This window comes from Methylobacterium sp. E-005, from assembly GCF_022829725.1.
In the GTDB taxonomy this organism is placed as follows: domain Bacteria; phylum Pseudomonadota; class Alphaproteobacteria; order Rhizobiales; family Beijerinckiaceae; genus Methylobacterium.
This window is the reverse complement of the sequence record NZ_JAKSYG010000086.1, coordinates 1-56908: the sequence shown is the minus strand read 5'-3', so window position 1 is coordinate 56908 and position 56908 is coordinate 1. Positions and strand designations below refer to the sequence as shown.

Annotated in this window: 49 protein-coding genes, 2 tRNA genes and 2 pseudogenes (1 of these 53 cut by a window edge); 25 read left to right on the top strand and 28 right to left on the bottom strand. The window is 68.0% G+C overall.

All coding sequences use genetic code 11. The features are described 5' to 3' along the window. Positions 1-731 carry the 5' portion of a glycosyltransferase gene (locus MKK88_RS09925; protein ID WP_243999197.1) on the bottom strand. Its footprint begins 424 nt before the window's first position, so 731 of the gene's 1155 nt are visible here — the first part of the coding sequence; the start codon lies at positions 729-731; its stop codon lies off the left edge, out of view. 1097 nt (positions 732-1828) lie between these two features. Here MKK88_RS09925 and MKK88_RS09920 point away from each other — a divergent pair. Continuing rightward, entirely contained in the window at positions 1829-2044 is a 216-nt protein-coding gene (locus MKK88_RS09920) for a hypothetical protein (RefSeq protein ID WP_243999195.1), read from the top strand. 227 nt (positions 2045-2271) lie between these two features. On the opposite strand, the gene MKK88_RS09915 is transcribed toward MKK88_RS09920, so the two are convergent. From MKK88_RS09915 to MKK88_RS09885, 7 genes and pseudogenes are all read right to left on the bottom strand, one after another. Then, positions 2272-2347: transfer RNA gene (locus MKK88_RS09915), tRNA-Val, on the bottom strand. A gap of 77 nt (positions 2348-2424) precedes the next feature. Then, positions 2425-3209, bottom strand: a pseudogene (locus MKK88_RS09910) (aspartate/glutamate racemase family protein). Positions 3210-3229: 20 nt separating this feature from the next. Continuing rightward, on the bottom strand, positions 3230-5656 hold the full coding sequence (gene lon / locus MKK88_RS09905; protein ID WP_243999193.1) for an endopeptidase La: 2427 nt from the start codon (positions 5654-5656) through the stop codon (positions 3230-3232). Between the two features lie 248 nt (positions 5657-5904). Then, positions 5905-7176, bottom strand: a complete 1272-nt coding sequence (clpX, locus tag MKK88_RS09900) for an ATP-dependent Clp protease ATP-binding subunit ClpX (protein WP_043385521.1) — start codon at positions 7174-7176, stop codon at positions 5905-5907. 184 nt (positions 7177-7360) lie between these two features. Beyond that, a complete protein-coding gene (locus tag MKK88_RS09895; RefSeq protein WP_243918202.1) occupies positions 7361-7987 on the bottom strand; it encodes an ATP-dependent Clp protease proteolytic subunit in 627 nt (208 codons plus the stop codon). A 125-nt stretch (positions 7988-8112) separates the two neighbouring features. Continuing rightward, positions 8113-9531 carry a trigger factor gene (gene tig, locus MKK88_RS09890; RefSeq protein ID WP_243999191.1) on the bottom strand — a complete coding sequence of 473 codons (1419 nt, stop codon included), beginning with the start codon at positions 9529-9531 and terminating at the stop codon, positions 8113-8115. Between the two features lie 132 nt (positions 9532-9663). After that, a tRNA-Leu gene (locus MKK88_RS09885) sits at positions 9664-9748 on the bottom strand. A gap of 145 nt (positions 9749-9893) precedes the next feature. Here MKK88_RS09885 and MKK88_RS09880 point away from each other — a divergent pair. After that, a complete protein-coding gene (locus tag MKK88_RS09880; RefSeq protein WP_243999189.1) occupies positions 9894-11348 on the top strand; it encodes a multicopper oxidase family protein in 1455 nt (484 codons plus the stop codon). On the opposite strand, the gene MKK88_RS09875 is transcribed toward MKK88_RS09880, so the two are convergent. Then, the gene (locus MKK88_RS09875; RefSeq protein ID WP_243999187.1) at positions 11341-12846 is read right to left on the bottom strand and encodes an NAD(P)H-hydrate dehydratase; all 1506 of its coding nucleotides are present in this window, start codon (positions 12844-12846) and stop codon (positions 11341-11343) included. The genes MKK88_RS09880 and MKK88_RS09875 overlap by 8 nt on opposite strands. 194 nt (positions 12847-13040) lie before the next feature. Here MKK88_RS09875 and MKK88_RS09870 point away from each other — a divergent pair, with 194 nt between their 5' ends. Both MKK88_RS09870 and MKK88_RS09865 read left to right on the top strand, forming a co-directional pair. Next, positions 13041-13379, top strand: coding sequence for a P-II family nitrogen regulator (locus tag MKK88_RS09870; RefSeq protein ID WP_003600526.1), 339 nt, complete (start codon positions 13041-13043; stop codon positions 13377-13379). Positions 13380-13549: 170 nt separating this feature from the next. Next, positions 13550-13729, top strand: coding sequence for a DUF2735 domain-containing protein (locus MKK88_RS09865; RefSeq protein WP_243999185.1), 180 nt, complete (start codon positions 13550-13552; stop codon positions 13727-13729). Positions 13730-13990: 261 nt separating this feature from the next. Here the strand turns inward: MKK88_RS09865 and MKK88_RS09860 are convergent, their stop codons facing one another. After that, entirely contained in the window at positions 13991-15025 is a 1035-nt protein-coding gene (locus tag MKK88_RS09860; protein ID WP_243999183.1) for a glutamine synthetase beta-grasp domain-containing protein, read from the bottom strand. A gap of 340 nt (positions 15026-15365) precedes the next feature. On the opposite strand from MKK88_RS09860, the gene glnA reads away from it, so the two are divergent. The 4 genes from glnA (at position 15366) to MKK88_RS09840 (ending at position 18630) form a co-directional block, all read left to right on the top strand. Continuing rightward, positions 15366-16775, top strand: a complete 1410-nt coding sequence (gene glnA, locus MKK88_RS09855; RefSeq protein ID WP_243999181.1) for a type I glutamate--ammonia ligase — start codon at positions 15366-15368, stop codon at positions 16773-16775. A gap of 155 nt (positions 16776-16930) precedes the next feature. Continuing rightward, entirely contained in the window at positions 16931-17332 is a 402-nt protein-coding gene (locus tag MKK88_RS09850) for a hypothetical protein (protein WP_243999179.1), read from the top strand. Between the two features lie 186 nt (positions 17333-17518). Continuing rightward, positions 17519-17863, top strand: a complete 345-nt coding sequence (locus tag MKK88_RS09845) for a hypothetical protein (RefSeq protein ID WP_243999177.1) — start codon at positions 17519-17521, stop codon at positions 17861-17863. 128 nt (positions 17864-17991) lie between these two features. Continuing rightward, entirely contained in the window at positions 17992-18630 is a 639-nt protein-coding gene (locus MKK88_RS09840; protein WP_243999175.1) for a VOC family protein, read from the top strand. A 26-nt stretch (positions 18631-18656) separates the two neighbouring features. Here MKK88_RS09840 and MKK88_RS09835 read toward each other — a convergent pair whose 3' ends face one another. Further along, the gene (locus MKK88_RS09835) at positions 18657-19280 is read right to left on the bottom strand and encodes a ribonuclease D (RefSeq protein ID WP_243999173.1); all 624 of its coding nucleotides are present in this window, start codon (positions 19278-19280) and stop codon (positions 18657-18659) included. A 109-nt stretch (positions 19281-19389) separates the two neighbouring features. Here MKK88_RS09835 and MKK88_RS09830 point away from each other — a divergent pair, with 109 nt between their 5' ends. After that, the gene (locus MKK88_RS09830; RefSeq protein WP_243999171.1) at positions 19390-19818 is read left to right on the top strand and encodes a cupin domain-containing protein; all 429 of its coding nucleotides are present in this window, start codon (positions 19390-19392) and stop codon (positions 19816-19818) included. On the opposite strand, the pseudogene MKK88_RS09825 reads toward MKK88_RS09830, so the two are convergent. The 5 genes and pseudogenes from MKK88_RS09825 to MKK88_RS09805 all read right to left on the bottom strand — a co-directional run bounded on the left by MKK88_RS09825 (position 19815) and on the right by MKK88_RS09805 (position 24344). Further along, positions 19815-20730 (bottom strand): annotated as a pseudogene (locus MKK88_RS09825) (DMT family transporter). The gene MKK88_RS09830 and the pseudogene MKK88_RS09825 overlap by 4 nt on opposite strands. 330 nt (positions 20731-21060) lie before the next feature. Beyond that, positions 21061-21300, bottom strand: a complete 240-nt coding sequence (locus MKK88_RS09820; protein WP_243999169.1) for a hypothetical protein — start codon at positions 21298-21300, stop codon at positions 21061-21063. Between the two features lie 21 nt (positions 21301-21321). Then, positions 21322-21615 (bottom strand): hypothetical protein, encoded by a 294-nt coding sequence (locus MKK88_RS09815; RefSeq protein ID WP_243999167.1) that lies wholly within the window; start codon positions 21613-21615, stop codon positions 21322-21324. Positions 21616-22315: 700 nt separating this feature from the next. Then, the gene (gene phbB / locus MKK88_RS09810) at positions 22316-23044 is read right to left on the bottom strand and encodes an acetoacetyl-CoA reductase (protein WP_243999165.1); all 729 of its coding nucleotides are present in this window, start codon (positions 23042-23044) and stop codon (positions 22316-22318) included. A 115-nt stretch (positions 23045-23159) separates the two neighbouring features. Beyond that, a complete protein-coding gene (locus MKK88_RS09805) occupies positions 23160-24344 on the bottom strand; it encodes an acetyl-CoA C-acetyltransferase (protein ID WP_243999163.1) in 1185 nt (394 codons plus the stop codon). Between the two features lie 319 nt (positions 24345-24663). On the opposite strand from MKK88_RS09805, the gene phaR reads away from it, so the two are divergent. Together phaR and MKK88_RS09795 are read left to right on the top strand one after the other, a co-directional pair. Next, a complete protein-coding gene (phaR, locus tag MKK88_RS09800) occupies positions 24664-25251 on the top strand; it encodes a polyhydroxyalkanoate synthesis repressor PhaR (RefSeq protein ID WP_243999161.1) in 588 nt (195 codons plus the stop codon). A 96-nt stretch (positions 25252-25347) separates the two neighbouring features. Next, entirely contained in the window at positions 25348-25662 is a 315-nt protein-coding gene (locus MKK88_RS09795; RefSeq protein WP_243999159.1) for a hypothetical protein, read from the top strand. A 16-nt stretch (positions 25663-25678) separates the two neighbouring features. On the opposite strand, the gene rpmF is transcribed toward MKK88_RS09795, so the two are convergent. Then, positions 25679-25867, bottom strand: coding sequence for a 50S ribosomal protein L32 (gene rpmF / locus MKK88_RS09790; protein WP_003601373.1), 189 nt, complete (start codon positions 25865-25867; stop codon positions 25679-25681). Between the two features lie 225 nt (positions 25868-26092). Here rpmF and MKK88_RS09785 point away from each other — a divergent pair, with 225 nt between their 5' ends. Further along, the gene (locus tag MKK88_RS09785; protein WP_243999158.1) at positions 26093-26458 is read left to right on the top strand and encodes a helix-hairpin-helix domain-containing protein; all 366 of its coding nucleotides are present in this window, start codon (positions 26093-26095) and stop codon (positions 26456-26458) included. Between the two features lie 107 nt (positions 26459-26565). Here the strand turns inward: MKK88_RS09785 and MKK88_RS09780 are convergent, their stop codons facing one another. Together MKK88_RS09780 and MKK88_RS09775 are read right to left on the bottom strand one after the other, a co-directional pair. Beyond that, complete coding sequence (locus MKK88_RS09780) at positions 26566-26982, bottom strand: hypothetical protein (RefSeq protein WP_243999156.1); 417 nt, start codon at positions 26980-26982, stop codon at positions 26566-26568. Between the two features lie 266 nt (positions 26983-27248). Then, complete coding sequence (locus MKK88_RS09775; protein ID WP_243999154.1) at positions 27249-27566, bottom strand: hypothetical protein; 318 nt, start codon at positions 27564-27566, stop codon at positions 27249-27251. A gap of 117 nt (positions 27567-27683) precedes the next feature. Between MKK88_RS09775 and MKK88_RS09770 the strand changes: the two genes are divergently transcribed. Next, positions 27684-30563 carry a phosphoenolpyruvate carboxylase gene (locus MKK88_RS09770; protein WP_243999152.1) on the top strand — a complete coding sequence of 960 codons (2880 nt, stop codon included), beginning with the start codon at positions 27684-27686 and terminating at the stop codon, positions 30561-30563. Between the two features lie 33 nt (positions 30564-30596). Here the strand turns inward: MKK88_RS09770 and MKK88_RS09765 are convergent, their stop codons facing one another. Continuing rightward, the gene (locus MKK88_RS09765; RefSeq protein WP_243999150.1) at positions 30597-31049 is read right to left on the bottom strand and encodes an NfeD family protein; all 453 of its coding nucleotides are present in this window, start codon (positions 31047-31049) and stop codon (positions 30597-30599) included. 5 nt (positions 31050-31054) lie between these two features. Continuing rightward, positions 31055-32032 carry an SPFH domain-containing protein gene (locus tag MKK88_RS09760; protein ID WP_243999148.1) on the bottom strand — a complete coding sequence of 326 codons (978 nt, stop codon included), beginning with the start codon at positions 32030-32032 and terminating at the stop codon, positions 31055-31057. Between the two features lie 297 nt (positions 32033-32329). Here MKK88_RS09760 and MKK88_RS09755 point away from each other — a divergent pair, with 297 nt between their 5' ends. From MKK88_RS09755 to MKK88_RS09745, 3 genes are read left to right on the top strand one after another with little or no spacing between them, the layout of a single operon-like run. Continuing rightward, a complete protein-coding gene (locus MKK88_RS09755; RefSeq protein WP_243999146.1) occupies positions 32330-33424 on the top strand; it encodes a glycosyltransferase family 4 protein in 1095 nt (364 codons plus the stop codon). A gap of 1 nt (position 33425) precedes the next feature. After that, complete coding sequence (locus MKK88_RS09750) at positions 33426-34505, top strand: glycosyltransferase (protein ID WP_243999143.1); 1080 nt, start codon at positions 33426-33428, stop codon at positions 34503-34505. Next, positions 34502-35545 carry a glycosyltransferase gene (locus MKK88_RS09745; RefSeq protein ID WP_243999141.1) on the top strand — a complete coding sequence of 348 codons (1044 nt, stop codon included), beginning with the start codon at positions 34502-34504 and terminating at the stop codon, positions 35543-35545. Before MKK88_RS09750 ends, MKK88_RS09745 begins: the two co-directional genes overlap by 4 nt. Positions 35546-35605: 60 nt before the next feature. Here MKK88_RS09745 and MKK88_RS09740 read toward each other — a convergent pair whose 3' ends face one another. Beyond that, entirely contained in the window at positions 35606-35788 is a 183-nt protein-coding gene (locus MKK88_RS09740; RefSeq protein WP_243999139.1) for a hypothetical protein, read from the bottom strand. A 243-nt stretch (positions 35789-36031) separates the two neighbouring features. Here MKK88_RS09740 and MKK88_RS09735 point away from each other — a divergent pair, with 243 nt between their 5' ends. From MKK88_RS09735 to MKK88_RS09720, 4 genes are all read left to right on the top strand, one after another. After that, the gene (locus MKK88_RS09735) at positions 36032-37270 is read left to right on the top strand and encodes an efflux RND transporter periplasmic adaptor subunit (protein ID WP_243999137.1); all 1239 of its coding nucleotides are present in this window, start codon (positions 36032-36034) and stop codon (positions 37268-37270) included. 9 nt (positions 37271-37279) lie between these two features. Next, positions 37280-40414 carry an efflux RND transporter permease subunit gene (locus MKK88_RS09730; protein WP_243999135.1) on the top strand — a complete coding sequence of 1045 codons (3135 nt, stop codon included), beginning with the start codon at positions 37280-37282 and terminating at the stop codon, positions 40412-40414. A gap of 74 nt (positions 40415-40488) precedes the next feature. Then, positions 40489-41046, top strand: a complete 558-nt coding sequence (locus tag MKK88_RS09725) for a DUF4337 domain-containing protein (protein WP_243999133.1) — start codon at positions 40489-40491, stop codon at positions 41044-41046. A gap of 70 nt (positions 41047-41116) precedes the next feature. After that, positions 41117-41644, top strand: a complete 528-nt coding sequence (locus MKK88_RS09720) for a phosphate-starvation-inducible PsiE family protein (protein WP_243999201.1) — start codon at positions 41117-41119, stop codon at positions 41642-41644. Positions 41645-41819: 175 nt separating this feature from the next. Here the strand turns inward: MKK88_RS09720 and MKK88_RS09715 are convergent, their stop codons facing one another. Beyond that, entirely contained in the window at positions 41820-42338 is a 519-nt protein-coding gene (locus MKK88_RS09715) for a TspO/MBR family protein (protein WP_243999199.1), read from the bottom strand. A gap of 79 nt (positions 42339-42417) precedes the next feature. Between MKK88_RS09715 and MKK88_RS09710 the strand changes: the two genes are divergently transcribed. The 4 genes from MKK88_RS09710 to MKK88_RS09695 all read left to right on the top strand — a co-directional run bounded on the left by MKK88_RS09710 (position 42418) and on the right by MKK88_RS09695 (position 46586). Further along, the gene (locus MKK88_RS09710) at positions 42418-43620 is read left to right on the top strand and encodes a trans-sulfuration enzyme family protein (RefSeq protein WP_243999131.1); all 1203 of its coding nucleotides are present in this window, start codon (positions 42418-42420) and stop codon (positions 43618-43620) included. 92 nt (positions 43621-43712) lie between these two features. After that, on the top strand, positions 43713-44192 hold the full coding sequence (locus MKK88_RS09705) for a hypothetical protein (protein ID WP_243999129.1): 480 nt from the start codon (positions 43713-43715) through the stop codon (positions 44190-44192). A gap of 122 nt (positions 44193-44314) precedes the next feature. Beyond that, a complete protein-coding gene (locus MKK88_RS09700; RefSeq protein ID WP_243999127.1) occupies positions 44315-45244 on the top strand; it encodes an AEC family transporter in 930 nt (309 codons plus the stop codon). 112 nt (positions 45245-45356) lie between these two features. Next, positions 45357-46586: an acyl-CoA dehydrogenase gene (locus MKK88_RS09695; RefSeq protein WP_243999125.1), complete on the top strand. Its 1230-nt coding sequence runs from the start codon at positions 45357-45359 to the stop codon at positions 46584-46586. 173 nt (positions 46587-46759) lie between these two features. Here MKK88_RS09695 and addB read toward each other — a convergent pair whose 3' ends face one another. Then, entirely contained in the window at positions 46760-49924 is a 3165-nt protein-coding gene (gene addB / locus MKK88_RS09690) for a double-strand break repair protein AddB (RefSeq protein ID WP_243999123.1), read from the bottom strand. 132 nt (positions 49925-50056) lie between these two features. Then, positions 50057-51550, bottom strand: a complete 1494-nt coding sequence (gene tcuA, locus MKK88_RS09685) for an FAD-dependent tricarballylate dehydrogenase TcuA (RefSeq protein WP_243999121.1) — start codon at positions 51548-51550, stop codon at positions 50057-50059. A 119-nt stretch (positions 51551-51669) separates the two neighbouring features. Between tcuA and MKK88_RS09680 the strand changes: the two genes are divergently transcribed. Beyond that, entirely contained in the window at positions 51670-52323 is a 654-nt protein-coding gene (locus MKK88_RS09680; protein WP_243999119.1) for a GntR family transcriptional regulator, read from the top strand. A gap of 136 nt (positions 52324-52459) precedes the next feature. Here the strand turns inward: MKK88_RS09680 and MKK88_RS09675 are convergent, their stop codons facing one another. The 3 genes from MKK88_RS09675 to MKK88_RS09665 all read right to left on the bottom strand — a co-directional run. Beyond that, a complete protein-coding gene (locus MKK88_RS09675) occupies positions 52460-53767 on the bottom strand; it encodes an MFS transporter (RefSeq protein WP_243999117.1) in 1308 nt (435 codons plus the stop codon). Between the two features lie 25 nt (positions 53768-53792). After that, on the bottom strand, positions 53793-55175 hold the full coding sequence (locus MKK88_RS09670) for a 2-hydroxycarboxylate transporter family protein (RefSeq protein WP_243999115.1): 1383 nt from the start codon (positions 55173-55175) through the stop codon (positions 53793-53795). A 379-nt stretch (positions 55176-55554) separates the two neighbouring features. After that, a partial coding sequence (locus tag MKK88_RS09665; protein WP_243999113.1) for a porin occupies positions 55555-56908 on the bottom strand: 1354 nt, incomplete at its 5' end.

Here is a 56908-nt window from a genome sequence, read left to right as displayed (position 1 = left end):
CCAGCCAGGCCCCGTAGCTCCCGGAGCATCTCACCGCCACCGATGACAACGAGCGGCTTGCGCATTCGGTTGAACGCTTCGATTGCCAGCTCCGGTCGTTTGTACCGGACGAGTTCTCCGACCATCAGGTGATAGTCGCCGATCTCCGCGTGAGGAACCCTTTCGAAAGCCTGTGTATCGACCGGGGGGTGAATGACTGTCGCTGGCCGATGATAATACGTCTGGATCCGTCGCGCGACTGTGGCCGAATTCGCGACGAATTCGTGTACGCGATCTGCTGAAATTGCGTCCCAGTTCCTGACATAGTGGGCCAGGGGTGGCATCATCATGCGCGTCAGCAGACCTGTTCTCGCCCGATAATCATGGTACATATTCCAGATATATCGCATCGGTGAGTGGCAGTAGCAAATATGGGTCGCGTCGGAGGGCGGAATGATCCCCTTCGCAGGACCAGACTCGCTGCTTATGATCAGGTCGTACCCGCGCAAGTCGAGTTGCTCCAATGCCATCGGCATTAGCGGCAGGTAGGATTTATATTTTAGTGTTGCGCGAGGCAACTTACTAATAAAGGATGTCTGAATTCGGTGGGCATTAATACTTGGCGATATAGCGTCCGGCGCATATACGTGTGTAAAGATATCGGCATCCGGATAGAGGTTACACAGGGCTTCGACGACTTTCTCCCCACCTCGCATTCCGACAAGCCAATAGTGTACAATCGCAACCTTCATAAAACGCTTTCCTTCGCGTGAACCGCTTCCCACGGTGTCGCTTGCGTACTCTCTCGACACGCACCGGATGTACCGGTGGCGCGTGATCAACACCGTTCAGACGTTCAGAGCTTGGCCTATTTGACAGAATGAAGTTCGAACAAATCGTTTGATCGGCGGCGGACAGGGGGCATCATAGGCAGCTATAAACTATGTTGAGAGGTTTCCCACTGCTCTAAACTGCTGGCAGCGTTCCTGATAGGCCGAAAAGTGGTGTGTTCGTTCGCCATCGCGTCGGCGTGCATAACACCCCGCCAACTCACTCTATGCGAGATCTCTCTGGCGTTCTCAGCAGCGCGGACGGCCCATGTGATGAAATTGAGATTGGGTGGCTTGTCGGTTGGGTTGGTTAAGAAAGGATCGGCTTCAAGACACTTATGCAACACCGTTTCAGTCGGGAGCCCGTTAAAGGTGTTGAAGCCTGCGGTTGCAGGCACCATTGAAGCGCAGAGCAGTGTTTCCAGGTCCGAGCCTTTTGAGACGGCTATTATAGGCACCTCCCGCTGGACGCTTCAGTCATCGAGGAGCCTATGCCGTTGGTCCTGATACGCAGCGATGCATCTTGCGATCTTAGCCACAGCGGACTGGCAGTCAGCCTCAAACGCATCTGCCGTGAGGGAGGGCCGCGGGCGGTGTAGACGTGCGTAACCCAAAAGGGAAAAGCTGAGCCCCCTCATCGATTGAGCTAGATGACCATGGCGACGCTGCTCGTGGCGGTGTCAAAGCGTCCGATTGGCTCGGCGTAGGCGAGCGCTCGGCAGGCTGAACCATAACATCGAAACGTGCGGCCCATTCCGTTCATCGAGATCGCATTCGACAAGCGATACGGCGGCCATGGATGCGGCACGCTTTAGGGAGGCTGTGCTGACCGCGCGCTGGACGGCGGGGGTCACGAGCGCGCCAGTCGCCGTCCGCAAACCGTCCCAGCTGCGTGAAGGTTCGCGCAGCCTGTTCAAATCCAGGGATAATCCTGTCCCGATTCGTGACAACCAGGGTGGTAAATGATTTGCTAACACGTGGTACCGCGTCTTGGCTCCGCGGTGAGGAGGTTGTCACCCGTGAACGAGGACGATCCGGAGAAACTGGTCGACCCGCTTTGGTACGACCGGGTCGAGCCAGACGTGCCCCCAGGGGCCCTTCTGAATGCGGCAGCCTACATGCTGCTTCTGGTGATGGCCGGTTTCCGGATCGCCATCAGTGTCTACTGGCTTCCAGACACGCTCTGGTCTCGAACAATCCGTCGCATCGCCCGGTATCGTGCCGCGAGAAACTAAGTGATCCTCCAATCCGAGCAGCGTGTCACTACGGACCGGCGATGTCCTCGCGCGGTCTGTCGTGACGCTGAGGAGCCCCGAGCGCGATCAATGTCGGCCGCGATCATTGACACTGTACGCCTTGACGATCCGCCGAGGTGAATCCGCGATGCGGTGAGCCCCGGATTGAGACGCCGGTAGCGAAACAAGCGACCCTGGGGCTAACCACGGTGGATCGTTGTGGGCCTTGGTGGGCGGTGAGGGACTCGAACCCCCGACCCTCTCCGTGTAAAGGAGACGCTCTACCAACTGAGCTAACCGCCCGTGCCTGACCGTTACGGCATCGAGCCCGGCTGGCGCAAGATCTGACGCCTCCTCGCCTACCTGACGTGCCAGGAACGCTATCGGGCGCAAGCCAGCCGTGTCGCCAGGACCGGCGTGAGACCGATGGTTTCGACGGGTGTCGGAGCTGTTCGACGCGAAGAACCTCCGCGGAGTGCCATCAGGACAGCCCGGGTTCCGGCCTCGACCGAGCAGATTAGCGGCCGTGGAACACGCGGCGCCAAGCGTGATGCAAGTCCCGCGAGGCCCGCTCCGCCCAGAATGACGCGGGTGGCACCGGCCTCGACGCAGGAACAGCAGGCCTGGGTCAGTGCGTCCAGCGCGGTGTCAGGATGGCGGGCGATCTCGCCGCCGCTCGGGGCGCGACGGTGCGAATGGCGGCGAGGTGTTCGGTGAGGCCCAGTGCGCTGACGAATTCGCGTAGCATTGGCTCCCAGGCGGCGCCGCCGGTGACAATCCCGAACGGGCCTCCGGCGGCCGCCTCGAGGCAGGCGGCCTCGGCCATCCCGATCACTGGAACTTGCGCGATATCGCGCAGAGCGAACAAGCCTGGATCGCCGAAGCAGGCGAGAAAGACGGCGTCGCATCCGTCTTCGTGCTCGGCCAGCGCCTCAAGGGCAGCGTGGCCCGCAATCGCCGCGGCGCTGCGGCACGCGATGTAGCGCGCCCCGAAACGCCCCGTGACGGGACGCAGCTCAACCTGATCACCCAACTGAGCCCGGACATGCCCGGCGACCAGATCGGTCACCGTGGCGCTGGTGTTTGGATTGATCAGCAGAATACGCATCGAACCTTCCCGCACGAAAAAGCCCCCGGGGACGATCCCCGGGGGCTTTTCTGTCATGAACACATTGACTGTGCGGTTCAGTGCGCCACGAAGGCCGCACCGTCCTCTTCCGTCCGGGCAGGCTTGGCCACGGGCAGTGGCTCTTCCCACTCGATCGCCACCGGCTGGCGGACCAGAGCCTTCTCCAGCACCTGATCCATCCGGGACACCGGGATGATCTCCAGCCCATTCTTCACGCTGTCGGGCACCTCGGCGATGTCCTTGGCGTTTTCCTCGGGGATCAGCACCGTCTTGATACCGCCGCGGAGCGCAGCGAGCAGTTTCTCCTTCAGGCCGCCGATCGGCAGGACCCGGCCGCGGAGCGTCACCTCGCCGGTCATCGCGACCTCGCGGCGAACCGGGATCCCGGTCAGCGTCGAGATGATCGCGGTGGCCATGGCGATGCCGGCTGACGGACCGTCCTTCGGGGTCGCCCCCTCCGGAACGTGAACGTGGATGTCGCGCCGGTCGAACAGCGGCGGCTCGATCCCGAAATCGATGGCCCGGGAGCGGACGTAGCTCGCCGCCGCCGAGATCGACTCCTTCATCACGTCCTTCAAGTTGCCGGTGACCGTCATCTTGCCCTTGCCGGGCATCATGACGCCCTCGATCGTCAGCAACTCGCCGCCGACCTCGGTCCAGGCCAGACCCGTCACCACGCCGACCTGATCGTCCGCGTCGATCTCGCCGTAGCGGAACTTCGGCGGGCCGAGGAAGACCGGGAGGGTCTCGATGGTCACCGCGACCGACTTGGTCTTGGTGATCAGGATCTCCTTAACAGCCTTCCGGATCAGGTTGGACAGCTCACGCTCCAGGTTGCGAACGCCGGCTTCCCGCGTGTAGCGGCGGACCAGCATCATCAAGCCGTCGTCGTCGATCGACCACTCGTGCGTCCCGAGGCCATGCTTCTTCAGGGCATTCGGGATCAGGTGCTTGCGCGCGATCTCGACCTTCTCCTCCTCGGTGTATCCGGCGATGCGGATCACCTCCATCCGGTCCATGAGCGGGCCCGGGATGTTGAGGGTGTTGGCCGTGGTCACGAACATCACGTTCGAGAGGTCGTAATCCACCTCCAGGTAGTGGTCGTTGAAGGTGCTGTTCTGCTCAGGGTCGAGCACCTCGAGGAGCGCCGCCGACGGATCGCCGCGGAAATCCATGCCCATCTTGTCGATCTCGTCGAGCAGGATGAGCGGGTTCGAAGTCTTGGCCTTGCGCATCGACTGCACGATCTTGCCGGGCATCGAGCCGATATAGGTCCGACGGTGACCCCGGATCTCGGCCTCGTCCCGCACGCCGCCGAGCGACATGCGCACGAACTCGCGACCCGTCGCCTTGGCGATGGACTTGCCGAGCGAGGTCTTGCCGACGCCGGGGGGACCGACGAGGCACAGGATCGGGCCGGTGAGCTTGTTCGCACGCTGCTGCACGGCGAGGTACTCGACGATCCGCTCCTTGACCTTGTCCAACCCGAAATGATCGTCGTCGAGCAGGGCCTGGGCGCCGAGCAGATCCTTCTTGATCTTCGAGCGCTTGCCCCACGGGATGCCGAGCATCCAGTCGAGGTAGTTGCGCACGACGGTCGCTTCGGCCGACATCGGCGACATCTGGCGCAGCTTCTTCAGCTCGGCCGTCGCCTTGTCGCGGGCTTCCTTGGTGAACTTGGTCTTCTCGATCTTCTCTTCCAGCTCGGCCAGCTCGTCGCGGCCATCCTCGGAGTCGCCCAACTCCTTCTGGATCGCCTTCATCTGCTCGTTCAGGTAGTACTCGCGTTGGGTCTTCTCCATCTGCCGCTTGACGCGGGTCCGGATGCGCTTCTCCACCTGAAGCACGGAGATCTCGCTCTCCATCAGCGACAGCACGCGCTCGAGGCGCTGCGCCACCGTGGGGGTCTCGAGGATACCCTGCTTGTCGGAGATCTTGACGAGGAGGTGCGAGCCGATCGTGTCAGCGAGCTTGGACGGCTCGTCGATCTGGGTCACGGCGGAGACGACCTCGGGCGAGATCTTCTTGTTCAGCTTGACGTAATTCTCGAACTCCGAGAGCACGGAGCGCGCGAGCGCCTCGGCCTCGACCTGGTCGCCGAGCTCGTCATGCAGGGCTTCGGCGGTGGCTTCGTAATACTCGTCCGAGCGGGTGAAGCCCGTGACCTTCGCGCGACCGACGCCCTCGACCAGCACCTTCACGGTGCCGTCAGGCAGCTTCAGGAGCTGAAGCACGGAGGCGAGGGTGCCGATCTTGTAGATGGCATCGGTCGCCGGATCGTCGTCGCCCGCATTGATCTGGGTGGCGAGCAGGATGTGGCGATCGGTGCGAACGGCCTCCTCAAGGGCGCGGATCGACTTCTCGCGGCCCACGAAGAGGGGCACGATCATGTGCGGGAAGACGACGATGTCGCGCAGGGGGAGAACGGCGTAGGTGCCCGTCGAACCCGGGACCACCGGCTGGCGCGATTTCGACTGTGACATGCTGACTTCCTCTCAGGACGCCCGGGTTCGCCGCCTCCGTGTATGGAGCACGCCTACAGCCAGGGGCCGACCGGGCCGCGAGGGTCGGGACGTTTTGGGACTTTGCGGCTGGTAACGCGGACCGGACCTCGAAGGAGCGTGCGGCCACCGCGCTGAGCCTGAGGTGGCTGCGGGGCGCAGCGTTTTCAAGATGTTCCCCGCAGCACGCCCAGCCTGAGCCGGGCGTTTAAGACAACCCTGTCAGGCGCTTACGCACTGACGCTGGCGGGTGCTTCCTTGTTGCGGTCGCCGTGGATGTAGAGCGGGCGCGACTTGCCCTCGACCACCTCGGGACCGATCACGACCTGCTCCACGGATTCCAGGCCCGGCAGGTCGTACATCGTGTCGAGCAGGATCGTCTCCAGGATGGAGCGCAGGCCGCGGGCGCCAGTCTTGCGCTCGATCGCCTTGCGGGCGACGAGCGACAGAGCGTCGTCCTGGAAGGTCAGGTCGACGTTCTCCATCTCGAACAGCCGCTGGTACTGCTTGACCAGGGCGTTCTTCGGCTCCTGCAGGATCTTCTTCAGCGCCGCCTCGTCGAGGTCCTCCAGCGTCGCCAGGACCGGCAGACGTCCGACGAACTCGGGGATGAGACCGAACTTCAGCAGATCCTCCGGCTCGACCGAGCGGAAGATCTCGCCAGTGCGGCGGTCGTCCGGGGCCTGCACGGTCGCGCCGAAGCCGATCGAGGTGCCCTTGCCGCGCTGGGAGATGATCCGCTCCAGCCCCGCGAAGGCGCCGCCGCAGATGAACAGGATATTGGTGGTGTCGACCTGCAGGAATTCCTGCTGCGGGTGCTTCCGGCCGCCCTGCGGCGGGACGGAGGCGACCGTGCCCTCCATGATCTTCAGGAGCGCCTGCTGCACGCCCTCGCCCGACACGTCGCGGGTGATCGACGGGTTGTCGGACTTGCGCGAAATCTTGTCGATTTCGTCGATGTAGACGATGCCACGCTGGGCCCGCTCGACGTTGTAATCCGAGGCCTGGAGCAGCTTCAGGATGATGTTCTCGACGTCCTCACCGACATAGCCGGCCTCGGTGAGGGTCGTGGCGTCCGCCATGGTGAACGGCACGTCCAGGATCCGGGCGAGCGTCTGTGCGAGCAGCGTCTTGCCCGAGCCGGTCGGCCCGATCAGCATGATGTTGGACTTGGCCAGCTCGACGTCGTTGTGCTTCGTCGCGTGCGCGAGCCGCTTGTAGTGGTTGTGCACCGCGACCGAGAGGACTTTCTTGGCGAAATCCTGGCCGATGACGTAATCGTCGAGGACACGACGGATTTCCTTCGGGGTCGGCACGCCGTCGCGGCTCTTCACCAGCGAGGATTTCGACTCCTCACGGATGATGTCCATGCACAGCTCGACGCACTCGTCGCAGATGAACACCGTCGGACCGGCGATCAGCTTGCGGACCTCATGCTGGCTCTTGCCGCAGAACGAGCAATACAGCGTGCTCTTGGAGTCGTTGCCGCCAGTCTTGCTCATATCGGTCTCCGATTCCTCGCATCCGCGGCCGGCTAGGGGCGAATGCGCATCCTGTCAAAATAAGGGGGCCTGCCTAAAGAAACAGTGTGCTGCGCGTCTTTGACCGTAGACCCGATCTTGGATGCAAGCACGCTGCCGCGGCGGGATCAAGGCCGCGCCGCGGCTGTCCGGGGACGAGGTCCGATCAGGCGGCCGCCGGCTCCGGACGCTTCTCGATCACCTCGTCGATGAGTCCGAACTCCTTGGCCGCGTCGGCGGTCATGAAGTTGTCGCGCTCCAGCGCCGTGTGAATCGCGTCGTACTCACGGCCCGTGTGCTTCACGTAGATCTCGTTCAGGCGCCGCTTCAGCGCCTCGATCTCGCGGGCGTGGATCAGGATGTCGGTCGCCTGCCCCTGGAAGCCGCCCGACGGCTGGTGGACCATGATCCGGGCGTTCGGCAGGGCGAAGCGGTGGCCGGGCTCGCCGGCGGTGAGCAGCAGCGAGCCCATCGAGGCGGCCTGGCCGACGCAGAGCGTCGTCACCGGGCAGCGGATGAACTGCATCGTGTCGTAAATCGACAGGCCGGAGGTGACCACGCCGCCGGGGGAGTTGATGTAGAAGGAGATCTCCTTCTTCGGGTTCTCCGCCTCGAGGAACAGCAGCTGCGCCACGATCAGCGACGCGCCGTAATCCTCCACGGGACCGGTCAGGAAGATGATCCGCTCGCGCAGCAGGCGGGAGTAGATGTCGAAGGCGCGCTCGCCACGGCTCGATTGCTCGACGACCATCGGCACGAGCGCATTGTTGTAGACGTCGATCGGATCTCTCATCTCGTCCTGCCCAGAGTGAGGTCCGGGGCTGCCGCGAATCAGGGCAGCCCCGGACATGTCAGCGAACACCGGCGATGCTTAACCATCGCCTAATCCTTGCCCGCCGTCCTCGGACAGGGCGGGACTCAGTCGGCCTTGGCGTCGGACGTCTCGTCCTTGGCCCCGGCCTTGTCTGCCGGCTTTCCGCCGGTCGTGTCGTCGTCATCATCGTCTGCGAAAAGCGCCTCTTTCGAGACGGGCTCCTCGACGAGTTTGATCTGCCCGAGGACGTGGTCAACCACCTTTTCCTCGAACAGAGGCGCGCGGAGTTCCGCGAGCGCCTGCGCATTCTTCCGGTAGAAGTCCCAGACCTGCTGCTCCTGGCCCGGGAACTGCCGGACCCGGGCGATGAGGGCCTGGTTCACCTCGTCATCCGAGACCTTGATATCGGCGCTCTCGCCGACCTGCGCAAGCACGAGTCCGAGCCGGACCCGGCGCTCGGCGATCGTCCGGTACTCGGCCTGGGCCTTCTCCTCAGTGGTGTCCTCATCCGCGAAGGTCTTGCCCCGGGTCTTCAGGTCCTGCTCGACCTGGGCCCACACGGCGGCGAATTCCTGCGCCACCAGGGAGGGGGGCAGCTCGAACGCGTACTTCGTGTCGAGCGCGTCGAGGAGGTCCTTCTTGAGGCGGCGGCGCGAGGCCGTCTCGTAGTCCCGGCCGATCGCCTCGGCCACGGCCTCGCGGAGCTTCTCCAGCGACTCCATGCCCATGGACTTGGCGAACTCGTCGTCGACCTTGGCGTCACCCGGGGCCTGAATCTTCGTGACGGTCACGTCGAACTCGGCGTCCTTGCCGGCGAGCTGCTCGGCGCCGTACTCGGCCGGGAAGGTCACCTTCACGAGGCGCTTGTCACCGACCTTGGCGCCGACGAGCTGGTCCTCGAAGCCCGGGATGAACGAGCCGGAGCCGAGCTCCAGATCGATGCCCTCACCCTTGCCGCCCTGGAACTCCTCACCGTCGATCCGGCCGACGAAGTCGATGGTGACGCGGTCGCCGCTCTGGGCCTCAGCGCCCTCCTCCCGCTCGGCGAACGGACGGCCCTGGCCGGCCATGCGTTCCAGCGCCTCGTCAACCTCCTGATCGGAGGGCTTGGCAACCTGCTTGGTCAGGCTGACATCGGAGAGATCGGCGAGCTCGAAGCTCGGCATCACCTCCAGAGCGACCTTGAAGGCGAGGTCACCCTTGGCGTCGAGCGCCTTCTCGACCTCGGCCTGATCGCTCGGGAACTCGACCTGCGGCTCCAGGGCCAGCTTGAGGCCGTTATCGCTCACGATCTTGCGGTTGGCCTCGTTGACGGCGTTCTGCACCACCTCGGCCATCACGGAGCGGCCATAGACCTTGCGCAGGTGCGCGACCGGCACCTTGCCGGGGCGGAAGCCCTTCAGCTGCACCTTGTCCTTCATGCCGGACAGCTCGGTGGTCAGGCGCTCTTCGAGTTCCTGGGCGGCCAGAAAAACCTGAAACTCGCGCTTCAGACCCTGGGCGTTGATCTCGGTCACCTGCATCGTCGTCGTCGCTCTTCAAAAAAACCTGGTTTCGCCGACCGGGCCGGCGTCGTGTTCGCGCGATCCGGGATGCCGAGATGTCGGGTACGGGATCGGGGCGGTCCACCGGGACCGCACCCTCAGGAAAGGTCCTGGTGCGGGCGGAGGGGCTCGAACCCCCACGTCTTGCGACACTGGAACCTAAATCCAGCGCGTCTACCAGTTCCGCCACGCCCGCGCGCCGACATCCGGCGCATCGCCGGCCGCCGGAAGCGGGCCCTATAGCATGGGCCGGCGGGGCCGCAGCAAAAAACTTGTCCTGTGGCGCCGGGGCCGCCGCCCCGCTATGGAGCGGGTCCGTCGCGACAAGCAGCCGAGATCTCATGCCGCCAGCCCGCCCCGTGCCGCCGACCGATTCGCAGGTCGGCGCGCCGTCGCGCAGGACCCTGCTCGCGGCCGCAGCCGCGTTCGGTCTCGCGCCCGAACGCGGGCAGGCTGAGACCCCTGCGCCCGCAGGACCGGGAGCCGCACCGGCAGAGGCCCCTGCCCTTCGGGCGGCCCCCGGCAAGGCGCGTTTCCGACCGGAGCCCGCGCCCGAGACCCCGGTCTGGTGCTTCGACGGGAGGGCGCTGCCCCCCACGATCCGGGTGAGACTCGGGCAGCCGGTGCGCCTCAAGGTCGAGAACCGGACCGACAAGCCCCTGTCGTTGCACTGGCACGGGGTGCGGATCATCAACGCCATGGACGGCGTCGGCGGGGTGACCCAGGCGCCGATCCCGCCGGGCGGCGATTTCCTCCACGCGTTCACGCCGCCCGATGCCGGCTCCTACCTGATCCGCCCCCTGGTGGTTGGCGGCGCCAGTGAGCCCTCGGGCCGCGGGCTCGCCGGCATGCTGGTCGTCGAGGAGACGAATCCGCCAGTCGTCGACGCGGATCTCTGCGTGGTCCTGCAGGACTGGCGGATTGAGGACGACGGCACGCTGATGCCGTTCGGGCAGGTGCCGCTCGCTGCGACCCACGGCCGCCTCGGCAACCTCGTCACCGTCAACGGCTGTCCGGTGCCCGACACCGTCGAGGCTCGCCCTGGCTCCCGGGTCCGCCTGCGGCTGGGCAATGCCTGCAACGCCCGGGCGACGCGCATCAAGTTCGATGGGGTGAAGGTCTACGTGGTGGCCGTCGACGGGCAGCCGACCGACACGTTCGAGCCGCTGCGGGCTACCCTGCCCTTTCCGCCCGGCACGCGCTACGACCTGATGGTCGATCTGCCGGAGGAGGAAGGCGCCACCTGCGCGATCCAGGCCCTGATCGGCAAGGGCCTGACGCTCGCCAGCGTGGTCACCAAGGGCGCCAGGATCACCGAGAAGCGGCCGCCGATCGGCCCGATCGGCGAGAACAAGCGCCTGCCGGCCGAGATCAAGCTCCAGAACGCCATGCGCCGCGACATCGTGATCACCGGCGGGGCCTTCGTGCCGAAGGACAAGCCGAATTCCGATCCGGTCTATACCGGCGACCCGCAAAAGATCTGGTCGGTGAACGGCGTCAGCGGCACCACCAGCCTCCAGCCGGTCTTCTCGGTGAAGCGGGGCCAGGTCGTGGTGCTGGCCCTGCGCAACGAGACTGCCTTCCCGCAGGCGCTGCACCTGCACGGGCACTGCTTCCGCCTCCTTCACCCCCTGGATGATGGTTGGGAGCCCTACTGGCTTGACACCTTCCAGTTGCTGGAGGGCCGAACCGCCCGCATCGGCTTCCTGGCCGACAATCCCGGGCGCTGGCTGATCAGCGCCACGGTGCTGGAGCGGTTCGACACCGGGCTCTGGACGATGTTCGAGGTTACGTGAGGCCGGCTTCGGCCAAGCCACCGAGCACGGCGGGCATCAGGTCCGGAATGTCTTCGGCGATGAGGCCGGGCCCGTGGCGCAGGCCGGCATCGCCGTGCAGCCAGACGCCGGCGGCGGCGGCCTCGAAGGGCGGCATGCCCTGGGCCAGCAGGCCCGCGATCAGGCCGCTGAGGACGTCACCCGACCCGGCGGTGCCGAGATAGGGGCTGCCGTGATCGTTGATCACCACCCGCCCGTCCGGGTCGGCGATCACCGTATCGGCGCCCTTGTAGACCACGACCGCGCCGGTCAAGGCGGCAGCGGCGCGCGTCCGGGCAACCTTGTCGGCCCCACCGGCCATCGCCTCCGTGCCGTCGAACAGCCGCGCGAACTCGCCGGCATGCGGCGTGAGCACAGCCCGCGCATCCCCGTCGGCCAGATGCGCGGCGAGGAGTCGCGCCTGCCCGGAAAAGCTCGTCAGGGCGTCGGCGTCGAGGACGAGGCCCCGTCCGGCAGCGGCCGCCACCGCGACACGCTCCCGGGTCGGCTCGCCGGTGCCCAGTCCGGGGCCGGCCAACACCACGTTCAGGCGCTCGTCGGTGAGCAGGTCGTCGAGATCGTCGGCGGTCTCGCAGGGGCGCAGCATGATCGCCGTGAGATGGGCGGCGTTCTCGGCCACCGCGCTGGCCGGTGAGGCGATCGTCACGAGACCGGCACCGACCCGCAGGGCTCCCCGGGCCGCCAGTCGCGCGGCGCCGGTCTTGGTGGCGGGCCCCGACAGCACCAGGGTGTGGCCGCGGGTATATTTATGGCTGGCGCCGGTGAGACGTGGAAACCCAGTCGCCCAGAGGTCCGGACCGTTCCGGTAGAGCGGCGCACCACAGGCGGCCAAGCCCGTCTCCAGGGCCGCCGGTCCCGTGCCGATCTCCGCTACGGTCAGTTGGCCGCACAGGCTTCGCCCCGGCTGAAGCAGATGGCCGGGCTTCAGCGTCACGAAGGTCACGGTCTCGATCGCTTGGATCGCCACGCCTCGGACGGTACCGGTATCGCCGTGGAGACCGCTCGGCACGTCGACCGCGAGGACGGGACATCCGCCCGCGTTCACGGCCTCGACCAGCGCACGAGCATCACCATCGAGGTCACGCGACAGACCGGCCCCGAACAGCGCATCGATCACGAGATCGCAGGGCGGAAGTGCCCCGACGGGGACTTGGCCGACCGGCCCGGACCAGGTCTCTGCGGCCAGGGCCGCATCACCTTTGAGCGCGGCACGATCGCCGAGCAGCCATAGGTCCACCGCGTAGCCATCCTCCGCCAGACGGCGCGCGGCCACGAAGCCGTCGCCACCATTGTTGCCGGGACCGCACAGTACGAGGGCCCGCCCGCCCTTCGGCAGCCGCGCGCGCGCCCGGGCCGCCACCGCAGCACCGGCCGTCTCCATGAGGGTGAAGCCCGAAATTCCGCCGGCGATCGCCGCGGCATCGACCCGTCTCATGGCCGCCACCGTCAGCAACCGCATCGTCGTCTCCATCGCTGCCTGCGCGCCGACCAGAAATGATGAAAGGTTCGACATCCTGCCGAAAATTGCCCACAAAATGCGCAAACGTCGCGCAGAGATAAGGCATTCTGGACGGGGACGCCGAGAAATCGGCATGGCGGACCCGTCACGGGGATGTTAGAAATACTCGACATTGCAACGCGGGCCCGGGCGGCATGAAGAAGATCGAAGCGATCATCAAGCCTTTCAAGCTCGACGAGGTGAAGGAGGCGCTCCAGGAGGTCGGCCTCCAGGGCATCACCGTCATCGAGGCGAAGGGCTTCGGCCGCCAGAAGGGCCACACGGAGCTCTATCGGGGCGCCGAATACGTGGTCGATTTCCTGCCGAAGGTGAAGCTCGAGATCGTCCTCTCGGACGCGCTGGTTGAGGGCGCCGTCGAGGCCATCCGCAAGTCGGCTCAGACCGGCCGCATCGGCGATGGCAAGATCTTCGTGTCCACGATCGAGGAAGCGATCCGGATCCGCACCGGTGAGACCGGGACCGACGCGATCTGATCCTCTTGTCCCGCGGGGCCCGCAGCCTCCACGGGCCCTGCCTAAGTTTTCGCTCTGCACGAATGTCTGGCAACGGCGCGTTTCACCATGGAGCGCCGGCATCCGCATCCCACATGCACGGGAACAGTCGATGGGATCGGCTGCTTGGACTCGATGCAGGAGGATACGCGATGGCCGTCATGGACTCGCACGGACCCGCCAAGATCTACGATCTATCCGCGTTCCGCCGCGCCCGGGCCACGCCACGTGTGGCCGTGGAGCCGAAGCCCGCTTGTGTCCCGAGCTTCGGGGGCGGCGCGTGGTACCACGAGGCCGCGATCCGCGAGGATGAGCGCCCACGCCGGTCCTGACCGGCGAGACTGGCGGCGCAGCATCGATCCATCTTACCCCTCATCCTGAGGTGCTGCGACGCAGCCTCGCAGGAGGGGCCAGGAACCGCAGCGCCATCTGGAGGGCTCCTGCGAGGCGTCCGCTACGCTCTGGCACCTCAGGATGATCTGGTGAGAGGGCGTTTCGCGCCCGCGATCCACGCGCCCCTGCCCCCTTCGGCCGACGAACAAAAAAGCCGGACCCAAAGGCCCGGCTTCGTTGTCTCGGCGTCAATCCACGTCTTACGCGGCTGCAGCGGCCTCGGTCGGCACGGAAGAGATCGTCTTCAGCACCTGCGAGGCGATCTGGTAGGGGTCGCCCTGGGAGTTCGGGCGGCGGTCCTCAAGGTAGCCCTTGTAGCCGTTGTTGACGAAGGAGTGCGGCACGCGGATCGAGGCGCCGCGGTCGGCCACGCCGTACGAGAATTCGTGGATCGAGGCGGTCTCGTGCTTGCCGGTCAGCCGCATGTGGTTGTCCGGGCCGTAGACGGCGATGTGGTCCTCGCGGGCGTTCTTGAACGCCTCCATGAGCTTCTCGAAGTACGCCTTCCCGCCGTGCTCGCGCATGAACGCGGTCGAGAAGTTGCAGTGCATGCCCGAGCCGTTCCAGTCGGTGTCGCCGAGCGGCTTGCAATGGTACTCGACGTCGATGCCGTACTTCTCGCAGAGGCGCTGCAGGAGGTAACGGGCCATCCACATCTCGTCGGCGGCCTTCTTGGAGCCCTTGCCGAAGATCTGGAATTCCCACTGGCCCTTAGCCACCTCGGCGTTGATGCCCTCGTGGTTGATGCCGGCGTCGAGGCAGAGGTCGAGATGCTCCTCGACGATCTTGCGGGCCACGTCGCCGACATTCGAGTAGCCGACGCCGGTGTAGTACGGGCCCTGCGGCGCCGGGTAGCCGGAGGTCGGAAAGCCGAGCGGCCGGCCGTCCTTGTACAGGAAGTACTCCTGCTCGAAGCCGAACCACGCACCCGGATCGTCCAGGATGGTGGCGCGCTTGTTGGACTCGTGCGGGGTGGTGCCGTCCGGCATCATCACCTCGCACATCACCAGCACGCCGTTCTTGCGGGCCGGGTCGGGGAAGTGGCGCACGGGCTTCAGCATGCAGTCGGAGCTGCCGCCCTCGGCCTGCTTCGTGGACGAGCCGTCGAAGCCCCACATCGGGAGCTGCTCCAGGGTCGGGAAGCTGTCGAATTCCTTGATCTGCGTCTTACCGCGGAGATTCGGGGTCGGCGTGTACCCGTCGAGCCATATGTACTCGAGCTTATATTTGGTCATTCCGGTTCTCTCGTCCGTATCGATGCGCGACCGGGGTACCCCCTGGGCAACGCGAACGGCTTGCCGCCTCTCAGACGGCCGCTGCCGCCTTTGCATGGAGTGTGCCAGAGGATCCGCCGACGATCCGTTCTGGTCCATCCGGCGCCGATTCTGCCGATCACGGATTCGAGAGCCGCTCACCATCCGCTGCCGATCGTCCCACCGCCGCGCGGATTCCCACGCTCTGCGGGTGGCAACACGCGCCCGTGACGGATATCAAGCGCCGCTCACTGGTGCGGCCCGACCGAGAGCGGGCGCGCCGCGAGCGCGTTTTTCGAGCGATCCCTGGAGGATGCCCACGATGACGACTGCAGCCGAGGTGCTGAAGACGATCCGGGACAACGACGTGCGCTACGTGGACTTCCGGTTCACCGACCCGCGCGGCAAGTGGCAGCATGTCACGTTCGACGTGTCGCTCATCGATGAGGAGATCTTCGACGAGGGCACGATGTTCGACGGCTCCTCGATCGCTGGCTGGAAGGCGATCAACGAGTCCGACATGCTGCTGATGCCGGATCCGGCCACCGCCACCCTGGATCCGTTCTTCTCGGCCGCAACGATGTCGATCGTCTGCGACGTGCTGGAGCCGGCGACCGGCGAGCCCTACGGCCGCGACCCCCGCGGCACCGCCAAGCGCGCCGAGGCCTACCTGCAGCAGACCGGCATCGGCGACACGATCTATGTCGGCCCCGAGGCCGAGTTCTTCGTGTTCGACGACGTGAAGTTCGGCGCCGACCCGTACCGCACCGGCTTCGAGCTCGACTCCACCGAGCTGCCGACCAACGGCTTCACCGATTACGAGGGCGGCAACCTCGGCCACCGGGTTCAGACCAAGGGCGGCTACTTCCCGGTCCCGCCGCAGGATTCGGCGCAGGACATGCGCGGCGAGATGCTGGCGGCCATGCAGTCCATGGGCGTGAAGGTCGAGAAGCACCACCACGAGGTGGCCTCGGCCCAGCACGAGCTCGGCATGAAGTTCGACACGCTGACCCTGCTCGCCGACCACATGCAGATCTACAAGTACTGCATCCACAACGTGGCGCAGAGCTACGGCAAGTCGGCGACGTTCATGCCCAAGCCCGTCTACGGCGACAACGGCTCAGGGATGCACGTCCACCAGTCGATCTGGAAGGACGGCCAGCCCGTCTTCGCCGGCGACAAGTATGCCGGCCTTAGCCAGGAATGCCTCTGGTACATCGGCGGCATCATCCGCCACGCCAAGGCGCTCAACGCCTTCACCAACCCGTCGACCAACTCGTACAAGCGCCTGGTGCCGGGCTACGAGGCGCCGGTGCTGCTCGCCTACTCGGCCCGCAACCGCTCGGCCTCCTGCCGCATCCCGTGGACCAAGAGCCCGAAGGCCAAGCGCGTCGAGGTCCGCTTCCCGGACCCGATGGCCAACCCCTACCTCGCCTTCTCGGCGCTGCTGATGGCCGGCCTCGACGGCATCCGCAACAAGATCGACCCGGGCCCGGCCATGGACAAGGATCTCTACGAGCTGCCCCCGCGGGAGCTGAAGAAGATCCCGACCGTGTGCGGTTCGCTCCGCGAGGCGCTCGCCAGCCTCGACAAGGACCGGGCCTTCCTCAAGGAGGGCGGCGTGTTCTCGGACGATCAGATCGACTCGTTCATCGAGCTGAAGATGACCGAGGTGCTGCGCTACGAGATGACCCCGCACCCGATCGAGTTCGTGCAGTACTACTCGCTGTGAGGTGAGTGGGGCCGGGCGCGATGCCCGGCCCTTTTCAGGTGAAGGGGATGGGAAGCGCCCATGCTTCAGCCCCTCTGCCGTCGAACAAAGCATGAACGATCTTGAAAAATAAGATTATTAGCCTATGAAGGATGCGTTCATAGGCGGGGTGACCCATGGTCGCGAATGAGATCGTTGTCGCTCGGTCGCGGTGGCAGCTAGCGGCTTTGCGTGTTGAAATAAAGCTGCTTCGCCTCGGCCTCATTCTTCACGCCTACAACCCCGGTCAACCCCGCGTGCCGGCTGGTCAACCGAACGGCGGCCAGTGGACCAGTGAGAACGGCTCCGAAGAATACACAACAAGCGACGATGTCCGTCTCATATTCGTCAGCAACGACGATGATCGGAAATACTCAGTTGATCTTAAAACTGAGGAAGGAAGAGGAGGACATACCCTAGGAAGGCACGTCGGCAAGTCAGATGACGAACTATTCGAACGTGTGAAAAAATCGCAATGGCGTTCATGGATCGCGCATGGAGGGCTACGGCGCGCAGGAAGTTTTAGCTCTATTGAATAGGCAAACGATTTGGTGAATCAAACGATCGAGTCCAATAAGGAAACTGTCGATCGCGTCGCCTCTGGATTGGATGATCGCAAATTCATAATAAATCTTTTAATCAGAAAACAGGACGTGAGGCCTATAGTACGGACGAAGGCGTCCTTTACATGCGAGATACACACAGTGTTGGCATTGAATTGAGACATGACCCCACTTCCCCGCGTGGATTTCGCATCCGCACGGCATTTCCTTTTAAGGAAAGCGACTGAGATGAAAAAATCGGCAGAATTCATAGATTGTACATCACAGTTTTACCAAGATCTTCTTGATGATGTATCGAGTGAAGATGAAATGATCGATACTGTCCTATCTCCATTCAAGGATAAATCAGAACGCATGAAGCTGCGAGATTATCTCGATATCATTACCGCGAATGAATTTTCGGACGAAGATTTGCGAAAGTTATGGTGGTCATCATCCGCCGATATCGCGTTCTATGATGGCGCTGAACTGAGAGCCTTCCTCAAACGGGTGCGAAACAGATTATAACGCTGACCCTGAAACCGGCAAAGAATCGCTGCTGCTGAGGATACGAGAAATGGGATGGCTGATGGCAAATCTGGACTTTTTTCCCTTTCGCATTGAGAATTCCATCGTTCGTAGTGGCTGATTAATCTATGGTCATCCTCGATCACCTCGTCGTCGTCGCGCCCGATCTCGCGGAGGGCGTGGCGCATGTCCGCGATTGTCTGATTCTCACGATGCCCGAGGGCGGGCGCCACCGCGAGATGGGCACTCGCAACCACCTGCTGCGCCTCGGCGATGCAACGTTCCTAGAGGTGATCGCCGTCGATCCCGAGGCGCCTGCTCCACTCGTCGCCCGCTGGTTCGGCCTGAGCGACCCGGCGCAGGTCCGCGCGGACTGGGAGTCAGGCCGGCGGCTGCGCGGCTTCGTCGCCCGCACAGACGATCTCGACGGCGTGCTCGCCATCCATTCAGGTCTGCTCGGGCAAGCCGCAACGATGACCCGCGGCGCCCTGTCGTGGCGCTTCGGCCTGCGCCCGGACGGAGCATGGCCAGCGGACGGCGCCGCGCCCTGCGTGATGGACTGGGGACAGAGCGGCAATCCCGCCCGGTCGATGCCCGATTTCGGAGCGCGGCTCGATGCGCTCGTCCTGACGCATCCGGATCCGGACGCCGTGCGGCAGCGTCAGGCCGCACTCGGGCTGGCTGACCCTCCGGCGGTCGTGCAGGGCGATGGCCCGCGCTGGACCGCCCGGATCACGACGCCATCCGGCCCCCGGACGCTGACCTGACGGTCCGGCTTTCCGACGCCGGATCCTCAGCTATGCGCAAAAATATCGACCTCCGGCCACCCGTCGAGGTCGAGGCGGGCGCGGGTCGGCAGGAAGGCGAAGCAGGCCTGCGCAAGGGCGGTGCGGCCCTCCCGGGCGAGCATCGCGTCGAGCCGGTGGCGGGCCGCATGGAGGTGGAGCACGTCCGAGGCCGCGTAATCGAGCTGCGCCTGCGACAGGCTCTCGGCGCCCCAGTCCGAGGATTGCTGCTGCTTCGACAGGTCGACGCCGACGAGTTCGCGCACCACGTCCTTGAGCCCGTGGCGGTCGGTATAGGTGCGGGCGAGCTTCGAGGCGATCTTGGTGCAGTAGACCGGCTGCGGCATCACCCCGAAGGCCTTGTAGAGCACCGCCACATCGAAGCGCGCGAAGTGGAAAATCTTCAATACCCCAGGATCCGCCAGGACGCGCTTGAGCACCACGGGCTCCGGGCCACCTTGCGGGATCTGCACCACGTCGGCGGTGCCGTCGCCGGTGGAGATCTGCACCACGCAGAGCCGGTCGCGGTGGGGGTTGAGGCCGAGCGTCTCGGTGTCGATGGCCACCGCCCGGCCCGCATCGTAATCGGCGGGCAGGTCACCGCGGTGGAGACGTACGGTCGGGCTCGGCATTTTTCTCAGACCTTGAGGGTTTTCGGCCGGTAGCATCGGCGCCAAGTGGCGGCAAGCGCATGGGCCCGCATGTGGGGCCAGCGCATGGGGCCAGCCGCGGGGAACGGACATGAAGGCAGCCGAGGTGATTGCGACCCTGGGTTTGAAGCCCCATCCCGAGGGTGGCCACTACCGGGAGACGTTTCGCGATCCGCGCACCGTCGACGGGCGCTCGGTCGGCACGGCGATCTACTTCCTGCTCGACCTTGGGGAGGTCTCGGCTTGGCACCGGGTCGACGCCACGGAGATCTGGCACTGGCACGCGGGCGCGCCGCTGGTGATCACCACGAGTCCGAACGGGCACGACGCGGAAGCCCGACATCTCGGTCCGGACTTGGCCGCCGGTCAACGCCCGCAATGCGTGGTGCCGGCGGGACACTGGCAGACCGCCACGAGCCTCGGGGCTTGGACGCTCGTGGGCTGCACGGTCTCGCCGGGCTTCGAGTTCACGGGTTTCGAGATGGCGCCACCGGACTGGCGGCCGACGCCGCGCGTTTAAACCGCCCTGGGTGCCGCCCGCGAGGCCCGCACCGCCGTGAGCGCGCCGGCCACGATCAGCAGGCAGGCGAACGCAAGGGCCGGCCCCGGGCTGGCATAGCCGGTCGCGACCAGGATCAGCGTCGAGAGGACCGGGGCCGCGTAGGCGGTGACGCCAAGCAGCCGGACGTCGCCGCGCTTGCAGCCGATATCCCAGAGATAGAACGCGGCCCCGACCGGCCCCAGCCCGAGCAGCAGCACGGCCCCCCATTGCGTCGCGTCGGCCGGCCAGATCGTCGTCTCGAAGGCCAGATGGCAGAGGAGGCTCAGCGCGGCCGTGGCGAGGCAGAAGCCCGCGACCGCATCGGTCGGCACCTGCCCGACCCGGGCGGAGAGCACCGAGTAGCCGGCCCACACGAAGGCCGCCGCGAAGGAGGCCGCGTAGCCCGGCAGCGCCCCGGCCGGGAAGCCGAGATCAACCCCGTCCGACGAACAGGACGGCGACGCCGGCAAGGCCCAGAAGCGCGCCGGCGACGTGGCCCGGGCGCAGGCCGCCCGATCCCGGCAGCCGCGCGGAGAACAGCACGATCAGGAGCGGCCAGAGGTAGTTGATCAGCCCGGCCTCGGCCGGCGGCGCGAGGCGCAGCGCGCTGAAGTAGAGCGCATGATAGCCGAACAGGCCGCCGACCCCGAGCAGCCAGACCGGCCAGCGCTGGATCAGTGCCCGGGCGCGGGCCGGGCGCGCGATCCAGACGAGGCAGCCGCAGAGGCCGCCGAGCAGGAACGTCATGGCGGCGAGCTGGAAGGGCGGCACGGCGCCCGAGGCCGCCGTGAACAGGGCCAGCAGCGACCATAGCGCGATCGCGCCGAAGCCCGCCAGGGTTGCGGCGGAGCGGCTTACGGGTGGGGACGACGTCGATGCGGAACCACTCATGGGGGGCCGCTACCACACGGGGATCCGAGTCGGCGAGATGTCGCGGTGGCGTGGCCGGGGTCTGCGCCCCGGCCACGATGACAGGACATCACGCCGACACGGAGAAGCGCCGCCGCTGTTCAGTCGGCCCAGAGGGCGACGAGGGAGAATAGGCCGGCCATCAGGACGTTGACGAGGAGAATGCCGGCGATGATCAGGGCGAGCGTCATGGTGGCCTCCGGAGCGGGGCAAGCGAGCGGGAACGGGGATGAGGCACCGCGCGGTCGTCTCGGACCTGCGCCGCCCGGGTCGGCCGGAGGGTCGCCCGCCCGGGCCGCGTCTCGTGCCGCGTCAGGGGGGGCTGATCACCCGCATGAGATCGACGAGGTACTCGACGTTCAGTGGCTTCCAGCCAAGCCGGCGCCGGATCAGACCGTAGCCCGTGCAGAGCAGGGCGGCCGAGGCGATGACGGCCAACGTGAACCAGCGGATGTCGGCGGTGCCGAACCCGACCGCGACGCCGATCAGGGCCGTCGCCACGAAGATGATCCGGCTCGGGTTGGCCGGGCCGCGCGTCGTCACGTCAGACATGGGAACCTCCTTCGATCCGGATCAGCGGGCGCGGCAGCTGGGGCCGAACCAAGTCATGGTCCGGTGATCCATGCCGCCTTCATAAGATGCGCCGCAGACCGGGAAGCGCGGATCGCCGCTCCGCTGCAGGCTCATCACCTTGTAGAGGTCCTGCTGCGCCTCACGGCGCCGGTTCTGCTCGGCGCGCTGGGCCTGCCAGTACCGGTTGCGCGCGGCCTCGGCGGCCGCACGATCCTGGTGGAGCCCCATCATGCACTGCGCGAAGGCATCGGTCCCGGGCTCGAACCCGAAGGCGTAGCACTGGTTCTGATCCATCGCGTACCGCTCCTGGGGGGTGACGCAGGCCGCGAGGCCCAGGGTGCAGGCCGCTGCCAGGGCAATCTTCGCGGCGACCGGCAGCCGCCGGCCATGCAGGTCACCAGCCTTAGCGCAACACGGCGCAGACGATGCACCGTTTTCGCGAAGACGCTGAACGCTGCATTTACCGAACCGTCGATGGATCATGGTCCTCGCGCCCTCGTTCTACTGTCGGCGCAAACATCCGCGGCGCGACGGAACGAGACCTATACGGACACGTCCGGGTTGTTCGTGCCCCAGAGCACGTGAACAATCCCTTCCATGAGTGCGTGCAATGCACACGTGCGTCAAGGCGCGGCGCATCCCAACGCGGAGATCTGCTATCGCAGTCGCATTCAACAGCAATTCGCAAATAACTAGATACTAAAAGAACTGAATTACCGGCATAGAATCCATATCGGAATTCAATGCCGCCACAGAATAGGATTTCGGGACCGCCGGCTTCCCGTGCGGGCGCGCGGACTGAAATACGACGACGGTTGGGGCGAGGATATCGGCCAACGTCCGGCCGTCCTGACGCACCGCGCTCGCCATGGGCTATACCGGCGCAAAGGCCCAAATCGAGTCGGGCGCCGGGATCCACGGGGGCCGCCCCGCGGCAAACAAAAACGGGCACGCCGGCCCGAGTCCGGCGCGCCCGTTTGCGAGCAGACTGCGATCAGACGAAGTGCTGGCCGCCGTTGATGGTCAGCGTCGAGCCGTTCACGAAACCGGCCTCATCGCTCGCGAGATATTCGACGGCGTGCGCGATCTCGTCGGCCTCGCCCAACCGTCCGGTCGGGATCGTGGAGATGATCTTGTTGCGGATCTCCTCCGCCACCGCCATCACCATCTCGGTTGCGATGTAGCCCGGCGCCACCACGTTGACCGTGATGCCCTTCGAGGCGCTCTCCTGCGCAAGCGCCTTGGCGAAGCCGATCACGCCGGCCTTGGCGGCCGAGTAGTTGGTCTGGCCGGCCTGGCCCTTCTGGCCGTTGATCGACGAGATGATGATGATGCGGCCGAAGTTGCGGCTGCGCATGCCCTCGATCAGCGGCCGCGTACAGGTGAACATCGAGTCGAGGTTGGTCTTGATGACCGCCTGCCACTTCTCGAAGCTCATCTTGTGAAAGGCGCCATCCCGGGTGATGCCGGCATTGTTGACGAGGATGTCGATCGGGCCGACTTCCGCCTCGATCGCCTTGATCCCGGCCTCGCAGCTCGCGAAATCACCCACGTCGAACTTGAAGACCGGGATGCCGGTCTCGGCCTTGAAGGCGTTGGCGGCCTCGTCGTTGCCGGCGTAGTTGGCGGCCACCTTGTAGCCCTTGTCCTTCAGCCGCTTCGAGATCGCCGCGCCGATACCGCGGGTGCCGCCCGTGACGAGGGCGACGCGTCCTTGAGCCATTCTTGTTTCCTCCTGCTGGTAGCCCGTGATGACGCGTGCGGATGGCGTCCGCACGCGAATTTTTGTGATCTCGGCCTTAAGTCTAAGTTGTCGAGAACCGGGCGTTACGGATCGATCAGGTCCGCTCGATGCACATCGCCACGCCCATGCCCCCGCCGATGCACAGGGTCGCGAGGCCCTTCTTGGCGTCGCGCCGCTTCATCTCGTGCAGCAGTGTGACGAGGACGCGGGCTCCCGAGGCACCGATCGGGTGACCGATGGCGATGGCGCCGCCATTGACGTTCACCTTCGCGTCGTCCCAGCCCATGTCCTTGTTCACGGCCAGCGCCTGCGCCGCGAAGGCCTCATTGGCCTCGATCAGGTCGAGGTCGGCGGGCTTCCAGCCGGCCTTCTCCAGGGCCTTGCGGGAGGCCGGGATCGGGCCCGTGCCCATCACCTTCGGATCGACGCCGGCGGTGGCCCAGGACTTGATCTTGGCGAGCGGGGTGAGGCCGCGGCGCTCGGCCTCGGAGGCCGACATCAGCACGAGCGCGGCAGCGCCGTCGTTGAGGCCCGAGGCGTTCGCCGCCGTCACCGTGCCCTCCTTGGAGAAGGCGGGCTTCAGCTTGGCCATCGCCTCCACGGTGGCGCCGTCGCGGATATACTCGTCGGTGTCGACGATCGTGTCGCCCTTCCGGCCCGGCACCGTGACGGGGACGATCTCGTCCTTGAACCGGCCCTCCTTGCGGGCGGCCTCCGCCTTGTTCTGCGAACGGGTCGCGAACTCGTCCTGCTGCTCGCGGGTGAGCTGGAAGGCTTGGGCGACGTTCTCGGCGGTCTGACCCATGTGGTAGCCGTTGAAGGCGTCCCAGAGGCCGTCCTTGATCATGGTGTCGACGAGCTTCACGTCGCCCATCTTCTGGCCACCGCGCAGGTACTGGGCGTGGGGCGAGAGCGACATCGATTCCTGGCCGCCGGCGACGATGACCTTGGCGTCGCCGTTGGCGATCTGCTGCATGCCGATGGCGACCGTGCGCAGGCCTGAGCCACAGACCTGATTGAGGCCCCAGGCGGTCGCCTTCTCGGGGATGCCGGCCTTGATGGCGGCTTGACGGGCGGGGTTCTGGCCGGCGCCGGCGGTGAGCACCTGGCCAAAGATCACCTCGTCGACCTCGTCGGGCGAGACCTTGGCGCGCTCCAGGGCGGCCTTGATCGCCGTCGCGCCGAGCTCGTGAGCCGGCACCGCCCCGAAGGCGCCGCCGAACGAGCCGACCGGCGTGCGCGCGGCCCCGACGATGACGATCTCTTCGCTGGCTGCCATGTTGCGTTCTCCTCTCGCGAGCCGGCGCGCCTTCCGGGGCGCGCTCTGTGCTGGCCCAGGGATGAAGGGCGTGGCATCGGCGAAGTCAAGATTGCGCGTCGAGCCTTGGAAATGATGCCGATGACGCGACCGCGAGACTGAAATGATGGCCGGCCGTGGCAATGCCTGCATTATTCTGCGTTGAAGAGATGCAGTTTGCTGTTTTCTGCGCCTGGGGAAGGCTTTAAGGATCGTGCTGCGGGCGCGAAGACGATCCCGCAGGGCCGCATCGCGCAGCCCCGCATGTCCCGAGGTCTCGAGTCGAGAAAGGCCGTTCCCGATGGCGGATACCGTCAAGGCCACACAGACCGTCATCAAGAAGTACGCCAACCGGCGCCTCTACCACACCGGCACCTCGACCTACGTGACGCTCGAGGACCTCGCCACGATGGTCCAGAACGGCGAAGACTTCATCGTCTACGACGCGCGCACGGGCGACGACATTACCCGCTCTGTGCTCACGCAGATCATTTTCGAGCAGGAGAACAAGGCCGGCGCCGAGAATTTGCTGCCGGTGGCGTTCCTGCGGCAGCTGATCCGCTTCTACGGCGACAGCATGCGCACCATGGTGCCGAGCTTCCTGGAATTCTCCATGGCGAACTTCGCCAAGGATCAGGATGGCCTGCGTGAGAAGTTTGCCCATAGCTTCGGCCCGGCCGCGTTCCAGAACGCGATCGAGCAGCAGGTCCGCACCAATATGGGCTTCTTCGGCGATGCCATGAAGATGTTCACAGGCTTCGCACCGCCCGCCGGGACTCAGCCGGCCCCGCCCCCCGCCCCCGCCCCCTATGGCGGCGGCGAGCTCGACGATTTGAAGCGGCAGATGCTGGAGATGCAGCAGCGCCTGGAGCAGCTGGCCAAGAAATAATCGCCCCGCGCGCCGCAGCCGAATAAAAGTTGACGAACCCTTAATATCGGTATCACCCTTGCGACACCGGCACGGAAACGTGCGGAGCGTGTCGTGATGGTGCGGGTCGAAGCAGGCAATCGTCTCGGCCCGGCACAGGTCAGGCCTGTGCGGGCAACTCCCGGCCCTACGGAGGACGTGCGCTCCGAGGGCCTGCGTCCCGCCGGGCGCGCGCTCGTCGTGATCGATGGGGGGAGCCCCGAGGGGCGTGAGCGGGCCGGGCCGGCGGAGCGCGCGGCCCCGGAAAAATCCCGCGCCGGCTTCATCGCACAGTTGCTGACGGCCAATGACCCGACGCTGCTGCCGTCGCGTCTTGAACGAACCCGAACGGCCGCCGCGTGCTACGCGGAGACCGCGCGGCGCCTCGCCTGAGGCGCCGCGAAAAGCGTTACGCCTCGGCGGACTTCACCTTGAGGACCTGACGGCCGCGGTACATGCCGGTCTTCAGGTCGATGTGGTGCGGGCGGCGCAGCTCACCCGAATCCTTGTCCTCAACATAGGTCGGCGCCTTGAGAGCGTCGGCCGAGCGGCGCATGCCGCGGCGGGAGGGGGAAGTCTTTCGCTTCGGAACGGCCATGGTGTGATCCTTCGTGACGCCGCGGACAAAGCGGCGCCCGGGCGGCTCCCCGATCGAGGATCGCCACGCGCACCGCGGGATACGGATGAGGGCGCGTTTATAGCTCCGGCACCCGCCCCTGGCTAGGGGTGCCCGAACACAACTGTTAAGCGTGGGTTCAAGCGCGGCGGCGCAGATCTGCATCGCCGGTGCCGCGCAGCGGGCCGCGCCTTTCGGGAGAACGCCATGGCTTCCTCCACCAAGACCCTCGCTCTGCTCGCCCTCCTATCCAGCCTTGTCGGCGCCCCCGCTTTGGCGCAGACCCCCGCGCCGCACGCACCCGCGACAGCGGCACCGACCGCCCCAGCCCGGCCCACGGCGCCGAGCGCCCCGGTCGCCGGGTCACCGAACGCCGCCAAGACCGCGCTGATCGATCTCAACAGCGCCAGCACCGAGGAACTCGATGCCCTGCCCGGCATCGGCGCAGCCCGCGCGGCCGCAATCATCAAGGGCCGGCCCTATCGCGGCAAGGACGATCTCGTCACCAAGAAGATCATCCCGAAGAACGTCTACGACGGCATCAAGGACAAGGTCATCGCCAAGCAGAAATAGCTTGCCGGAGCCGTGCCGGGGCGCATTGCGATCGCGCACGGCTCCAAGCCTTTGTGGGGATGCGCTCTCGTGGCGCGACCCCGCCATCCACTTCGGCGGGGCGCGCTCTACTCGGCGATCGCGCCCTGAGGCATGGTAAAGCCCGGGGGCGTCTTCTGCGCGGCGGCCTTGGGCGGCGCGCGCCGGACGGGCGCCTTCTTCCGAGCTTCCGCCTTCGGCGAAGCCTTTACGGCGGGCGGTGTCTCGCAGGCGCGGAAGGTGAGCTGCGCCAGGGGCGCCCCCTCCTCGCTGACGATCGTCATGGAATCGGGCAGCATCGGCAGAGTCGGCTGCCATTTGATCGGACCGCCCAGCATCGCCTCGATGGCCGCCGGGGCGCTCCCGCGCCGCAGCGATGAGAAATCCGGGCCGTAGGCGGTCGCGACCTTCCCGGCAATCACAACCAGCAGAACGTCATTCACCTCCGGCGTCAGGGGCCTCAACGGGTTGGTGGTCTGGACCTGCCCGACCCGGGTGACCACCATCTTGAAGCTCTTGTCGCTCTCGAAACGCGCCGCGCTGGCACCGCAGGGCTGCCCGGGCGGGGGACCGGCCGACGGCGCCGGTTCGTTCGACGCCGGCGCCGCAGGCGCCTGATCGGGCGGAACCTGCGCAGTCGGAGCCTGGGAGGTCGGTATCTGGGCTGCCGCGGCCGGGGGTTGTCTCGCCGGCCCGGCCCAAGCCGCGGGCCCGATCGAAAGGGGAGGCGCCGCAGCAAGCAGCAGGGTGACGACCCCGTGGGCCAGCGACCTCATCGGCCGGACTCCGGCGGATCGCGCCGGGCCCGTTCATCGCGCACGGGTCTGGTCAGGGCTCTGATCGGTTCCAATTCGGACGCCTCCAAATCGAGCACGTGCGGATCGGGCGGCCTCTGATCGAGGACCTGCGCCGAACGATCGATCGGACTTTCACGCGGGCCGACCGCGCCGAGGAACAGATCCTCATCCTCCGAATCAAGCTCGGAATGCATGCGCAGGGGTTCGCGCCGGCCCCGGGCGGCCATCACGCCGACCGACACGATGGCCACGACGAAGATCAATATCGCCAGGATAATGGACGGACGCTCCATGAGGCCCGCAGCTCTAGCCCGGTCACCCGGTCACCGCCAGCCCGTGCCACACGGAACGCTCCTTGCGTGGGCGATCCAGCCGGGTCAATGCGCACGAACCGGAGCCGGAACCAACCGATGCAGCACGAGCCGAGCCGCAAGCCCGAGGATCTGGAGGACCACCTCCTCGGCCTGATCGAGGCCGCCCGGGACCAGGCGCGGGAGGACCCGTTCCGCAATCCCGTCCTGGCCGTGACCCTGGCGATTACCCGGCGGTTCGACCGGGATGAGATCGCGCCGGAGGATCTCGAGCCCCTGTTCGCCCGGCTGCGCGCGGAATCCCTGGCGGCGCGGGCGGCGCGTCTGCGCGACTATGTCGGTCTGGCGACCGGCCCCATCGACGCGGAGGCGTCGATCCCGGCCCGACTCGTGGCGGCGGCTCCCGATGGGCCCGACGGTTTCGAGCGCTTCGCGGCCTTCATCCACCGGACCGCCTTCGCGGTGGTGTTCACGGCGCACCCGACCTTCGGAATGCCGCGGGCCGTGGCGAACCTCCTCGCCGAGGCCGCGAGCCTGACGGATGCGGAGGCCCGCGCCGACCTGATTGGGCGCGCCGCCGCACACTCGACGCGGCCCGATGCGCCGATCACCCTGGATGTCGAGTTCGAGCAGGCCTGCGCGGCGGCCAATCATGCGCGTCTGGCCCTCGACGCGTTCAACGGCGCGCTGCTCGATGCCGCCCGCACCCGCTGGCCAGCGCGCTGGAGTGAGTTGACGCCGCGCCCCTTCGCCATCGCGAGCTGGGTCGGTTGCGACACCGATGGGCGCACCGATATCGGCTGGTGGGACACCCTGCGCTATCGGCTGATCTCGAAGCGCATGCAGTTCGACCGGGTGATGCGCGATTTGCCCGAGATCGCCGGATGCCGCCCGGTGCGGGCGCTCGCCGCGGAGGCGCTGGCGGCAGTCAACCGGCAACTCGCGGTAGCGCCCCGGCTCGGCGACAAGCCCTCCCTCGAATCGGTGCACCGCTTCGCCCTGGCGCTGATCATCGAGCGCGAGCGCGCCCAGACCGATGCGGGCGCCCTGGTGGCCGGCCTCACCGCTGCGCTGGAATCGGCCGACGACGCGGCCGACCAGCGCCGGATCGCCATCCTGCGCGCCGGCGTCGCCACGCACGGCCTGTCGAACGCCCTGCCGCACTTCCGACTGAACGCCAGCCAGATCCACAACGCGGTGCGCCGGGTGATCGACCTCGAGGGCGAGCCCACCGACGCGGCCCGGCGCCGCTCGCACCTCGCGACGATCCACGCGCTCCTGAACGACGTGCGGCCGGTGGCGGTGGATTTCGGCGCGCTCGCCGCCGAGCGGGCCTCCGCCGCCCGGCTGATGATGACGATCGCCCAGATCCTCAAGCACGTGGACGGCACCCATCCGGTGCGCTTCCTCATCGCCGAGACCGAGACCGGCTACACCCTGCTCGCCGCCCTCTGGCTCGCGCGCCATTACGGGATCAGTGACAGGCTGGAGATCACGCCCCTGTTCGAGACGGCGAGCGCCCTCGAACAGGGAATCCGGGTGCTCGACGACGCCCTGCGCAACCCGCATTGGCGCCAGTACCTCAAGCGCATCGGCCGGCTGACCGTGCAGTTCGGTTACTCGGATTCGGGCCGCTATGTCGGTCAGCTTGCCGCCACCTTCTGGATCGAGCGGCTGCGCCTGCGCATCACCGAGATGCTGGTCCAGAACGGCCTGGCCGATATCGAGCTTGCGATCTTCGACACGCACGGTGAATCGATCGGACGCGGCGCCCACCCGACCTCCCTGCGCGACCGCCTCGCCTATCTCGCCCCCGAGGATGCCCGGGACCGCAGCCGCAAGGCCGGCATCAAGGTCCGGCTCGAATCGAGCTTCCAGGGGACGGACGGCTATCTGCTGTTCGGCACCGAGGCCCTGGCCGAGGCCAGCGTCGCCCGCATCGCTGAGCACGTCTACGCCCTCGATATCGCCGAGGACGATTCCTTCGCGGATTACGCCCTCAGCGACGCGGATGCGGGCGCCGATCCGAAGGACGACCCGATCTATTCCGAGCCCGATTTCGCCCTCGAATTCTTCACCGCGGCCCGCCAGGACATGGAGGCGCTGGTGGACGATGAGGGCTACGCAGCGCTGCTCGGCACCTTCGGCCCGAGCCTGATCGACCGCACCGGCTCGCGCCCCGTGGCCCGCCAGAGCGACACTGGCGGCCCGGCCCGCATCACCCATCCGCGCCAGATGCGGGCGATCCCCAACAACGCGATCCTGCACCAGCTCGGCTTCCTGGCGAATTCGCTCCACGGGATCGGCCGCGCCGCCCAACGGGGGCCCGACCTGTTCCGCGACATGCGGCGCGATTCGGTGCGCTTCTCCCGGGCCTTCCGGCTGGTGCAGCACGCGGCCTCGGTGGGCGATCTCGACGTGCTGCGCGCCTATATCGACACCCTGGACCCGGCCGTGTGGCTGGAGCGGGCGCGGCGCACGCAGAAGGATTTTCGCCGCGACGAGCTGGTGGTGATCGCGGGCGCCCTGGAGCGCCTCGACCTCGCCTCGGCGCTCCGCAGCCTGTTCGGCCGGCTGACCCGCGACTGGCTGGCCCTGACGGCGGCGGCGCCGGACCTGCCCGTGATGTCGCCGCGGCTGACCCTGCTGCACGCGCTGCGGTTGGCGCTGATCCACCGGATCTGGTTCCTGGCGGTACACATCCCCGGCTTCCGGCCTCAGGCGGGTATCTCCCGCGAGCAGTTGCTGGAGCGCTTCCTGCGCCTCGACATTGACGGCTGCCTGATGCTGCTCGACGAGATTTTTCCGGTCACCCCGGATCCCACCCTGGGGCTGAACTTCGGCGAGCCGGCGGGTCCGCGGGACGTCGGCACCTACGAGGCCGAGCACGCCAACCTGTTCCAGCCGATCCGCCGGATGTTCGAGCAGGTGCGGGAAATTTCTGGGATGATCCAGCACGAGGTGGGGGCGTTCGGGTAGGGGCGGCCGGGGGCATGGCGCGCGCCGGCCGCCTCAGGCCGCCTCCACCCTGAGCACCGTTCCGCTGATCCCGGCGACTCGCACGCGCGCTCCCGCGGGCAGATCAGGCCCCTCGACCCGCCACAGGGTGTCGTCGAACCGGATGCGCCCCGCGCCCTCCACGATCGGCTCCTGCAGCACGCCGTCCCGGCCGATCAGCCCGCGATCGGGACGGTTCAGATCCGCGTCCCCGCGCCCGACACCACGCCGGTACAGGCGGGCCGCACCCGTGACCAGAACGACGGCGAGCCCTGCGAACAGCAGCGTCTGCCCCTGCCACGGCATCGGAAACGCCGCGGTCGCGAGGCCGGTGACGACGGCCGCCAGCCCGAGCCAGATCAGGAACACGCCCGGCACCAGGATCTCGGCCCCCGCCAGGATGAGCCCGGCGATCACCCAGCTCCAGGCAGGCCCGAGGGCTTCGACAAACTCCGCAAGTGTGGCCAAGGTCGTCAGGTCCGCGGCGGCGTGACGTTGGGCGGCGTGCCCGCCCGCCGGGGCGGCGTGCCCTCGCCGAACACCGCGCGGGTGAGTTCACCGATGCCACCCAACGTGCCGGCGAGCGCCGCCGCCTCGATCGGCACCACCACGACCCGCTGGTTCGGCGCGGTGGCGAGCGCCCGCACCGCGTCGACATACTTCTCGGCCACCAGAAAATTCGCCGCCGCGATGTCCCCCTCCGCGATGGCCCGGCTGACCAGATTGGTCGCCTGCGCCTCGGCTTCCGCCGAGCGCTCGCGCGCCTCGGCGTCGCGGAACGCGGCCTCCTTGCGGCCCTCCGATTCGAGGATCGCCGATTGCTTGCGGCCCTCCGCCCGCAAAATCTCGGCCGCGCGCTGGCCCTCGGCCTCCAGGATCGAGGCACGCTTCTCGCGCTCGGCCTTCATCTGGCGGGCCATGGCGCCCGCGAGGTCGGGCGGGAGCAGGATGTCCTTGATCTCGATCCGGTTGATCTTCACCCCCCAGGGCGAGGCGGCCGCATCCATCACCCGCAGCAGGCGCTCGTTGATCTCGTCGCGGTGGGCGAGGAGCTGATCGAGATCCATGCCGCCGACCACGGTGCGGATGTTGGTCATGGTCAGCGTTGTGGCGGCGAGGTCCAGATTCGAAACCTCGTAGGAGGCCCGCGCCGCATCGAGCACCTGATAGAAGACCACCGCGTCGATCGTCACCCCGGCATTGTCGCGGGTGAAGGCCTGCTGGCTCGGCACGTCGATGACCTGCTCCATCACGTTGACCCGCCGGCCGACGCGCTCGACGAAGGGCACGATCAGCGCAAGGCCGGCGCCGAGGCTGCGGGCGTAACGCCCGAATCGCTCCACCGTGTAGACGTAGCCCTGCGGTACGATCTTCACCCCGGCCGCGAGGGTGAGAATCACCAGAGCTGCGGCACCGACCGCGAACACGCTCAGCCCGACCGGAAGATTCATCGCTTCCCCCTCGCCATCCCTGAAGACCCGGCTCCTGTCGGCGCCGCGCCCCTGGCCCATCCCCGCGACCGCCGCATGGTGCGGATGAACCGGTATCACACCAGCTTGATCATCATTGGTTCAGGCCGCCGTGGTTACAAAGGCCGTCAGCGTCGCGCTCGCCGTCGCTCCGGCCCGACGATGCAACGCTTGGTGAAGAGACCTGCGACATGATAACCGCCGCCGCGTTACGGAATTAAGTCCTTTCGTATCAGTGTGAGCGGTCGATATCCCTACCCTACGAGAGCTGGTGCGCGCGTGAAGATTGCTGTCCTCGCACATCTCAAATACCCGATCGGCCAGCCCTATGCCGGTGGTCTGGAGATGCACACGCACCTGCTCACCGTCGCGTTGAAGCGGCACGGGCACGACGTGACATTGTTCGCGAGCCGCGGCTCGGACCCGGCGCTCGACCCGGTGATGCTTTGCGATCCGACCGGCGACGCGCTGATGGATCCCGACCGCGAGGAGGCGATCGATCGCGCCGAGCACGACGCCTACCGGCGGATGATGGATATGGTCGCGGCGGGCGGCTTCGACCTCGTGCACAACAATGCCCTGCATGCCCTGCCCCTCCAGGAGAGTGCCCGGCTGGGCCTGCCCTGGGTCACGGTTCTGCACACGCCGCCCTTCGAGGCGCTGGTGCGTGGCATCGTGAAGGCCGATCCCGATATGGCTTTCCTGGCGGTCTCGCCGTCGCTCGCGCAGGAATGGGCCGCCCGCGTGCCCGATGCCGAAGTGGTCGATAACGGCGTCGATCTCTCGAACTTCGCCTTCAACGAAATGGCCGATGCGCCATCCTACGCCTTCTGGTCGGGCCGGATCGTGCCCGAGAAGGGGCTGCACCTCGCCATCGACGCCGCGCGGGCGGCCGGCCTGCCGCTGGTCTTTGCCGGGCCGAAACTCAATCCGGCCTATTGGGCGGCCGAGATCGCGCCGCGGCTCGGACCGGACCTGACGCATCTCGGCCATCTCTCGCACCGGGATCTCGCCCATCATCTCGGCCGCTCCCGGGTGGCGATCGTGTCGCCGCGCTGGGAGGAACCGTTCGGCCTCGTGGTGGCGGAGGCGCTGGCCTGCGGCACGCCGGTGGCCGCCTTCCGCCGCGGGGCGATGCCCGACATCCTCGACGCACAATGCGGCCGGCTCGCCGACCCGGACGACGCGCAGGATCTCTCCGTGGCGATCCGCGAGGCGGCGGACCTGTCGCGCCGCGCCTGCCGCGACCGGGCCGAGGCGCTCTACGACGCCACCGCGATGACCGCGCGTTATCTCGAAGCCTACGAAGCCGTGATGGCGCGCTGCGCCGAGCGGGCCCGGCCGGCCCTGCGGGTCGCGGGCGGGCGGGGCTGAAATGAGCGGCTGGCCCGATCTGTCACGCGGCGTCGTCTGCATTCCGGCGCGGAACGAGGCGGAACGCCTGCCGCGCCTGCTCGCATCGCTCAACGGGCAGAGCGGGGTCCCAACGCCGGTGCGCGTCGTCGTGCTGGCCAACAATTGCACGGATGAGACGGCTGCGGCGGAGCGGGCCGGGCAGGCGGCGGGCGCCTGGGCCGCCCTCGACATCCGGCTGATCGAGGCGACCCTATCAGGGACGGAGGCCCATGTCGGCACCGCGCGGCGCATGGCGCTGGAGGCGGGCGCGGATTGGCTCGCGGCGGATGGCGTTCCGGACGGGGTTCTGCTCACCACCGACGCGGATGCCCGCCTGCCGGCCGACTGGATCGCCGCGAACCTGCGGGCGCTCGCACACGCGGATGTCGTCGGCGGCCGCCTCGTCATCGATGAAGACGGGGATGCCGACCCACGATTGGCGGATCTCCACGCCCGGATCGAGCGCTACTGGGCCGGGGTCCGGCGCCTTGAGGATCTCCTCGATCCGCCGCCCTACGATCCCGCCCCGCGCCACGGCGACCATACCGGCGCGAGCCTCGCCGTCCCGGTCTCCCTCTACCGCGCAGTCGGCGGCCTGCCACCATTGCCCTGCGGCGAGGACAACGCGCTGGTCGGACTGCTGCGCGCCCACGGCGCCCGCCTGCGCCATTGCCCGGACGTGCGCGTGATGGTCTCGGCCCGTCACCAGGGCCGGGTCTCGGGGGGGATGGCCACCGAAATGGCGCGCCGCGCCCGCGTGCTCGAAGGTGAAGCCTACCTGCTGCCGGAGGCCGCCCATTGGCGGGCGCTGATCCTGCGCCGGGCGGCCCTGCGCCGGGCCTTCCAGCTCCAGCCCCCGGCCCGCGTCACCGCCTGCGCACGGCTCGGCCTCGGGACCGAAGATCTCGCGGTTCTCGACCCCTGTCCCAACGACATCGCCTTTGTCGAGCGGGCCGACCGGATCCTCGAATCGCGCAGCCCGCCCGCCCGGGAATGCCCCCTCGATCAGGCGCTCGCCGACCTCGACGCCCTGGCGCTCTCCGTGAAGGACGCCGCGTGACCCGCGGCATCGGCTGGTACGTCCACCACCAGGGCGCCGGCCATCTCCAGCGGGCCCGGGCGGTGGCGGCCGCCCTGCCCCGGCCCTGCACGATCATCGGCACGCTCGCCGGCTTCGACACGACCGGTCTCGACATCCTCGACCTGCCCGACGACCGCCCGCTCGGCGACACGACCTTCGACGGCCGGGACGGCGCAGCCGAGCGACCGGAGGCACTGCATTACGCCCCCCTGAACCATCCCGGCCTCCGCACCCGGATGGTGCGCATCGCCGACTGGGTGGCGCGGACCGAACCGGCACTCCTCGTGGTCGACGTCTCGGTGGAGGTGGCACTGTTCGCACGCCTGCTCTCGGTGCCGACCCTGGTGGTGCGGCTCGCCGGCACCCGAACCGATCCGCCACATCTCGAAGCCTTCCGCAGCGCCAGCCGGCTGCTCGCACCGTTTCCCGCAGCTCTGGAGGGTGCGGGCGTACCCGAATGGGTCCGTGCCAAGACATGCTACGCGGGCTTCCTTGGCCGACCGCCGCAGGCGACCGCAGAGGCGAGCCGCGACATCGTCGTGGTGTTCGGCCAGGGCGGCACGGGGGGCGACATCGACGCCCTGGCTGCGGCGGCACGTGCCGTGTCCGACCGGACATGGCACGTGCTCGGCCCGGTCTCGGGTTCGGGCCCGATCCCCGACAATCTGCATCTGCACGGTTGGGTCTCGGACGTCGCGGCGCATGTGGCGCGGGCCGCCCTGCTGGTCGGCGGCGGCGGCGATGGGGTCGTGGCGCTTGCAGCCGCGCAGGCTAAGCGCTTCCTCTGCCTGCCGGAGGCGCGGGCCTATGGCGAGCAGACCGAGAAGGCCGCCGCGCTCGCCCGGCTCGGTGCCGCCCTCGTACACGAGGGCTGGCCCGAAGCCTCCGCATGGCCCGACCTGATCCGGGCAGGGCTCGCACTCGATCCGACGGTGATCGGCGGGTTGCACAACCCGACCGCAGTCGCCGATTGCGCGGCGGTGATCGACGCGCTGGCCAGCTCGGTCGCGCCTCAATAAGAAAGGCGCCTGCCACGTGGGCAGACGCCTATTCGACGCGGCGCGAAGACGCGCAGGGCGTTACGAGATCAGGTCGAGCTTGGCCGCCTCGATCCCGTCCGCCCGGATCGCATCCGGAATCGCGGAGAAATCCCGATAGCCGGCCTCGCGCGCCATGGCATCGAGAGCCGTCCGCTCATCATCGGCCGCGCCGGTCCAGAGCACCGCACCGCTCTTCTTCTGCTTGATCTGAAAGATGCTCATAAAACCTTCTCCGGTCGTGAGAAGTCCATTGTTCCGACAACGTCGCGATCCGCCGCGGGTTGCAGGACAAAGGCTGGAAAAGCGGCTCCTCTGTTCAGGGCGTGACATGCGGCGGCCTATCCGGCGACGGCCTTGTCCGGCGGCGTTATACTCAGCTCGGTTGGGCAACCTGCGCCATGAAATCGCCGGCCTACTCGGCGAGGGACTGGCTTTATCAATCGAGCGCCGACTGCGAGGCCCGTCGTGAAATCCTTCCGTTGGCGTGCGTCCCGCCTCGGCCTCCTGTGCGGGCTCGCGGTTCTCGCCACGGCGCCGGCTTCGGCCGTCGAGAGCGCCGCCGTACCCGATGCCGCCGCCATCGCGCCCGCCGTCACCGTCGTTCCGGCCGAGAGCCGTGAGATCGTCGAGCGGGCGGTCGTCACCGGCACGCTCGTGCCCCGGGACGAGATCCTCGTCTCCCCCGAGGTCGAGGGGCTACGCATCACCGAGTTGCTCGTCGAGGAGGGCGACCGCGTCACGAAAGGTCAGGTGCTCGCCCGATTGTCGCTGGAGATGATCGCCACGCAGGAGGCCTCGAACGCGGCGGCGATCGCCCGCGCGCAGGCCTCCATCGTCCAGGCGCAGAGTCAGATCGTCCAGGCGGAAGCCGCCAATGTCGAGGCCAAGCAGGCGCTGGAACGCGCGCAGGCGCTCGCCAAGACGGGCAACGCCACCGCGGCCGTGCTGGAGCAGCGCGTCTCGGCGGCGCAGGGGGCCGAGGGCCGCCTCGCCGCCGCGAAGGGCGGCCTGCAATCGGCCCAGGCCGACCTCGCCACCGCCCGGGCCGCCGGGGCCGAGATCGCCCTGCGGCGCGCCCGCGCCGACATCCGCGCGCCGGAGGCCGGGATCGTCAACCGCCGCACCGCCCGGATCGGCGCCACCGCCACCGCGATCGGGGAGCCCCTGTTCCGGCTGATCGCCCGGGGCGAGATCGAACTGGAGGGCGAGGTACCCGAGACCTCGCTGGCGCGCATCAAGGTTGGTGACCCGGCAAGCCTCGACCTAGATGACGGCCGGCACCTCAAGGGGAAGGTCCGCAGAGTCTACCCCGAGGTCGACCGGGCGACGCGCCTCGGAAAGGTCCGCATCCGGCTCGGTGACGATCCGGCCCTGCGCATCGGTGCCTTCGCCCGCGGCACCGTGGAGGTCGCACGCCGCACCGGCGTCGCGGTCCCGGTCTCCAGCCTGCTCTACGCCGCGGACGGCCGCGCCAGCGTGCTGGTGGCGAAGGATGGGCGCGTCGAGGCGCGCACCGTTGACACAGGCCTGTCCGCGGACGGGTTCACCGAACTGCGCTCGGGCGTCGCGGCGGGTGAGGACGTCGTGGCCCGCGCCGGCAGCTTCCTCCGCGACGGCGACCGGGTGCGGGCGGTGTCGGCACCGGCCAGCACGCCGATGGCCGCCCCCCAGGCGACGCCGATCGCCGATGCGGCCCCCCGGTAGGACCGAGCCATGCGCCTCAACGTCTCCGCCTGGGCAATCCGCAAGCCGCTCCCGTCGGTGGTGCTGTTCCTCGTCCTGATGATCCTCGGGCTGGTGAGCTTCCGCTCACTGCCGATCACCCGGTTCCCCAACATCGACATCCCGATCGTCGCAGTGACGATCACGCAGTCGGGGGCCGCGCCGGCCGAGCTTCAGACCCAGGTCACCAAGTGGGTCGAGGATTCGATCGCCGGCGTGAAGGGCGTCAAGCACATCCTCTCGACGATCACGGAGGGCATCTCGACCACCACGATCGAGTTCCGGCTGGAGGTGAACCAGGATCGGGCGACCAACGACGTCAAGGACGCCATCGCCAAGATCCGCCAGAACCTGCCGCGCACCATCGACGAGCCGATCGTCTCCCGCGTCGAGATCGCCGGCCTGCCGATCATGGTCTACGGCGCCTCCGCGCCCGCCATGACGCCCGAAGACTTATCGTGGTTCGTGGACGACGTGGTGGCCCGCGGGCTCCAGAGCGTGAAGGGCGTGGGCGGCGTCGAGCGCTTGGGTGGCGTCGCGCGGGAGATCCGCGTCACCCTGAAGCCCGACAGGCTTCTGGCATTGGGCATCACCGCCGCGGACGTGAACCGGCAATTGCGCCTGACCTCCGCCGATATGGCCGGCGGCCGAGCCGAGATCGGCGGCCAGGAGCAATCGATCCGGGCGCTCGCCGCCTCGGCGAGCCTGGAGACGCTGGCCAAGACCTCGATCGTCATGCCGGGCAACCGCAAGGTCCGCCTCGACGAGCTCGCGACCCTCTCCGACACCGCCGAGGAGCCCCGCACCTTCGCGCGCTTCAACGGCGAGCCGGTGGTCGCCTTCGCGATCTCCCGGGCCAGCGGCGCCAGCGACGCGGACGTCTCGGTCGGCGTCGCCAGGAAGATCGCGGCGCTCCACGCCGCCAACCCCGACGTCCGCTTCGACCTGATCGACACAAGCGTCGACAACACGATCGGCAACTACCACTCGGCCATGATGGGCCTGATCGAGGGCGCCGCCCTCGCCGTCGTGGTCGTGCTGCTGTTCCTGCGTGATTGGCGGGCGACCTTGATCGCCGCGGTGGCGCTGCCGCTCTCGGTGCTGCCGACCTTCTGGGTGATGAGTGCGCTGGGCTTCTCGCTCAACGCCGTCAGCCTCCTGGCGATCACGCTGGTGACCGGCATCTTGGTCGACGACGCGATCGTGGAGATCGAGAACATCGTCCGCCACATGCGGATGGGGAAGTCGCCCTATCGGGCCGCCCTGGAGGCCGCCGACGAGATCGGGCTGGCGGTCATCGCCATCACGGCGACCATCATGGCGATCTTCTCGCCCGTATCCTTCATGGGCGGCATCGCCGGCCAGTATTTCAAGCAGTTCGGCCTGACCATCGCGGCCGCCGTGTTCATGTCGCTCCTGGTCGCCCGCCTGATCACGCCGCTCCTCGCCGCCTATTTCCTCCGCGACCACGGGCCGGACCACACGCGCGACGGCTTCATCATGCGCGGCTACACCCGCCTCGTGGCGTGGTCGGTACGGCACAAATTCATCACGCTGGTGCTCGGCATCGCGTGCTTTGCCGCCTCGATCGCCTCCACAGGCCTGCTGCCCGCAGGCTTCCTGCCGGCGGAGGATCAGGCGCGCACGCTGTTCGTCCTCGAATTGCCGCCCGGCGCGCGGCTCCAGGACACGGTTCGGGTGAGCGATCGGATCGAGGCGAAGATCCGCGAACTGCCCGAGGTGAAGAGTGTCTTCGTCGATGGCGGCCGGCAATTGCCGGGCAAGAAAGAAGTGCGGCTCGCCAGCCTGACCATCAACCTCACCCCGAAGAACACCCGTCATCGCACCCAAAAGCAGGTGGATGCCGAAGTCTCCGCGATCCTGCGCGAGGAGCCGGATCTCCGTTTCTGGGCACTCCGCGAGAACGGGCAGCGCGACCTCGCGCTGATCATCGCAGGCCCCGACAAGGCGGTGGTCGCGGAGGTCGCCGCCAAGCTTCAACGCGAGGCGCAGCAGATCCCGCACCTCGTCAACGTCATGTCGACGGCGCCGCTCGATCGCACCGAGGTTCGGATCCGTCCGAAACCCGCTGTGGCGGCCGATCTCGGCGTCTCCACCGACACGATCGCGGAGACCGTGCGGGTCGGCACGATCGGCGACATCGGCATGAACCTCGCCAAGTTCAACGCCACCGACCGGCAGATCCCGATCCGCGTGCAGCTCCCCGAAAGCCTGCGCGGCCGGCTCTCCGAATTCGAGACCCTGAAGGTGCCGGTCAAGGGTGGAGCCGCGGTGCCGCTCGCGACCGTCGCCGATATCAGCCTCGGCCAGGGGCCGACCGGCATCGACCGCTACGACCGCGCGGTGCGTGTGGCGCTGGAGGGCGACATGCAGGGCTCGGACGCGCTGGCCGAGTTGATCAAGCAGGTCATGAATCTGCCCGCCGCCAAAAACCTGCCGCCCGGGGTGACGATCAGCCAGACGGGCGACGCCGAGGTGATGGGCGAGGTGTTCGAGGGTTTTGCCCTCGCCATGGGCGCCGGCCTGATGATGGTGTTCGGCGTGCTGATCCTGCTGTTCGGCAACTTCCTGCAGCCGCTGACCATCCTGTTCTCGCTGCCGCTCTCCATCGGCGGCGCGATCCTGGCGCTCCTGATCTGCCACATGCCGATCTCGATGCCGGTGGTGATCGGCATCCTGATGCTGATGGGCGTGGTGACCAAGAACGCCATCATGCTGGTGGATTTCGCCGTGGAGCAGATCCGCGCCGGGGTCGATCGCAACGAGGCGATCGTCGATGCCGGCCGCAAGCGCGCCCGGCCGATCGTGATGACCACGATCGCCATGGCGGCCGGCATGGTGCCCTCCGCCCTGGCCTACGGGATCGGCGGCGAGTTCCGTGCGCCGATGGCGGTGGCGGTGATCGGCGGCCTGCTCGTCTCCACCGTGCTGTCGCTGGTCTTCGTACCGGCGTTCTTCGTGCTGATGGACGACCTCTCGCGCCTGCTGAAGCGGGTCTTCAGCCGCTTCGTCGGCGAGCGCGACGATCCGGAGGATGAAGTCGCCTTCGACCCGGCGCATCCGGCCAATGACGGTCACCCGGCGCCGCGGATCGCCGCGGAATAGGCGATCCGCATTGCGCACCGGGCCGCGATGCGCTGTGACTCCCGCCGACGAATCAAGCGGGGAAGCGATCAGCGATGTCGGGTGGTCATGGGGCGGTCGAAGGTTCGAACAAGCGTGTGGCGCTGCTGATCTCGGTCCTGGCGCTGTTCCTCGCCTTCAGCGAGACCCTGGGCAAGGCGTCGCAGACGGAGTCGATCGGCGCCAATGTCGAGGCCGCCAACCAATGGGCCTACTTCCAGGCCCGCACGATCCGCTCGACCGTGCTCAAGACCGCCGACGAGGCCCTGGCGCTGGTACCGCCGGGCCCGAACCAGGACGCGATCGCGGCCAAGCGCGCCGAATGGGCCAAGACCCTGGCGCGCTGGGACTCGGAACCGGCGACCGGCGAGGGCCGTCGGGAACTCTCCGACAAGGCTAAGGCCTCCGAAGGCCGGCGCGACCTCGCCCTGCTGCGCTACCACCATTACGAGCTGGCCTCGGCGGCGTTCCAGATCGGCATCGTGCTGGCCTCCGCGGAGGTGATCACCGGGATCACGCTGCTGGTCTTTGCCGGCGGCTTCCTGGGCCTTGCCGGGGCGACGCTCCTCGGCTTCGGCTACCTCGCGCCGCACGCGCTGCCGTTCTTCCACTGAGGATCACGTTCCGCCGGACTGGACGTACGGCGCAGACGCTTATCTTCACCGGATACTTCCGGGGGGTATGATGCCGCACGAGACCGAGGACCAGGGTCGCCTGACGAAGATCGCCAGCACGATCTTTCTCCACACGGAGCACACGATCTACGCAGCACTCGGGCTCCTGCTGGCGATGACCGCGCTCGTGGCGCTGATCGATGCGGCCGGATTGACCCTGGATGCCTTCAAGGCCCTGGGAAGCGCCCAGCAGATCCTGGAGGTGGTCGACCGGCTGCTGTTCCTGCTGATGCTGATCGAGATCCTGCACACGGTGCGGGTCTCGATGCGGTCGGGCACATTGACCTGCGAGCCATTCCTGATCGTCGGGCTGATCGCCTCGATCCGGCGGGTTCTGGTCATCACCCTGCAATCCTCGGAGATCATGCACGCCAAGGACTGGTCGCCCGAGAAGCAGGCGCTGTTCCAGGCCTCGATGATCGAACTCGGGGTTCTCGCAGGGCTGATCCTCACGATGGTGTTCGCGATCTTCCTGCTCCACCGCGCCCGGGACGACGGGAAGCCGGCGGGCGATGAATCGGCGAGCAGCGGGCACTGAGCCCAGCCCGCTTAAGGTGTTTGCGGAAGCACCGGGACGGGAGTCGAGGGCGTTCTCGTCTCCCTTGTGGGGAGGGGCCAGGGATGGGGGTGGTACTCTTTCCGATCGTTGGAGCCACGCATTGCGATCCTCGTCGCCGGCCCAAACAGCTTGGAGGGCTTGCCCTGAGACCCGCTCAGTTCATCCGCAAGATCGCGGCGTTGAGCAGCGTCGCGAAGGCCACCCAGACCGCATAGGGCACGAGCAGCCAGGCCGCGAGCCGGTCGAACCGCCAGGTGAGCCGGATGGTCCAGAGCACCATCACCAGCAGCATCGCCACCACGACCAGCCCGGTGCCGATCGCGTGGGCGGTGAAGAACACCGGCGTCCAGGCGGCGTTGAGGGCGATCTGGATCAGGAACGCGGCGAGCGCCAGCCACCAGCCCTCCCGGCTCGGCCCGGTGCGCGGCATGGCGCCGATGAGCCGCCAGAGCGCGATCGCGATCATCGTGTAGAGGATTGTCCAGGCCACCGGGAACACCCAGTTCGGCGGGTTGAAGGCCGGCTTGTTCAGGCTGGCGTACCAGCCCGGGATCTCGGCCTGCGTCGCCACCGAGCCGATCGCCGCGGTGACCGCGACCGGCAGGATCGCGGCGGCGAGCCGGAGCCAGCGCGGCAGGGCAGAGCCCTCGGGCACCTGTGTGGCGGTGATCATGACATCCGTCTCCGAGGGCGGGTTGCCGAGGGCGACGGCCCGTGGCACGCGCCCCTCTCCATCCGCCGGGAATCGCCAGATGTCACAGCCTAACGCGCCAGAGGGGCCGGCGGATACACAGCCCGACGGTACACCGGCTTTCGCGCGGAGAAGCCTCGCCGCGCAGGCCATGGGCCGGATCGAGCCCGAGACCCGGGCGGTGGTGATGCCGCTCCACGTCTCCACGACCTTCATCCGCGATCCCGACAACGGTTACAGTTCGGGCTATTGCTACGCGCGGCCCGACAACGCCACGGTGCGCGAGGCCGAGTCCGTTCTGGCGATGCTGGAGGGCGCGGAAGCCGGCGCCCTGCTGTTCGGCTCCGGCATGGCAGCCGCCACCGCGGTGTTCGGCGCCCTGGAGCCGGGCGATCACGTCGTCGCCGGCACCGTCATGTACTGGGCACTCAAGCGCTGGCTGCGCGAGGAGGCGCCCCGGCGCGGTCTGACCCTGACCTTCGTGGACACGGACGACCGCGACGCCCTGCGCCACGCTATCGAGCCCGGAAAGACCAAGCTCGTCTGGATCGAGACGCCCGGCAACCCGCTGTGGACGGTCACCGACATCGCTGCCGCCGCGGAGATCGCTCATGCCGCCGGAGCGCACCTGGCGGTCGATTCCACCGCCGCCTCGCCGGTGCACACGCGCCCGCTGGAACTTGGCGCCGACATCGTGATGCATTCGGCCACCAAGATCCTCAACGGTCATTCCGACGTGGTGGCGGGCGTGCTGGCGGCTGCGCGGGAGGACGCGTTCTGGGCGCGGATCCGCGGGATCCGCGCGGGCAGCGGTGGCATCCTGGGGCCGTTCGAGGCCTATCTGCTGATGCGCTCCCTGCGCACCCTGCACCTGCGGGCGGCGGCCCAATCGGCAGGCGCCCTGCGGCTCGCCGAGCGGCTGACCGGGCACCCATCCGTGACCCACGTCCTTTATCCGGGGCTCCCGGAGGATCCCGGACATGCCATTGCCCGCCGGCAGATGCGGGATGGGTTCGGCTTCATGCTGTCGATCCGGGTCGCGGGCGGCGAGGCGGGCGCCATCGCGACGGCGGCGCGGGTGCGGCTGTGGAAGCGGGCAACCTCGCTCGGCGGCGTCGAGAGCCTGATCGAGCACCGGGCCTCGGTGGAGGGTCCAGGCAGCCCCTGCCCGCCGGACCTGCTGCGCCTCTCCACCGGTATCGAGGATACGGACGATCTCTTCGCCGACCTCGACCGGGCCCTGCGCCGTTCCCACGCGGGCTGACCTGCGGCGGCCCGTGGTGCCGAACGGGCTTCTGGCGCGTTGTGCCGGCAAACCCGTCGGGGCAGTCCGCCCCTCACCGCGAGCCCCCTGTCATGACGACCCGTTTCCGAGCGATGGTGCCCGGTTCCCTCGCCCTCCTGACCCTGGCACTGGCGCCATCCGCCGCCCGCGCCGATGCGGTGCCCAACCTCGACGTCGAGCGGACCTGCCAGTCGGCCCAGGTCGCCAACACGTCGATCAGCGATCAGGCCAATTATGACGGCTGCCTCCGTTCGGAGCGGGAGGCCAAGAAGGAGGCCGAGCGGCACTGGGGCAACTACACCCCGGCAGCCAAGCGGCAGTGCCAGAATCAGTTCAAGGCGGGCGGCTACCCCTCCTACGTCGAGATGGTGACCTGCCTCGAACTCGCCTCCGGCACCGTTCCGACCCAGAGCAACGAGGGCGGCCAAGCCGTCGGCGGACCGGGTTCGCCGCGGGACGTGAAGGCGCAGCGGGAGAGCGGCACCAATCTGACCAAGGAACCCCCGGCGAGCCAGCGCACGAACCCGATTCAGGTACTGGACGGCAAGTAGGCCGGCGCGCGGGCCGTCCCCAGCGGCGAGCGCCGGCACCCCATTCTTCCGGCGCCGAGGCTGAAGGCGGCATTGGCGTGCTATGGGCCGAGACCCCGCACGTCAGCACACCGCCCGGATCCGTGAACGCCATTGCCATCATCGCCCCGATCTTCGGGATCGTCCTGATCGGCTGGGCGGCGGCGCTCGCGGGGCTGCTCTCCGACAAGGTCAGCGACGGCCTGTCGGAATACGTATTCGCGGTCGCCGTCCCGGCGCTGATCATCGCCACGCTGACGAAGCCCGGCATGAGCGGCACCGTGGCGTGGTCCTATTGGGTCTCGTATTTCGGCGGCGCCGGCCTGTCGTGGTTCGTCGGCACCCTGATCGCCCGGCGACGTGCCGGGATCGAGCGGCGGGGCGCGATCCTGCACGGCTTCGCGGCAAGCCAGTCGAACACCGTGTTCGTCGGCGTGCCGATGATCCTCCAGGCCTACGGCGAGGACGGCGCCTTCCCGCTGTTCATGCTGCTCGCCGTCCACCTGCCCCTGATGATGGGCAGCGCCACCTTCCTGATCGAGTCCGATTCCGGCCTTCCGATCCTGGCGCGGATCCGGGGCCTCGCCCTGGTTCTGCTGAAGAACCCGATCTTCGTGGCCCTCCTGATCGGCATGGCGATGAAGGGCCTCGGCGTCGCGCCGGCCGGCATCGTCCGGTCCCTGATCGATGCCTTCGCGGGTACCGCCTCGACCTGCGCGCTGGTGGCGCTCGGCGCCGGCCTGAAGCGTTATCGGGTGCTGTTCGATCTCAAGGGCGCCCTGGTGATCGCGCTGCTGAAGAACCTCCTGCACCCGCTGGCGGTCTGGGTGCTGGCCTTCCACGTCTTCTCGATGCCGCCTGCCTATGCCGGTGTCGCCACCCTGTTCGCCGCCATGCCGGTGGGGATCAACGCCTACCTGTTGGCGGCCCGCTACCGGACCGAGACCGGGATGGTGGCGGCCTCCGTGCTGGTCTCGACCATTCTGGCACCGCTCACGACCCTAGCGTGGCTGATGCTCCTCGGCCGGGCGTGACGACCGGGTCCCGGCGTCACCGCGCGCGTTGGACGACGGCCGGCACGGGTCTAATGTGTCGCCAAGCGCGAGCCCGCGAGGCTCCACGCAACCTCTGCAGGCGAGGATTCCCATGAACGCTCCGATGCGCCCCCCGGGCAGCGCCTCCCCCTCGGCCCCGGCCTCGCCGCGCTTCGTCTGGGACGATCCGTTCCTGCTGGAGGACCAGCTCACCGAGGACGAACGGGCGATCCGCGACGCGGCCCAGAGCTTCGCGCAGGAGCAGCTCCTGCCCGGGATCGTCGAGGCCTACGCCGACGAGAAGACCGATCCGGGCCTGTTCCGGAAGATGGGCGAACTCGGACTGCTCGGCGTCACCCTGCCGGAGGAGTACGGCTGCGCCGGCGCCTCCTATGTGGCGTACGGGCTCGTAGCGCGGGCGGTCGAGGCGGTGGATTCCGGCTACCGCTCGATGATGAGCGTGCAATCCTCCCTCGTCATGTACCCGATCCACGCCTACGGCTCGGAGGAGCAGCGCCAGAAGTTCCTGCCGAAGCTCGCCTCGGGGGAATGGATCGGCTGCTTTGGCCTCACCGAGCCCGATGCCGGTTCGGACCCGGCCGGGATGAAGACCAAGGCCGAGAAGATCGACGGCGGCTACCGGATCTCGGGCGCCAAGATGTGGATCTCGAACGCGCCCTTCGCGGACGTCTTCGTAGTCTGGGCGAAGTCCGAGGCCCATGAGGGCGCGATCCGCGGCTTCATCCTGGAGAAAGGCATGAAGGGCCTCTCGGCCCCGACGCTGAAGGGCAAGCTGTCCCTGCGCGCCTCCACCACCGGCGAGATCGTCATGGAGGGCGTCGAGGTTGGCGAGGACGCGCTGCTGCCGAACGTCTCCGGCCTGAAGGGCCCGTTCGGCTGCCTCAACCGGGCGCGCTACGGCATCTCCTGGGGGGCGATGGGCGCCGCCGAGGATTGCTGGCACCGGGCGCGCAACTACACCCTGGAGCGCAAGCAGTTCGGCCGCCCACTCGCACAGACGCAATTGGTCCAGAAAAAGCTGGCCGACATGCAGACCGAGATCACGCTCGGCCTCCAGGCCTCGCTCCGGGTCGGGCGGCTGATGGACGAGGGCAAGATGGCGCCGGAGATGATCAGCCTTATCAAGCGCAACAATTGCGGCAAGGCCCTCGACATCGCCCGCACCGCCCGCGACATGCACGGCGGCAACGGCATCATGGGCGAGTACCATGTGATGCGCCACGCCCAGAACCTCGAGACGGTCAACACCTACGAGGGCACGCACGACGTCCATGCCCTGATTTTGGGCCGGGCGCAGACTGGGCTGCAGGCGTTCTTCTAAGATCGAAAACGCGCCTCTCGCCCGCGCCCTCATCCTGAGGTGCGGCGAAGCCGCCACGTAAGGAGAGCTCCAGGGATCGCAGCACGATCTGGACGCTCCCTTCGAGGCCTCCGCCGCGCTCCGGCACCGCAGGATGAGGGCGCGGGCGGGATCTATCTCGGCACCGAGGGCGGTTACTCCCCGCCCTCCTCCCCGGCGAGCGACCATTCGCGCACCCGGGCGAGATGGTCGTAGGACCCATACTTGCTGGCGAATTGCGGATAGGGCCGGGCCGTGTAGGCCGCCTCCCCGGTCATGAACCGGGCGACCAGCCCCCGCAGCCGCTCGGCATGCTCGGCCACGATCGCGGCGACGTCGCGCGCCTCGCCCCGGGGCGGCTTGACCGGGATCGGCACGAACGGCTTCCGGCCGCCCGACGCGTGGATGTAGAGCAGGTCGGGCGTCTCCTTGACCTTCGGCAGATCCGTGAAGGCGCCGTGCATCAGCATTGCCGCCTCCAGGGTCAGCTGCGGCGAGAATCCGGAAAAGATCATCTTCGCCGAGGGCGGGGCGCCGGTCTTGTAATCGACGATGCAGGCGCTGCCGTCCGGGCGCAGCTCGATCCGGTCCGCCCGGGCGCGCAGCGTAAAGCTCTCCCGGCCCATCGGGATCACCCAGCGCCCCGACACCTCCGGATGGACCTGGGTCAGGCCGGGCCGGCGCTGGGATTCCCAATCCAGATAGGCCGCGGCCATCCGCTGGTAGCGCGGCCACCACTCCGCGTAGAGGTTCGGGTATTCCGCCTCGATATCGCCGAACGCGTTCACCGCGAGGTTGAACAGCCGCTCCGCGGCATCGCTTGGAAGTTCGCGCGGGTGGCGCCGGGCGAACGCGGCGAAGACCTCGTGGACCAGGGAGCCACGGGTGGCGACGCCCGGCGCCGCCGCCAGCGGGTCCAGGGGATCGAGCCCGAGCACGTGGCGGGCGAAGATGCTGTAGGGATCGCGCACCAGCGTCTCGATCTCGGTGACGCTGAGCGAGCGCGGGAACAGGGCCGGGTCCGGCTTCGGCGCGGGCCGCTTCAGCCGCGGCTCTGGCGGGGCGGCATCGAGTCGGGCAGCGAGACCAGCGAAACGGCGCCCCGCCGCCAGCACTACGTCCCAGTTCGGGTCGCCAGCGAGCGCCCGCAGACGCTGGATCAGCCGGGACGGCACGGTCGGCGCGCCATCGCGCTTCAGCGCCCGGGTGATCACTGCGTCCTGGCAGCCCAGCGTCTGCACGAAGTCGTGCGCCATCTGGCCGATCCGACGCTCGGGCGGATTCAAGCCGACCCGCTCGCGCATCGGACGGTTGAGAAACGCGTCGGTCAGGGTGCGCACCGGCCAGACGCCCTCGTCGAGGCCGCCGAGCACCACCCGGTCCACCGACAGCAGGCGCGCCTCCAGCAGGCCGAGGATGCGCAGCCGCGGATGCGGCACCTCGCCCGAGCAGCCGACCATGCGCTCCCGAGCGAGCGAGGTGAAGAAGGTCGCGTAATCGTCGAACCGCCCCGGCATCAGGCCGGGCGCGGCCATCTCGAGGTCATCGAACAGGGCGTCGAGGCAGGACAGGGATCCATCCGCCTCCGCCTCGGGGGCGTCCTCCGGCCCGGCGACCAGACGATCGCAGGCTTCCCGATGGCGGGTGGCCGTCTCGACGAGGTCGCAATCGCCCGCCCCGTCCGGCCCCGGGAAATCCCGGAAGACGAGGTCCAGCCGGTCGAGCAGGTCGGCGGCGAGATCCCAGTCGATATCCTTGAGGCGGCGCTTCGCCCGGGGCCGGTGCTCCGGCGGCCCGGCGCGCTCCGCCGCCAGCGCCGTGCGCAAACCCAAAAAGCCCGGTGCCGGGACCGGACCGCGCAGCAGGCCGATCTCCAGGGCCGCAGCGCCCCGCACCACGTCGGCGCGGGGCAGGCCGAGCCGGACCATCGGATGCGACAGCAGCGCGATCAGCCGGGCCGGGATCGCGTCCGCCTGATTGCGGGCGAGGTCGGCGGCGAGCTCGCCCGTCAACCGCGCCAGGCGGCCTGCCGGGCTTCCGGCGAGCGCCAAGCCCGCCGAATCCTCCGCGACGATGCCCCAGCGCAGCAATTCCACCGCCACCCGGCCGGCAAGTCCGCGGTCCGGCGTGACCAGGGCGGCGGTGGCACCCGGCGTCTCCAACGTCTCGCGGAGCGCGACGGCGACGATCAGCGCCTCCTCCCGCTCGTCCGCGGCCTCAACCAGGGCCAGCCCGTCCAGGCCGAGGCGGGCGTCGGCGTCGCGCCCGGCCGGGTCGAGGGCCGCCCAAGCATCGGTGGTGTCGGCCGGCCGCAGCGCCTGCGACAGCAGGGCGGCCCGGGCCGCTTGGCCATGATCGGGCTCGCCGAGGGCGACGATCTCCGCGCGGGCGAGGTTGAGGTTTTCGGGGCCCAGCAACCGGTGCAGCACCGCCTGTGGGTGGCCATGGGCGATGACCCGCGAAAACCCCTCGCCGGTGTCGATGCCGTCCCAGCCGGCGGCGTCGAGGTCGAGGTCGAGACCGGGCAGCACCACGGCGCCCCGGGGCAGCTTCGCCACGGCGGCGATCAACCGGGCGGTGGCGGGGACCGAGCCGAGCGAACCGGCGACGATCACCGGGTCCTGCGTGACGCCGCGCGACAGGCGTCGCTCTTCAGCCAGGATGAGGCCACGGGCGCGGGCGACGGGATCGGCGAGCCCCCGTTCGGCGAGCAGCTTCGGCCAGTTCTCGGCGGCGATCTTCACGAAGTCGAGGGTCAGGCCGAAGTAGCGGGAATACTCGGCCTCCACGGCGGCGCCGATCTCCGACCAGGGCAGGCCCTCGACGGTCAGCGCGTCCATCAGCCGCTCGAGATCGCCCGCGAGTCCCACGGCGTCGGCCGGGGAGGACGGGACGAGGAACGGCACTTCGGCATCGAGCGGCAGCAGGGTGCGATCCACCGTCTTCGCCCAGGCCTGAACGAGGCGGGCGAGGATCAGCCGGCGCTCCAGGGGCGCCATCGGGGCGCTCAAGGGATCGGCGTTCTCTTCGAGCAGCGGCTCGGCGGCGAGGTCGAGTTCGGCCTCGTCGGCCTCGCCGAGGGGGATCATCCGCGGCAGCAGGGTGGCTTGCCCGGGGGCATCGCGGCCGAGCCGGTCCGCCAGGATCGCGGAGAGCGCCCGGGCGGCGCGGCGGGTCGGCAGGTAGAGGGTGACGGCGGCGAGCGCCAGCGGATCGTCCGCCACCGGCCCGACGAGCCGGCCGGAGAGTAGTGCGTCCGCCAGCGTCGGCAGGAACGGGACGCCGCGGGTGATGGTGAAGACGGCCTGTCGGGGGGGCATGCCCGGGGTTCTACGCCCGCCGCGGGGTTACGGACAGGGGGCGGTGGGTCGCTGTGTGCGCCGGAGCGTCCGCGCGGCTTCCCCTCCCCCCTCTGCGGGGGAGGGAGAGCGTCGCGCTCATCCGAGACTTGTTCAGCCTCGCGCTGCCGCCGCGCCGTAGCCCGCCCGCCGGCCGAACACCACGCCCGAGGTCAGCCCCGAGCCCCCCGGATAGCCGTTGAAGAATACGCCGCCCACCATCTCGCCGCAGGCGTAGAGGCCCGGAATGACGCTGCCGTCCTCCCGCTTCACGCCGCCATCGTCGCCGACCTCGACGCCGCCGTAGGTGAAGGTGATGCCGCCGGTCACCGGATAGGCCTTGAACGGTCCGGTCTCGATCGTCTGCGCCCAGTTCGATTTCGGCAGCGGCAGCCCCTTCGTGCCGCGCCCGTCCTTCACGGTCGGATCGAACGGCACCGCCGCGTCCACCGCGGCGTTGAACGCCGCGATCGTCCGCTTCGCCCCGTCCCGATCGAGGCCGTCGAGCTTGTCGAGGAGCCCGTCCAGCGTGTCGGCCTCGACGAAGTGAGCGTCGTGGAAGCGGTACTCGCTGTAGAGCAGGTGATCGACCTTCGCGTCGAAGATCTGCCACGCCACGTGTCCGGGCTGCTCCATGATGGCGCGGCCGAACTGGGCGTAGGTGTAGTTGCGAAAATCCTTGCCCTCGTCGACGAACCGCTCACCGTTCGCGTTGAGCATCAGTCCGAGGAAGTAGCAGATCTTGCGGTAGTGCTTGCGCTCGCCGTGGGGCAGCTCGAGGTTGCCGTAATCGGGGGTGTGCAGATCCATCGGCGTGGCGTGGCAGCCGCCGTAGAAGCCGTGGGCCTTGGCACCGAGATCCAGCGCCATTTGAAGCCCGTCGCCCTGATTGTGCGGCGTGCCGCGGACCCGGGCCTTGTCCCAGCCCTCGCCAATGAAGCGCGTCCGGAGCGCGGCGTTCGACTCGAAGCCGCCGCAGGCCAGCACAACGGCCTTGGCGCGGACAGCGCCCTGCGGCGTCTCCACCCCGACGACGCGTCCGTCCTCAACGATCAGCCCCTTGGCCGGGCAGCCGTAGCGGATCTCCCCGCCGGCCTCGGTGAAGGCTTCGAGTTCCGCGCGGGCCAAGCCGAACCCCTCGTCGTGAGTGGCGAGCGTCAGGCCACCCCAGAACACGAAGCGCCCGTCCTTCTCGAAGGACTGGCGGGAATAGATCGGCTCGAACTTCACCCCCTGCGTGCCGAGCCAGCGCAAAGCCGCGCCGCTCTCGTCGATCAGGATGCGCTGCTCGCGCGACAGCGGCCGGCCGTCGTTGAAGCCAAGGAGATCCTGCTCGAACTTCTGTGCCGTGTAGGCGCCGAAATCGGTGCGCGGCAGGCGCGGATCCTCCGGATCGGCCAGCAACGGCATCAGGTCGTCGGTGCGCTCGTAGACGAAGCGCATGGCGCCGGCCGTGTAGGCGGTGTTGCCGCCGGCGAGATCCTGCTCCGCCTTCTCGATCATCAGCACGGAGGCGCCGCGTTCCAGGGCGGCGAGGCCGGCGCTCATGGCGGCATTGCCCGAGCCGACCACCAGCACGTCCCATTGCGCATCGCCCGAACGCTGCATCTCCGTCTCCTCACCATTCCTCATCGGATACAGGATTGTATACGCCTGTATGCAATTTGCCGCAAGCGTTCCGGAAGGCGCTGTTTCGGGCTAAGGCCGAGCCGGAGGAGAAGCCGGGGATGAAGGCGAGCGAAGCGGAACGGTCCAGCGGCACTGGCGCCTACGAGCGCCTGCTGCGGGCGATCGAGGAGGGCGAGCTCGCCCCAGGCAGCCGGCTGCGTGAGGCCGAGCTCGCCGAACGGTTCCAGATCAGCCGGACGCCGGTGCGCGAGGCGCTGGGACGGCTTGAGGCGCAGGGTCTCGTCGCCCACGAGCCGCACCGGGGCGCCAGTGTCGCGCAGCTCGATTACGGGCAGGTCAGCGAGCTCTACGACATGCGCGAAGTGCTGGAGGGGACGGCGGCCCGCCTCGCGGCGATCCACGCCAGTGCGGTCGAGACCGAGATCCTGGAGGAGATGGTCGCCCGGGACCGGGGGCTGCTCGGCGACGCGCCGGCGCTCGCGCGGACCAACCGTCTGTTCCACCGGCAGATTCATGGAGCGGCGCGCAACCGCTTCCTGCAGGGCACGCTGGAGACGATGCGCCTGTCGCTGGTGCTGCTACCGGGCGCCACGACCCTGGCCTCCCCCGATCGCGCCGCGGATTCCCTCGCCGAGCACGCCGCCATCGTGGCGGCGATCCGCGCCCATGACGGCGACGCGGCAGAGGCCGCGGCGCGCGCCCATATCCGGGCCGCCTTCAAGGCGCGGATCCGGATCTGGCAGGAAAGCTGAGCCCGGTCATGGTTTCGAAAGGTCGAGACCTTTCGCGGGTCCAGGGCGGAGCCCTGGTGTCATGCTGCGCCCGAGACGGTCAGGGCCTTGCCCTGACGACCCACCAAAGGGCTCGCCCTTTGGGAACCCGAACTCCTCAGGCGTGGGCCGGGACGCGCTCGACCTGCGGGCGTCCCCGGAACAGCGCGAGCGTCGCCACGATGCCGCAGGCGGCGGCCGCCATCAGCCAGTAGCTCGGCGAGGCCCGGTCGCCGGTCTTCTCGATCAGGAAGGTCGAGACCATCGGGGTGGCGGTGCCGAACAACGCGGTGGCAAGGCTGTAGGCCAACGAGAAGCCGCTCGCCCGGACATGGGCCGGCACCACCTCGGAGAGCGAGACCACCATCGCGCCGTTGTAGACCCCGAAGAAGAACGAGAACCACAATTCGACCGCCAGCATCTTGCCGAAGGTCGGGTCGGCCACGAGCCAGTGCAGGGCCGGGTAGGTCGTCAGCAGCGACAGGATCGAGATCGTCAGCAGCACCGGCTTGCGGCCGATCGCGTCGGACAGCGCACCGCCCACCGGCAGCCAGATGAAGTTGGTGATGGCGACGCACAGCGTCACGATCAGGCTGTCGGTCTCGGTCAGCTTGAGGACGTTCTTGCCGAAGGTCGGGGTGTAAACGGTGATCATGTAGAAGGTCACCGTCGTCATCGTGGTCAGCATCATACCGAGCAGCACGATCTTCCAGTTGGCCGCGACCGTGGCGAGGATCTCGCGGGTGCCGGGGTGATGGGTCCGCTTGGCGAAGGCCTGCGTCTCCTGCAGCGAGCGCCGGATGAAGAAGATGAACGGCACGATCAGGCAGCCGATCAGGAACGGGATCCGCCACCCGAAATCGCCGATCTGCTGCTTGGTCAGGAAGGCGTTCAGTCCGTAGCCGATCAAGGCCGCGAACAGGATCGCCACCTGCTGGCTCGCCGACTGGAACGAGGTGTAGAAGCCGCGCCGCTGCGGGGTCGCGATCTCGAACAGGTAGATCGAGACGCCGCCGATCTCGACGCCCGCGGAAAAACCCTGGAGCAGGCGGCCGGCCAGCACGATCAGGGGCGCCGCGACGCCGATCGTGGCGTAGCTCGGGCAGAAGGCGATCAGCACCGTGCCGCTCGCCATAATGGCCAGGGTGACGATCAGGCCCTGCCTGCGGCCGATCCGGTCGATATAGGCACCGAGCACGATCGCCCCGAGGGGGCGCATCAGCGCCCCGAGCCAGAACGTGCCGAAGGTGAGCAGGAGCTCGGTGGTCTCGTTGCCCGAGGGGAAGAAGGCCCGCGAAATATAGGTGGCGTAGAACCCGAACAGGAAGAAGTCGAACATCTCCAGGAAGTTGCCGCTCGTCGCGCGGAGGATCGCACCGATCCTGGACTTGAGGGTCGCCTCGACGGCGCCTGGGTCACCGGCCATGTTCAAACGCTCCCTGCGGGGCCGGTCAGACCCCGATCCATTTCATCGCGATGATCGTCCCGGTCACGGTGAGCGCGCCGCCGATGCGGGTCGCGATCTGCGCGAAGGGCATCAGCGCCATCCGGTTCGCCGCCGTGAGGATGGCGACGTCGCCGGTCCCACCCTGGCCGCTGTGGCAGGCGTTCACGATGGCGGTCTCGATCGGGTACATCCCGAGCCAGCGGCCGACGAAGAAGCCCGTCACCATCAGCGTCGCCACGGTCGACACGATGGTGATCAGGTTGACCAGCGTGAACGCCGCCATCAGCTCGTGCCAGGGCGTGAGCGCCACGCCGATGGCGAAGAGCAGAGGATAGGTCATGGAGACCTGGACGAATTTGTAGACCACGAAGCCGCCGGCCTGGAGATGGGGCGAGACCGCGCTGGCGAGCTTGGCGAAGACCGCCAGGAACAGCATCGCCACCGGGGCCGGGAGGCCGACCAGGTAGTGGGCGATGACGCCGAGCAGGTAGAGCGTGATCGCAGTCAGCCCTGCGGCGCCGATCGTGGCGGGATCGATCTGGCCCCGCGCCGCCTCGGACTTGGCCTGGGCGTCGCTGGACTTGATGCCGTCCGAGTCGGGCTGGAGCCGGCCCTCGCCGGTGAGGTGGGGATAGCGCTTGCCCACCGAGTTGAGTGTGCCGGAGAAGATGATCGCGGTGAGCGAGCCCAGCATCACCGGCGGCAGGACCTGGGCGAAGATCACACCCTGCTGCTGGCCGAGGATCGCCGCGTAGCCGATGGAGAGCGGGATCGCCCCCTCGCCGACGCCCCCGGCCATGATCGGCACGACGATGAAGAAGAAGGTCTTGTAGGGGCCGAGGCCGAGCAGCGTTCCGACCAGGGTGCCCACCACCGCCGCCACCACAGAGCCGGTCGCCAGCGGCGCGAAGATCTTGAGGAAGCCCTTGATCAGAACCTCGCGGTCCATCCCCAGGATCGAGCCGACGATGATCGTGGCGATGTAGATGTAGAGGAAGTTGGTGAACTTGGTGAAGTCGGTAATCGCCTTCACCATCGTGGGCGGGATGAGCGCGTAATAGACGAGCGCCGAGGGGATGAAGGTCGCGAAGATCGCCCCGGCGCCGATGTTCCGGAGGATCGGGATCCGCTTGCCGATCTCCGCGCAGGTGAAGCCGCCCATGACCAGCACGGCGATCATGGTCGGCCCGTCGGGCTTGATCTCGCCTTCTTGGACCAGGATCACGATCAGCGCCGCCAGGACGACGTAGACCGGCAACGGGATGATGCCGATCTTGAAGTCGACGAGCCGCCACCAGCGCTCCGGCCAGAATCGGGCGGGTCGACCCTCCGCCACCCGGCTCTCTGCCGGCGCCGGGACTGGACTTGTCGTGGCGGTGCTGGTCATGGCGTCCCCCCGGACCTCTTACCGCTCCTGGGCTGCTCCGGACTCTGTTTCGCCCTGACGAGCGTGGTCCGTCGAAGTCCGCAATCGGCGGAGATTACAGTGACATTCGGCGTATCAGCGCCGATCGGGGGCGGCAACGCGGCGCGGGGGACAAAGCGCGCGACCTGTTCCGCGCGGAGGATTGGAAGCCCCGGTGAATCGTGTGGCGCGTGTCCGTGCGAACGCCCGGTGGCCCGACGATTCATGGCGGCCGGGCTGTGTTCATCAGCCGGTCGATTCAAATCACAGGCACGAAAAAGGCCCGGCGCGAAGCCGGGCCGGGAGTCGGTTTGCACGGGGGCCGGCGTCGGGACCGTGATCCCGGCGCCGGCGTCTCGGATCAGAAGTCGCGCTGGACGCGCAGGCGGAACGAGGACACCGAGTCCTGCGTCGCGGTGCGCACCGGGCCACCCGCGTTGATGCTGGTGATACGGGCCGCCGAGTAGGCCGTCGGATCCTTGTCGAGGTCGATGGCCCGACCGCTCTTCAGGCCGATCTGCGTGTAGTAACCTTCCACGCCGATATCGAGGTCCTTCACCGGTGACCAGATCAGGCTCGCGCCTGCCACGAACTGGTAGTTGTCGCGCAGGGCCTGACTCAGCTGGTAGAAGCGCGTGCCCGGCAGGCCGACAGAGTTGGCGCCGGTCAGACCGACGACACCGTAGGCGACACCCTGGCCAAAGCGGGCGGTCTTGGCGAAGTTCTGCTCGCCATAGGAGCCGAAGATGGCCGAACGCCATTCCGGCGACCAGTAGTGCAGGTACGACGCAACGGCGGTGAAGCTGTTCGAGGTCTGCAGCTGGCCGGTGAGCGGATTGATCGTCGCGTCGGAGAAGAACTGGACGAATTTCTGGCCTTGGATCGTGGCTGCACTCTGCTGATACGAGCCGCTGAAGGCCGAGTATCCGGTGTAGAGCTGCGTTCCATCGCCATAGGCGCCCTGTAGGTACAGCGCGTCGCCCGGCGCGACGAACGGCGCGTTGACCTTCAGGCCGCCTTGCACCGCCCAGCCCTGGACGCTCTTCGTATGGCCGACGGCGACGTTCGCGCCCGCAACGGGGCTCGTGGCGATGTTCCCGACGTTCAGCTCGTGAGAGGCGGCCGACAGCTGGGCGGAGCCCCAGGCCTGATCGAGGCGCAGGGCGCCCACGAAGTCCGGAAGACGGCTGCGCTGAACGGTGTCGATGTTGGACACCGCGACCGGGGCGCCCAGTCGATTGTAGGTCACGATGACCGGGGCCTGCGGGGTTGCCGGCCCCGTCGGCGCGAAGATCGCCGTCCGGCGGTAGACGGGATCTTCCACCGACAGCGTCGCCGAGAAGCCGTTACCGAGGGTCGCGGTGTAGGCGAACAGGTTCGTGGAGGCGACGTCCGAACCCGCCGTGGCACCGGCGAACTCGAAGTCGTGGGCGTAGAAGTCGAAGAACGACGAGGCGCGACCGGCGGTCAGGCCGGCGAACTGGATGAACGCCTTGTCGACGTTCATCTGCTGGATGTCGCGTCCAGCGGCATCGACACCGGTGCCCGCATAGGCTTGTCCGATGCGGACCTGCGTGCCGGAGGTGCCGACGCCGGAATAGCCGGTGCGGGCGCCGGCATCGAGGCGGACGAAGGCGCGGAGCGTGCCGTAGGCGGTCTGGGTGCGGGCATCGAGGTTGATGCGCATCCGGCCCTGGTAGCCCGACGTGTCGCCG

Bases quoted from the DNA above. Each gene is read 5' to 3' on its own strand.
- lon (WP_243999193.1), bottom strand. From the start codon at position 5,656: ATGTCACAGTCGAAATCGCGCCAGCCGGTGGTCCCGGGTTCGACGGGC.
- clpX (WP_043385521.1), bottom strand. From the start codon at position 7,176: ATGAGCAAGACTGGCGGCAACGACTCCAAGAGCACGCTGTATTGCTCG.
- MKK88_RS09895 (WP_243918202.1), bottom strand. From the start codon at position 7,987: ATGAGAGATCCGATCGACGTCTACAACAATGCGCTCGTGCCGATGGTC.
- tig (WP_243999191.1), bottom strand. From the start codon at position 9,531: ATGCAGGTGACCGAGATCAACGCCCAGGGTCTGAAGCGCGAGTTTCAG.
- MKK88_RS09880 (WP_243999189.1), top strand. From the start codon at position 9,894: ATGCCGCCAGCCCGCCCCGTGCCGCCGACCGATTCGCAGGTCGGCGCG.
- MKK88_RS09875 (WP_243999187.1), bottom strand. From the start codon at position 12,846: ATGCGGTTGCTGACGGTGGCGGCCATGAGACGGGTCGATGCCGCGGCG.
- MKK88_RS09870 (WP_003600526.1), top strand. From the start codon at position 13,041: ATGAAGAAGATCGAAGCGATCATCAAGCCTTTCAAGCTCGACGAGGTG.
- MKK88_RS09865 (WP_243999185.1), top strand. From the start codon at position 13,550: ATGGCCGTCATGGACTCGCACGGACCCGCCAAGATCTACGATCTATCC.
- MKK88_RS09860 (WP_243999183.1), bottom strand. From the start codon at position 15,025: ATGACCAAATATAAGCTCGAGTACATATGGCTCGACGGGTACACGCCG.
- glnA (WP_243999181.1), top strand. From the start codon at position 15,366: ATGACGACTGCAGCCGAGGTGCTGAAGACGATCCGGGACAACGACGTG.
- MKK88_RS09850 (WP_243999179.1), top strand. From the start codon at position 16,931: ATGGTCGCGAATGAGATCGTTGTCGCTCGGTCGCGGTGGCAGCTAGCG.
- MKK88_RS09845 (WP_243999177.1), top strand. From the start codon at position 17,519: ATGACCCCACTTCCCCGCGTGGATTTCGCATCCGCACGGCATTTCCTT.
- MKK88_RS09840 (WP_243999175.1), top strand. From the start codon at position 17,992: ATGGTCATCCTCGATCACCTCGTCGTCGTCGCGCCCGATCTCGCGGAG.
- MKK88_RS09835 (WP_243999173.1), bottom strand. From the start codon at position 19,280: ATGCCGAGCCCGACCGTACGTCTCCACCGCGGTGACCTGCCCGCCGAT.
- MKK88_RS09830 (WP_243999171.1), top strand. From the start codon at position 19,390: ATGAAGGCAGCCGAGGTGATTGCGACCCTGGGTTTGAAGCCCCATCCC.
- MKK88_RS09820 (WP_243999169.1), bottom strand. From the start codon at position 21,300: ATGTCTGACGTGACGACGCGCGGCCCGGCCAACCCGAGCCGGATCATC.
- MKK88_RS09815 (WP_243999167.1), bottom strand. From the start codon at position 21,615: ATGGATCAGAACCAGTGCTACGCCTTCGGGTTCGAGCCCGGGACCGAT.
- phbB (WP_243999165.1), bottom strand. From the start codon at position 23,044: ATGGCTCAAGGACGCGTCGCCCTCGTCACGGGCGGCACCCGCGGTATC.
- MKK88_RS09805 (WP_243999163.1), bottom strand. From the start codon at position 24,344: ATGGCAGCCAGCGAAGAGATCGTCATCGTCGGGGCCGCGCGCACGCCG.
- phaR (WP_243999161.1), top strand. From the start codon at position 24,664: ATGGCGGATACCGTCAAGGCCACACAGACCGTCATCAAGAAGTACGCC.
- MKK88_RS09795 (WP_243999159.1), top strand. From the start codon at position 25,348: ATGGTGCGGGTCGAAGCAGGCAATCGTCTCGGCCCGGCACAGGTCAGG.
- rpmF (WP_003601373.1), bottom strand. From the start codon at position 25,867: ATGGCCGTTCCGAAGCGAAAGACTTCCCCCTCCCGCCGCGGCATGCGC.
- MKK88_RS09785 (WP_243999158.1), top strand. From the start codon at position 26,093: ATGGCTTCCTCCACCAAGACCCTCGCTCTGCTCGCCCTCCTATCCAGC.
- MKK88_RS09780 (WP_243999156.1), bottom strand. From the start codon at position 26,982: ATGGTGGTCACCCGGGTCGGGCAGGTCCAGACCACCAACCCGTTGAGG.
- MKK88_RS09775 (WP_243999154.1), bottom strand. From the start codon at position 27,566: ATGGAGCGTCCGTCCATTATCCTGGCGATATTGATCTTCGTCGTGGCC.
- MKK88_RS09770 (WP_243999152.1), top strand. From the start codon at position 27,684: ATGCAGCACGAGCCGAGCCGCAAGCCCGAGGATCTGGAGGACCACCTC.
- MKK88_RS09760 (WP_243999148.1), bottom strand. From the start codon at position 32,032: ATGAATCTTCCGGTCGGGCTGAGCGTGTTCGCGGTCGGTGCCGCAGCT.
- MKK88_RS09750 (WP_243999143.1), top strand. From the start codon at position 33,426: ATGAGCGGCTGGCCCGATCTGTCACGCGGCGTCGTCTGCATTCCGGCG.
- MKK88_RS09740 (WP_243999139.1), bottom strand. From the start codon at position 35,788: ATGAGCATCTTTCAGATCAAGCAGAAGAAGAGCGGTGCGGTGCTCTGG.
- MKK88_RS09730 (WP_243999135.1), top strand. From the start codon at position 37,280: ATGCGCCTCAACGTCTCCGCCTGGGCAATCCGCAAGCCGCTCCCGTCG.
- MKK88_RS09725 (WP_243999133.1), top strand. From the start codon at position 40,489: ATGTCGGGTGGTCATGGGGCGGTCGAAGGTTCGAACAAGCGTGTGGCG.
- MKK88_RS09720 (WP_243999201.1), top strand. From the start codon at position 41,117: ATGCCGCACGAGACCGAGGACCAGGGTCGCCTGACGAAGATCGCCAGC.
- MKK88_RS09715 (WP_243999199.1), bottom strand. From the start codon at position 42,338: ATGATCACCGCCACACAGGTGCCCGAGGGCTCTGCCCTGCCGCGCTGG.
- MKK88_RS09710 (WP_243999131.1), top strand. From the start codon at position 42,418: ATGTCACAGCCTAACGCGCCAGAGGGGCCGGCGGATACACAGCCCGAC.
- MKK88_RS09705 (WP_243999129.1), top strand. From the start codon at position 43,713: ATGACGACCCGTTTCCGAGCGATGGTGCCCGGTTCCCTCGCCCTCCTG.
- MKK88_RS09695 (WP_243999125.1), top strand. From the start codon at position 45,357: ATGAACGCTCCGATGCGCCCCCCGGGCAGCGCCTCCCCCTCGGCCCCG.
- addB (WP_243999123.1), bottom strand. From the start codon at position 49,924: ATGCCCCCCCGACAGGCCGTCTTCACCATCACCCGCGGCGTCCCGTTC.
- tcuA (WP_243999121.1), bottom strand. From the start codon at position 51,550: ATGCAGCGTTCGGGCGATGCGCAATGGGACGTGCTGGTGGTCGGCTCG.
- MKK88_RS09680 (WP_243999119.1), top strand. From the start codon at position 51,670: ATGAAGGCGAGCGAAGCGGAACGGTCCAGCGGCACTGGCGCCTACGAG.
- MKK88_RS09675 (WP_243999117.1), bottom strand. From the start codon at position 53,767: ATGGCCGGTGACCCAGGCGCCGTCGAGGCGACCCTCAAGTCCAGGATC.
- MKK88_RS09670 (WP_243999115.1), bottom strand. From the start codon at position 55,175: ATGACCAGCACCGCCACGACAAGTCCAGTCCCGGCGCCGGCAGAGAGC.